Here is a 54,277-nt window from a genome sequence, read left to right as displayed (position 1 = left end):
TGGCCAGGGCCTCCAGGGCCAGGCGCCGGCCGGGGGTCTTGGCGCTGAGGAAGAACAGCCGGTCCAGGCCCTGGCCGGGCATGGCCTTGAGCTGCGGGAACAGGGTGCCGAGGGTCTTGCCGATGCCGGTGGTGGCCTGGGCCATCAGGTGGCGGCCGTCGCGGGCGGCGCGGTACACCGCCTCGGCGAGCTGGCGCTGGCCGTGGCGGAACTGCGGCCAGGGGAAGCGCAGGCTTTCCAGGGCTGTATCGCGCGCCGCGCGGTGGGCCATCTCGCGTTCGGCCCAGGTCACGAAGCGCTGGCAGTGTTCCTCGAAGAAGGCGTGCAGTTCGTCGGCGCTGAAACGCTCCTGGAATACCGTCTCCTTCTGCGTCATGACGTTGAAGTAGACCACCGCCAGGTCGATTTCCTCCAGGCCCTGCAGGGCGCAGAGCAGCCAGCCGTAGACCTTGGCCTGGGCCCAGTGCAGCTGGCGGTGGTTGTCGGGGATGCGGGCGATGTCGCCGCGGTGCGTCTTGATCTCTTCCAGGCAGTTGCGCGCCGGGTCGTAGCCGTCGGCGCGGCCGCGCACCACCAGGTTGCGGTAGGCGCCGGCCAGCGGCAGCTCGGCGAGGTAGCCGGGGCCGCGGCGGCCGACCACGGTGGCGTGGCCGGCCATGCCTTCCTGGACGGTGGGCGAGGGGGTGAAGCGCAGGTCGAGGTCGCCGACCTTGGCGGTGAACTCGCAGAGCGCGCGCACCGCGACCTGGTAGTTCATGCGGCCGGCTCCCCGGCCCAGGTCACGTAGCAGACCTCCACCGGCATGCCGTGCGCGGCGCAGAAGGCCAGCCAGCGCTTCTGGTTGTCCTGCAGGCGGTCGCCGGGGCCCTTCACCTCGATCATCCGGTAGCGGCCCTCGGCGGGCCAGAACTGGATCAGGTCGGGCATGCCGGCGCGGTTGGCCTGCAGGTCTTCCAGCAGGCGGCCGAACCAGGCCTTCAGGTGCGCCGCCGGCAGGCAGGCCAGGGCCTGTTCCAGCAGGTTCGCGTCCAGCAGCTCCCAGAACACGAAGGGCGATTGCAGGCCCTGTTTCTCGCGGTGGATGCGGCGCATCTCGTCGGCGTAGGCGCCGCTGTCGAGCAGTGCCAGGCGCGCTTCGAACAGCCCGGCGCGACGGGCGCGGAACTGGCTGTCGTAGAGGTCCGCGGGGCCTGCGTGGAAGGGGTGGAAGAAGGCGCCGGGCAGCGGGGTGAAGATCACTTCCCAGCAGAGCAGGCCGAACAGGCCGAGGACCAGGGTGTTCTCCACGTAGTGCACCGGCGCTTCGGGGCGGGCCAGGTGCAGTTGCACGCACTGCTCGACGCTCAGGCCGGGCTGCGGCTCCAGCTCCAGGTCGATACGGGGCGGCGGCGCGGCCCTGGCCTTCGCCGGCCGGGCGTGGCCGAGCTGGCGGCGCAGGCGCACCAGGGCGCGCTCGATCAGCTGCGCCTCGGCGGCGTCCTGGGGCTGGGCCGCGGCCTGCAGGGCCAGGTCGTAGGCATCGGCATGGCGTTCCAGGCGCTCCAGCACGCGCACCTGGCGTTGGCGGGCGCTGGCGTGTTCGCTGGCGGCATAGACCTGCAGGGCGCCTTCCCAGTCGGCTTCGCGCTCCAGTTGCTGGCCGATGTGGAACAGCACGCGCCCGCGACGGCGCTGCAGCTGGGCGGTGCCGCAGTCGACGCTGGCGATCAGCGGCAGCAGTTCCTGGGCCGCGGCGCCCAGGTCGAAGGCTTCGCGGCAGCGCTGCAGGAACAGGTGTGCGTCGATTTCCTCGCGGCTGGCGAAGCCGCGGGATTCGCGGGTCAGCGGCACCGCCTCGTAGCGCAGGATGCCCAGGTCGGTGAGGACGAATTCGGTCCAGTCCTGGTACAGGTTGCCGAAGAACATCAGCCGCAGGCGCTCCACCAGCGCGCCTATGGCCAGGCTGTAGACGGGCTCGTCCAGCTGCGGGCACCAGATGGCGAAGGGCCGCGGCTCGGCGTCGACCGCGGCCAGTTCGGCCAGCAGCTCCGGCTTGCGCAGCTGGCGGCTGGACAGGCGGGCGCCGAAGCAGTCGAGGATTTCGTCCTTGCGCAGCAGGCCGAAGAGTTCCTCCAGGTCCAGCGCGGCGGCGCCATCCAGCCAGCCGGCCTCCAGCAGCGGCGCGGCGGCCCGGCGCGGGCAGCCGATCTCGGCGTAGTCCAGCTTGCTGGCGCGAAAATGCGGGCCCTTGCGCATGATCAGCCGCACCAGCAACGCCCGGGCCTCCAGCGGCATGGCCTGGAAGTCGCGGAGGAAGGCGCGCTCGGCGGCGTCGAAGAGGTCGTCGTAGCGTTCTTCCAGCCAGGCGAGGGCGCGGTGGAAGTTGGTCAGGTAGTAGAAGCGCGGGTCGGTCTGGAAGGGCATGGGCGAGGGCAGGGGCTGTATCTTTATACAGATATCAGCCGGAGCGCGGATTGGCAATCGGTGGGGGATGGGTGGGGGGATTTGTTGGTTGGGGGCTTTTGGGCTTTTCGTAGGAGCGAGCTTGCTCGCGAACGGGAGTCACCTGTGGCGGCGGTGTTTCGGGGCGATTCCGCTCCCTCTCCCCAGCCCTCTCCCTTCAGGGAGAGGGCTGGGGAGAGGGTTACGGACTTCGGCCCTGCTCCGGAGCCAGGCTTGGCACCGCTGTTCGCGAGCAAGCTCGCTCCTACAGTTCCAACGCAGGCCTTAAGGTTTCCCGCGCCCCGGTCGCTTTGGGTTTCAAATCCCCCGCACGACGAGGTCGGGCATGCGCCAGCACAACCGTATCGTATTCCGCTCCATGTTCCGCATTCGCGTGCTAGACGCCGGCGGCAAGCTGCTCGGCTATGTCGCCGACCTCTCCGAAAGCGGCCTGAAGATTCGCTGCGACCTGCTGCTGGCGCCGGACAGCCTGCACGACCTGCGCCTGCGCATGCGTGACCGCGAGGACCGCCTGCGCGAGGCCGAGGTGAAGGTGCGTTGCGTGTGGTCGGGGGAGAATGCCCAGACCGGCCAGTACGAGGCCGGCCTGGCGCTGGAGCAGCCGTCGGTTTCCTTCCACGCGCTGATGGCCGAGCTGCGCGCCGGGCGCCGCAGCGCGACGCCCGGCTGATCAGCCGAGGGTGCCCAGGACGTTCACCGCCACCCGCTCGGGGATCTCGTTCTGCGACAGTACGTGCAGCCCCGGGCTGAAGACTCTTGCATAACGCGCGAGCAGCGGGCGCAGCTGCGGCATCACGGTGAGGATCGGCGGGTGGCCTTCCTTGCGCAGCTTTTCCTTCACCACCGGCATGGTGTTCTGCAGCTGGTTGAGCAGGTTGGGCTCCACCGGGATGTTGTCCAGGCTCACCGGGCCGGCCTGCTGGGCGATGGCCAGGGCGCTGAGCAGGGTGTTCTCCAGGTTGTTGTCGAGGATGAACACCGACAGCTCGCCGCGCTCCCCGGCGATGCCCGAGACGATGCTGCGGCGCAGCGCGTAGCGCACGTCCGAGGCCAGCAGCAGCGGGTCCTTGGTGGTCTCGGCGGCTTCCACCAGGGTGGTGGCGATGCTCACCATGTCGCGCAGCGGCACCTGTTCCTGCAGCAATTGGCGGTATACGCGGTGCTGCAGGCTGAAGCTCAGCTGCGCGCGCAGGTGCTCGGCGAGCTTGGGCGCCTGGGCCGCCAGGCGCTGCATCAGGTGCTCGACGTCGTCGTGCTTGAAGATGTCCGGCAGGTGCTCGCGGATCACCTTGTTCAGGTGGGTGGCGATGACGCTGGCGCAGTCGATCACCTGGTAGCCGAGGTTGAGCGCGCGCGGCTTGTCCTCCGGGCGGATCCACACCACCGGCATCTGGTAGGCCGGGTCGTGGCCGAGGATGCCGTCGACCTCGCCGTAGGTTTCCGCCGAGGGGATGGCCATCAGGCGGTCGGCGTGCAGCTCGGCACCGTCGATGCGCTCGCCGCTGATGTGGATGGCGTACTGCGAGGCCTTCAGCCGCAGGCTGTCGCGGATGTGGATTTCCGGCAGCAGGAAGCCCAGGCTCTCCGACAGCGTCTGGCGCACCCCGCGCACCCGCTGCACCAGGGGCGCGCCGCCGGCCTCGTTGACCAGCCCGACCAGCTTGTAGCCCAGGGAGATGGACAGCCGCTCCACCAGCGGGATGTCTTCCCAGCCCAGCTGCTGGGCACGCTCCTGGTCCATGGCCTTGCCGATGGCCTCGGCCTGCTCCAGGCTCTGCGCCTCGCCCGGCGGCTCGGCCAGGGACACGCGCCAGGCGACGAAGGCGATCAGCGCGGCGAAGCCGAAGAAGGCCAGGTGCGGCATGCCGGGGACGATCGCCAGTACCGTGACGATGCCCGCCACCGTGTACAGCAGCGAGGGCGAGGCGAGCATCTGCCGGCGCACCAGCGCGGTGATCTCCGCCGACTCGTTGACCCGCGTGATGATGATGGCCGCGGCGGTGGACAGCAGCAGCGCCGGGATCTGCGCCGCCAGGCCGTCGCCGATGGTCAGCAGGGCGTACTGGCGGAAGGCGTCGGCGCCGGCCATGGCGTAGACGAACACGCCGATGGCCACGCCGCCGAACAGGTTGATCAGCAGGATCAGGATGCCGGCGATGGCGTCGCCGCGGACGAACTTGCTGGCGCCGTCCATGGCCCCGTAGAAGTCGGCTTCCTTGGACACCTCGGCGCGCCGGCGCTTGGCCTCGGCCTGGTCGATCAGGCCGGCGTTGAGGTCGGCGTCGATGGACATCTGCTTGCCCGGCAGGGCGTCCAGGGTGAAGCGCGCGGTGACCTCGGAGATGCGCTCGCCGCCCTTGGTGATCACCATGAAGTTGATGATGGTGAGGATCACGAAGACGATCAGGCCGACGATGAAGTTGCCGCCGATGACCACGTGGCCGAAGGCCTCGATCACCTTGCCGGCCGCCGCAGAGCCGGTGTGGCCGTCGAGCAGCACCACCCGCGAGGAGGCGACGTTCAGCGACAGCCGCAGCAGGGTGGTGACCAGCACCACCGTGGGCAGCAGCGAGAAGTCCAGCGGGCTGCGCGAGGACACGCTGACCATCAGCACCAGCAGGGCGATGCCGATGTTGAAGGTGAAGAGCACGTCCAGCAGCAGCGGCGGCAGCGGCAGGATGATCATCGCGAGGATGGAGAGGATGACCAGCGGGATGCCGATCCGCCCGCTGCGCAGTGTCGGCAGGAGCTGCTCGAGGAAGTTCATGGTTGGCCTCTGCTTGCCAGGCTGTCGGGGATGGGGAGGTTCTTGGCCAGTTCCGGCTTGCGCAGCCGGCGCCCCTGGCGGTAGGCGCGCAGCTGCAGGATGTAGGTGAGGACGTGGGCCACGGCGGTGTAGAGCCCGGCCGGGATCTGCTGGTTGACCTGGGTGCTGAAGTAGATGGCGCGGGTCAGCGGCGGCACCTCCAGCACTTCCAGGTCGTGTTTGGCGGCCATCTGGCGGATGTACAGGGCCATCTCGTCCATGCCGCGGGCCAGCACGTAGGGGGCCTGGGCCTTCTTCGGGTCGTACTTGAGGGCCACGGCGAAGTGCGTCGGGTTGGTCAGCACCACGTCGGCCCTGGGCAGCACGCGGTTGATCTGGCGCTGCAGCATCTGCCGCTGCACCTGGCGGATGCGTGCCTTCACTTCCGGGCGGCCTTCCTGGTTCTTGTGCTCCTCGCGGCGCTCCTGCTTGGTCATGCGCATGCGCTTGCGGAACAGGAAGCGCTGCAGCGGGATGTCCAGCAGCGAGAAGAACACGAACACCGCCAGCAGGCCGACCAGGGTGTCGAACAGCAGGCCCAGGGCGCCGCCGATGGCGCTGCGGATGTCGCTGCGCTGCAGTGCGATCAGCTGCGGCAGGGCGTCCAGCAGCAGGTACCAGGCCACGCCCAGCAGCACCGCCATCTTCAGCAGCGACTTGAGCAGCTCGGTGAGGTTCTGCATCGAGAACATCCGCGCAAGGCCGGCGATGGGGTTGAGCTTGCCGGCCTTGAAGGCCAGGTTGGCCGAGGCGAAGATCCAGCCGCCGGGCACCATGCCGAAGGCCACCACCAGCAGCGGGGTGAGCAGCAGCGGCAGCAGCAGCTGGACCATCAGCCAGATGTGCTGGCCGAGGATCAGCGCCAAGTCGTCCAGGCCCACCTCGCTGCGGTTCAGGTCCAGGTAGGCGAAGCGGAAGCTTTCGGCCAGGCCGTCGAAGAAGCGCCCGACGCAGGCCTTGAGCACCAGCAGGGTGCACAGCAGCGCCACGGTGCCGGCCAGGTCCCTGGAGCGCGGCACCTGGCCCTTCTGCCGGCTCTGGCGCAGCTTGTGCTCGCTGGCCTCTTCGGTCTTTTCCTGGGAGCCGCCCTGTTCAGCCATGGCTGGCGCCTCGCAGCAGCTGGCCGAGGTTGTCCAGCAGCGCGCGGGTGAGCTGCAGGTAGGTGTCGGGCAGGTCCGGCAGGGTCAGGCGGATGCACGCCAGCCCGGTGAGGATGGCCATGGGGAAGCCCAGGGAAAACAGGTTCATCGCCGCCGAGATGCGGTTGAGCAGGCCGAAGCAGAACTGCACGAGGAACATGCAGAAGGCCAGCGGCAGGCTGATCAGGGTGGCGGCGGAGAACACCCAGGCCAGGGCGTAGGCCAGGGTGGCGAAGCCGGCGTAGGCCAGGCCGCCGCCCACCGGCCAGTAGTGAAAGCTCTGGTAGAGCACGCTGACCACCAGCAGGTGGCCGTCGCTGGCGAGGAACAGCAGGGCCAGCAACAGGAAGTACAGCTGGCCGACCACCGAGGACGAGGACACGCCGTTCACCGGGTCGTTGTAGCGCGCCATGGCCATGCCCATCTGGGTGGACACCACTTCGCCCACCAGGCTGAAGATCACGAACACCAGCTGCAGCGCAAGGCCCAGCACGGCACCCACGGCGATCTGCTCCAGCGCCGCCAGCAGGCCCTCGGCGGAAAGCGCCTGGATGGCCGGCGGGCGGGGCAGGGCGCCGGCCAGCGCGAGGGTCAGGCCCATGGCCAGGAGGATGCGCACCTGGCGCGGCAGCGAACGGTGGTTGAGCAGCGGCGCCATGGCGAGCATGGCCATGATCCGGCAGAACGGCCACCAGTAGCGCTGCAGGTCCTGCAGGTACTGGCTGGCCTGCAGCAGGGACGCGTCGGCGTGCATCGTTGCGGGCCTAGCCGACCAGGTGCCCGGCCTGGCGGAAGGTCTCGATGAACAGGTCGCTGAGCGTGCGCAGTATCCAGTGCCCGGCGAACACCAGCATGCCCAGGGTGATGAGCAGCCGCGGCAGGAAGCTGAGCATCTGTTCGTTGATCTGCGTGGCGGCCTGGAAGATGCTCACCAGCAGGCCGCCGAGCAGGCTCGGCACGACCAGCACGCAGACCACGACGGCGGTGATGTGCACGGCGTTGGCGATGATCTCGACGGCGTATTCCGGGGTGAGCATGGCGGCCTCAGAACGGCTGGATGCTGGAGGTGAGAGTGCCCATCAGCAGCGCCCAGCCATCGACCAGGACGAACACCATGAGCTTGAACGGCAGCGAGATCATCATCGGCGAGAGCATCATCATGCCCATGGCCATGAGCACGCTGGCCACCACCAGGTCGATGACCAGGAAGGGCACGAAGATCATGAAGCCGAGCTGGAAGGCGGTCTTCAGCTCGCTGAGCACGTAGGCCGGCAGCAGCAGGGAGAAGTCCAGCTCGGCCTTGTCCGCCGGCATCTTCTCGCCGGCCAGGGCCAGCAGGGTGTCCAGGGAGGTCTTGCCGGTCTGCGCGAGCATGAAGCGGCTGAGGCTGGCCTTGGCCTTGCCCAGGCCTTCCTCCAGGGTGATGGCATCGCGCTGGAAGGGCTCGTAGGCCTCGGTGTAGACCTCCTTCCACACCGGGCGCATGACCAGCAGCGTCATGCACAGGGCGATGCCCACCAGCACGTTGTTCGGCGGGCTCTGCTGCAGGCCCATGGCCTGGCGCAGGATGGCCAGCACGATGATGAAGCGGGTGAAGCAGGTCATCATCAGCAGCATGGCCGGCAGTAGCCCGAGCAGCGTCATCACCACCAGGATCTGCAGCTTCACGCTCAGTTCCTGGCCGTGGCCGGTGTCGTTCAGGCTCAGCAGGGAAATCTCGCCGCCGGCGGCCAGCACCACGCCGGGCAGCATGCCGGCCAGCGCCAGGCCCAGGGCCAGCCAGTGCCGCGCGCGCCTCATCGGGCCAGGTCGTCCAGGCCGGCGCCGCACAGCTCCAGCACGCGCAGGCCGTAGTTGCCGTTCATCACCACCACCTCGGCCTTGGCGAACAGGGCGCCGTTGACCTTCAGGTCCAGCGGCTCGCCGGCCAGCTTGTCGAGGACGATGACGCTGGAGGCGTCGACTTCCATCAGCTCCTTCAGGGAAATCTCGGTGGAGGCCACTTCCAGTGTCAGGTTCACCGGGATCTTGCCGAAGAAGCTCAGGTCCTGGCGCGGCGTCGGATTGTCCTGGGCGGCGGCCGGGGCGGCCTCGTCGAGGGCCAGGCCGGCGTCGTTGAGGAGGTTGTCCAGTTCGCTGTCGGTGACTTGGCTCATGGGCTTTTCACGCTCTCGAGGGAGGTCAGGAAGAGGCCGCCGTCTTCTTCGAAGAGGGTGCCGCGGAAGAGTTTCTGCTGGTTCACCTGCACCTCGCAGCGCTCCAGCAGGCGCACCGGCAGGATGTCGCCGGGGCGCAACTCCAGCGCCTGGGCCAGCGGTAGCTGCAGGGCGGCGATGACGCAGTCCAGGCGCACCGGCAGGTGCACCAGGTGCTGCGCCGGGCTGCCGTTCAGGCGCGCCGGCGGCGGGCCGGCCAGGCGGGTGGTGAGGGCGTCGGCCAGTTCGGCGTCCAGGTAGATGAACAGCGAGGCCTGGCTGCCGGTGATGTGGCTGAGGAAGTGGAACTCGGCCACGTACTCCCAGCTCGCCAGCTCGTAGTCGTTGTCGTGGGGGGTCAGCTCGCCGAAGGTGTCGCCCAGCAGCAGCGAGCGGGCGAACAGCTGGGTCACGTCCACCCCCAGGCGCTTGCGCATGCGCTGCTCGGAGGTGCTGATGGGCGGGGTGTCGTGGCTGGGCAGCGAGGTGCCCCCGTAGTAGCACTCCAGGGCCTCGGTCAGCAGCGGGCGGTCGATGGCGAAACCGACCTTGCCGAAGGGGCAGCGGAAGATGCATTCGGCCGGCCGCGGCGCACTTTCCTGGACCTCGACTTTCTGCAGTTCCAGGTTGATGCGGTAACTGCGCAGGAAATAATCGCTGATGATGCGCGGATGCTTGTGGGCGATCTCGCGAATATATTGCGGAACCCTGTGGTAATGCCGGCCCAACTTGTGCGGCTGCAGGCGCACGAGTCTTTCCGAGGGCACGCCGTGGTGGACTTTGGATTGGCCAGTCATGGGTTGGGTCGACTTCCGGAAGTGGGGCTGCGAAGGCGTTCGCCGGGGCGCGGCCGGGGGCGGCGCGGGGCGAACCTGGGGCGCTCGCCGCTGGCGCGGGTTTTACGCGCAGCAGAGCCTGCAGATGGGGCGGGAGTCTAGGGAGGCGGGGGCTTGCGGTTAAATCAATAGATATCAAATGATGTTTTTGATCGTCATTTCCGGGCGCCTGAGCGGATTTGACGAAAACTGACTCGGTGGTCTGCGTGTGATCTGGTTAACGTTGCGCCTGTGACGGGGTTCTGCTGGAAAAGTTCCCTCGCACAGTTGAAGGGCGACAGGAAAAAGCCATTCCTTAAAGCCCCCTTCGTAATAAAAGGGAAGGTGTTCGGTCATTCCTTCCTATAGCGGCCGGAAGTTCATACGGCCACTGCCTGCCGGCAAATGAAAGTTCATCGCCGCCATGGCTTGGATGGAATAACCGAGTGCTGTCCCGTGGGCGGCCCAGACGCAGGAAAGTTGCATTGAAACAGTTCAGTCAATTGGCCAGTTGCAATGAAGAAGCAAGCCTGGCGGAGCAGCAGGTGGTGATCGTCGGCGGCGCCGGCGAGATCGGCCTGGACCTGCTCAATGACGGCCTGGCGCGCCTGGGCCGGCGCGTGCTGCGGGTGAAGAGCGCGGCCGGGCTGGACGGCGTCGACCTAGCGGCCTGCGGCCCGGTCTTCGTCTTCGCCGAGCGCCGCCCACAGCGCAGCTTCCCGCAGATCGGCGAGCTGCTGCAGCGCGTGCCGCAGCTGAGCCTGGTGCCGGTGGTGGAATACGCCGACCAGGAAATGGCCGCCCAACTGCTGGAAATGGGCTGCATCGACTACCTGCTGGCGCCCTTCAGCGAGAGCCAGCTGGCCGCGCTGCTGCACCGCCAGGAGCAGGCGGCGGTGGCCGGCGAGGGCTTCGTCTCGCAGTCGCGCGCCGGGCGCCGCCTGCTGGCCCTGGCCCAGCGCGTGGCGCAGACCCGCGCGCCCATCCTCATCAGCGGCGAGACCGGCACCGGCAAGGAGCTGATGGCGCGCTACATCCACCGCTTCTCCGCCGAGCCGCAGGCGCCCTTCGTGGCGGTGAACTGCGCCGCCATCCCCGAGCAGATGCTCGAATCCATCCTCTTCGGCCATGAGCGCGGCGCCTTCACCGGCGCGGTCAGCGCCCAGCCGGGCAAGTTCGAGCAGGCCAACGGCGGCACCCTGCTGCTGGACGAGATCGGCGAACTGCCCCTGGGCCTGCAGGCCAAGCTGCTGCGCGTGCTGCAGGAACAGCGCGTGGAGCGCCTGGGCGGGCAGCGCGAGATCCGCCTGAACGTGCGCATCATCGCCGCCACCAACCGCGACCTGCAGGAAGAAGTCAGCGCCGGCCGCTTCCGCGCCGACCTGATGTTCCGCCTCGACGTGCTGCCGCTGCACATCAGCCCGCTGCGCGAGCGCAAGGACGACATCCTGCCCCTGGCGCAGCGCTTCATCGGCCAGTACGCGCCCCAGGAGCGCCATGCCGAGCTGCTCACCGAGGCGGCCCGGCAGGCCCTGCTGGCCCACGACTGGCCGGGCAACGTGCGCGAGCTGGAGAACGTCATCCAGCGCGCCCTGGTGCTGCGCGCCGGGCTGTTCATCCAGCCGCGCGACCTGGGCCTGGCGCCGCCGGCCGAGCAGGCAGTGAGCGTGCCGGCGACCCCGCCGCTGCCGGGCGAGGGCGGCAAGGCGGCCCTGCGCGCCAGCGGCAAGTGGGCCGAGTACCAGCACGTGATCGACACCATCCGCCGCTTCGGCGGGCACAAGACCAAGGCCGCGGAAAGCCTCGGCATGACCCCCCGCGCCCTGCGCTACCGCCTCAACGCCATGCGCGAGCAGGGCGTGAACCTGTCCTTCTGACGCGAGAGTCGCCATGAACCCCATCGAGCAGGCCCGCAGCGAGATGCTCGGGCAGATGCAGCAGTTGCGCGAGCTGTCGGCCGCGCCCATCCGCCCGGCCAGCCCGGCGCCCGGCGGCGCCGCCGAGCCCGGCTTCGGCAACGCCTTCGAGGACGCCCTGCGCGCCGTCGACGCCCAGCAGCACCAGGCCAGCCAGGCCATGGCCGCGGTGGACAGCGGGCGCAGCGACGACCTGGCCGGCGCCATGGTCCAGAGCCAGCAGGCCAGCGTGTCCTTCAGCGCGCTGCTGCAGGTGCGCAACAAGCTCGCCACCGCCTTCGACCAAGTCATGAACATGCCGCTGTGACGGCGCACAAGGGCTGAACCGTGCTGCACAAGATCAAGAACCGCCTGCCCCTGGACAAGCTGCGCCTGGACCCGCGCCTGAGCCTGCTGGGCCTGGCCGGCGCCGCCGCGCTGCTGGCCCTGGGCAGCACCTGGTACCTGTGGCGCGACCAGGGCGCCTTCCACCCGCTGTACGGCGCCGGCGAGGCCTACCCGGCGGCCGAGGTGATGCAGGTGCTGGACGCCGACAGCATCGCCTACCGCCTGCACCCGCAGAGCGGCCAGGTGCTGGTGCGCGACGACCAGTTGGCGCGGGCGCGCATGCTGCTGGCGGCCAAGGGCGTGAAGGTCGCGGTGCCGGCCGGCTACGAGCTGTTCGACAAGGACGAGCCGCTGGGCACCAGCCAGTTCGTCCAGGATGTGCGCCTGAAGCGCAGCCTGGAAGGCGAGCTGGCGCGCACCGTGATGGCCATGGAAGGAGTGCAGCAGGCCCGCGTGCACCTGGCCATCGACCAGCAGAGTTCCTTCGTGGTCAGCCAGCGCGAGCCGGCCAAGGCCTCGGTGATGCTGCAACTGGCCCCCGGCAGCCGGCTCAAGCCCGAGCAGGTGGCGGCGGTGGTCAACCTGGTGGCCAACAGCGTGCCGCAGCTGCAGCCGGAGAACGTCAGCGTGGTCGACCAGCACGGCGTGCTGCTCTCCCGCGGGCTCGCCGCCTGGGGCGGGGCGCAGCAGAACGGCCAACTGGTGGACGACTTCCAGCAGAAGGCGGTGGCCAACGTCGAGCAGGTGCTGGCGCCCATCGTCGGGCCGGGCAACTACCGCGTCAGCGTGGCCGCCGACATCGACTTCAGCCAGAAGGAAGAGACCCTGCAGCGCTACGGCGATACGCCGCGCCTGCGCCGCGAGACCCTGCGCGACGACAGCACCGTGGACGAACTGGCCCTGGGCGTGCCCGGCTCGCTGAGCAACCGCGCCCCGGCCAAGCCGCCGGAGCCGCAGCCGGGCGCGAACAACGCCCAGGCCCCGCAGGCCCAGGGCAGCCAGGACAAGGCGGCCACCTCGCAGCGCAAGGAGTCCAACCGCCAGCTCGACTACGACCAGGACATCACCCACGTCAGGCACGCGCCCTTCAACCTGCGCCAGCAGAGCGTGGCGGTGATGATCAACGCCGCCGCCGCCCCCGAGGGTGGCTGGAGCGAGGAAACCCGCAAGCAGCTGGAGCAGGCGGTGAAGAACGCCGTGGGCTTCAACGCCGCGCGCGGCGACAGCCTGTCGCTCGGCGTGCTGCCCTTCGTCGCCGCCGCGCCGCTGGACGAGCCGGCGCGCTGGTGGGACGACGCCCAGCTGCAGGGCTGGGTGCGCCTGGGCGTGTTCACCCTGGTCAGCCTGCTGTTGCTGCTGCTGGTGGTGCGCCCCGCGGTGCGCAGCCTGACCCAGCGCAAGCCGGCGCCGGCCGGGGGCGAGGAGGGCGCGGGCACCCTGCTGGCCAACGAGCACGGCGAACGCCTGCTGGCGCGGGTCGGCGATGCGCCGCGCGCCCTGGGCCTGTTCAGCGAACTCAACCCGCTCTCGGAAATCCGCCTGCCGGCGCCGGGCTCGGGCCTGGAGCACCAGATCGAGCACCTGCAGATGCTGGCCAAGAACGATCCCGAGCGGGTCTCCGAAGTGATCAAGCAATGGATAGGGCGCAATGAGCGAGACCTCAACCCCGTCGGCTGACGAAGCACGCGTGCCGGTGCGCCGGCGCGTCATGAGCTCCATGGAGCAGGCGGCGATCCTCATGCTGAGCATGGGCGACGAGACCTCGGCCGGGGTGCTGCGGCACTTCTCCCGCGAGGAGATCATCAGCATCAGCCAGGCCATGGCGCGGCTGAACAACGTCAAGCTGCCCATGGTGTCGGATGTGATCGGCCGCTTCTTCGAGGACTACAAGGAGCAGAGCAGCATCAAGGGTGCCTCCCGCGGCTACCTCGCCGGCATGCTCGGCAAGGCCCTGGGCAGCGACATCACCCGCAGCCTGCTGGACAGCATCTACGGCGAGGAAATCCGCGCCAAGATGGCCCGCCTGGAATGGCTGGACCCCAAGCAGTTCGCCGCGCTCATCGCCAACGAGCACGCGCAGATGCAGGCGGTGTTCCTCGCCTTCCTGCCGCCGTCCATGGCCAGCCAGGTGCTGGAGTGCCTGCCGGCCGAGCGCCAGGACGAGCTGCTGTACCGCATCGCCAACCTCAGCGAGGTCAGCAGCGAGGTCATCGCCGAGCTGGAACAGCTGATCGACCGCAGCCTGGCGGTGCTCTCCACCCAGGGCTCGCAGGTGCGCGGCATCAAGCAGGCGGCGGACATCATGAACCGCTTCAAGGGCGACCGGAACCAGATGTTCGAGCTGCTGCGCGGCCACGACTCCGGCCTGGTGGAGCGCATCGAGGAAGAGATGTACGACTTCTTCATCCTCTCCCGGCAGAGCCAGGACACCCTGCAGGCGCTGCTCGAGGCCATCCCCCTGGAAGAGTGGGTGGTGGCGCTCAAGGGCGCGGAACCGGCGCTGGTCAAGGCCATCCAGGGTGCCATGCCCAAGCGCCAGGCGCAGCAGATGGACGCCATCAAGCGCCGCCAGGGCCCGGTGCCGCTGAGCCGCGTCGAGCAGGTGCGCCGCGACATCATGGCGATGGTCCGCGAGCTGGCCGCCGAAGGCGAGATCCAGCTGCAGCTGTTCCGCGAACAGACGGTGGAGTGAGGAAGCCATGACGGTCAAGGTGATCCGCGGCGGCGCCCGCGACTGGCGGCCGTACCGCTTCCCGCCGCGCTGCAGCGGGGCGTTGCAGGAGCAATGGCACGGCGGCGACCCCGCCGAGCTGCAGAAGGCCGTGGCCGAGGGCTACCAGCAGGGCAGCGACAAGGGCTACCGCGAGGGCCTGGAGCAGGGCCGCGAGGCCGGCCACGACGAGGGCCTGCGCCAGGGCCGCCAGGAGGGCCTGCGCCTGGGGCGCGAGGAAGGCCGCGAGGAGGGGCGCCGCGTCTTCGAGACCGCCGCCCAGCCGCTGGACCGGCTGTGCGGGGAGTTCCGCCGCTTCGCCGAAACCTTCGAGGCGCAGCGCCGCGAGCAATTGCTGGAACTGGTGCAGAAGGTGGCCCGGCAGGTCATCCGCTGCGAGCTGACGCTGCACCCCACGCAGCTGCTGAGCCTGGCCGACGAGGCCCTGGCGGCCATGCCGGAACAGCCGGACAGCGTGCAGCTGCAGCTCAATCCCGAGGAGTGCGCGCGCATCCGCGAACTGGCCCCCGAGCGCGCCGCCGCCTGGCGCCTGGTGCCCGACGAACGCCTGGCCATGGGCGAATGCCGCCTGCTCACCGCCGAGGAAGAAACCGACATCGGCTGCCAGCAGCGCCTGGACAGCTGCATGCAGGTGCTCGGCGAACACCTGCTGGGCGACGACTGACGATGGCCCTGGGCGAAAGCTTCAGCCTGGACTTCGACCAGGCCCTGCGCTCGCTGGATTCGGTCCAGCTGGCCAAGGTCAGCGGGCGCCTGGTGCGGGTTTCCGGCATGCTGCTGGAAAGCCTCGGCTGCCGCCGCGCCACCGGCCAGCGCTGCCTGGTCGAACAGGCCGACGGCAGCCTGCTGGATGCACAGGTGGTCGGCTTCAACCGCGACACCACCTACCTGATGCCGTTCAAGAAACCGGTGGGCCTGGCCGCCGGCTCGCGGGTGTTCCCGGCCGAGGAACAGGCCGCCCTGCGCATCGACGAGTCCTGGCTGGGGCGGGTGGTCAACGGCCTCGGCGAGCCGCTGGACGAGCGCGGCCGCCTGGGCGGGCGCGATGCGCTCTCGGCGCAGCTGCCCAGCGTCAACCCGCTCAAGCGCCGCCCGGTGACCGAGGCGCTGGACGTCGGCGTGCGCGCCATCAACGCCCTGCTGACCCTCGGCAAGGGCCAGCGCGTCGGCCTGTTCGCCGGCAGCGGGGTGGGCAAGAGCGTGCTGCTGGGCATGATCACCCGGCAGACCAAGGCCGAGGTGGTGGTGGTCGGGCTGATCGGCGAGCGCGGCCGCGAGGTGCAGGAGTTCATCCAGCACTCCCTCGGCGAGGAAGGCCGGCGCAAGGCCGTGGTAGTGGTGGCGCCGGCCAACGAGTCGCCGCTGATGCGCCTGAAGGCCACCGAGCTGTGCCACGGCATCGCCGCCTACTTCCGCGACCAGGGCCGCGACGTGCTGCTGCTGGTGGACTCGCTGACGCGCTACGCCATGGCCCAGCGCGAGATCGCCCTGGCCCTGGGCGAGCCGCCGGCGACCAAGGGCTACCCGCCGTCGGTGTTCGGCATGCTCCCGGAACTGGTGGAAAGCGCCGGCAATGGCGTGGCCGGCAGCGGCAGCCTGAGTGCGCTGTACACGGTACTGGCCGAAGGCGACGACCAGCAGGACCCGATCGCCGACAGCGCGCGGGCCATCCTCGACGGCCACATCGTGCTGTCGCGCCGGCTGGCCGACGTCGGCCACTACCCGGCCATCGACATCGGCGCCTCGGTGAGCCGCTGCATGGCCCAGGTGGGCGAGCCGGCGCACCTGCGCGCGGCGCGGCAGTTCAAGGAACTGCACGGCAGCTACGAGAAGATCCGCGAACTCATCCCCCTGGGCGGCTACACCGCCGGCCTGGACGCCCGCACCGACCGCGCGGTGCAACTGGCCCCGGCGCTGGAGCGCTTCCTGCGCCAGGAGGTCAACGAAGGCGCGGACCTGGCGGCCAGCCTGGAAACCCTGCAACAGGTGCTGCGGCAATGAAGGAGCAGATCGACACCCTGCGCCGCCTGGCCAGCGTGCGGCACAACCGCGTGCGCGAGATGCTCGGCCGGGTGAACTACCAGCGTGGCCTGTGCCAGCGCTACCGCAACAACATCACCGGCCTGACGCGCCTGTGCGGCTTCGTGGTGCCCACCAGCACGTCGCTGCAGCGCGGCAACCAGCAGCAGTACAAGGCCACGCTGTTCAGGATGCTGGCGCTGCAGAAGCGCGAGCTGGAGGTGGCCGAGCAGGCGCTGGAGCGCATCCAGGGCGAGCTGCTGCAGGCCATGCGCGGCGAGAAGGTGCTGGAGCACGTCATCGAATCGCGCCTGGAACAATGGCAGGCGCAACTGGCGCGCCAGGAGCAGAAGATCCAGGACGGCCTGGCGGCGCAGACCTGGTGGCGGAGCCAGGGCGCATGAGGCAGGATTTAAGTTCTTCGCCGAGCCGGTCGCCTGAGGCTCGGTAGACACCTTTTTTCTGGACGCGAACATGGAAATCACCCGGCAACTCAAGCCCGTCATCGGCGCCCCCGTGCAGAGCGCCGCGCCCCAGCGCAGCCAGCGCGAGGAAGCGGCCCGCCCCGCCGCCCAGGCGCCGGCCGCCAGCGGCGCGCTGCCGCTGGAGCAGGTCCAGGAAGCCCTGGGCGCGCTGCCGGAAGTGGACCTGGACAAGGTCGCCGCGATCCGCGACGCCCTGGCCCGCGGCGAGGTCTCCCTCGACCCCGAGGCGCTGTCGCGCAGCATGCTCGACTTCCACGGCGGCGGTGCATGAGCGAAAGACGCGCCCGCCTGCTGCAACTGATCGAGGCCGACATCCGCCTCGACCGCGTGGACTACCTGTACCTGCGCACCGCGCTGCTGGACCTGCACGACCAACTGATGGCCCGCGACAGCGAGGCCATCGCCCGCTGCAACACCCGCATCGGCGAACTGGTGGAATCCGTCCGCCAACGCGCCGAACGCCGCGCCAGGGTGCTCCAGGCCTTCGGCCTGGACATCGGCCGCGCCGGCATGCAGCGCCTGCTCGAACACTTCCCCGGCGCCGGCCGCCAGATCCTGCAGCGCGACTGGCAGGCACTGGCCGAACAGGTCGAGGAATGCCGCCTGCTCAACGAGCGCAACGGCCGCCTGCTGGCGATGCACAACGAGATCATCGGCCAACTGCTGGCGGGGCAGGGCGAGCACGGGGTGTATTCGCCGGAGTATTGAAGTTTGCCTTTCACGGCGCCTTCGGGCGCCGTTTTTTGCCTGTGGGGTGCGAGAGCGTAGCTGTTTCGTCGGCTCCAGCATTACTCCGGTTGGCTTTGGCCTCGATATTCAGCCCGCGATTTTTAACGGCGGCCGCGATGATCAGCACGCCGGGTATTACTCCTCACTGAGGCCCTGCTCGGCGCGAAGTCGTTTCTCTAGGTCGCGCAGACAAAAAGCTTTGATCTTGCCGCTAAAAGTGTTGATGCTCAGCTGCTTTTGTTCTTCTGTTTCATGTACAGGGTCACGCTTTACACCTTCAAGGAATATTTCCAAAGCCCTGGGGACTTCGTGGTTGCTATGGAGAGGGGGAGGGAGTTCACCGTACTGTCTGAACCACATGGCGCGACCTGCCTCCATCGCGTAGAGCTCGCAGGGCAGTTTGTCGTATGGTCCGAACCGGACCTCTTCCTTGCCTGCCGCAATACCTGCCATCATCATCCCTGCCGCTATCAGCAAGTTTCGCATGACTATCAAATTCCCTTGTTTGAGTGGTGCCGAGCCTGCCAGGCGGTGCATAGGCGTCAATTGGCTATCTCATTCCGAGCCAGGACCGACTTGTCCTTCCACTCCAAATGTCCGCTTTCTATCGAGAGTGGCTCTCAGGGCCAGTGCTGTTCAAGATCAGGCATAAGTCTGAAGAACATCATCCACTTCGATACTTGATGCCTGATATGTCTTCTAGCTGCAGATGGGCGAGCAATAGTCGTATCTCTGCGGAGCGTATGGATCCCATTTGAGGGTGTTCGGCGAGTGTCTTCGCGCTGCAGGGCTAGGTAGGTTCCGGCCAGGGTAGCGTAGCCGAACTCCATCCATGGAGAGCGACGTGTCCGAATCGCGCCGATGCCAGCCTTCGTCAGTTCTTCCAGCACTCGGTATAGCGATCGCAAACGGCGTAGCGCCGGTCCAGATCCGCCAAGCGCGCCAGGTTGTTGCTCAGGCTTTCCTTCAGTACCTGGTTCTTTACGTGGTAGTAAAACTGCAGCATCGAGTTGTTGACTGCCAGGGCTCTGGACTCATCGGCTGAAGCGCTATCGGGCAGCAGTTTCCGAATCTCATCGGTTTCGGTCCGGCGCAGTCGTGCGCGATATTCATCCGTGTAAAGCTGCAGGGCGCGGTCCTTGAGATGTGTGGCGTCGTCGCTGAACAGACTGAGACTCCGGCGATACTCATCCCAATAGGCGTCAGGCAGCGTGAAGCCTATGCGCTTCTTGCGTTCTTCTATCATGCGCTCGACCGCCTTCGCCTGGTCGGCCGGTGGCGCTGCCTGGGGGGATGGTCGCATTTCCGGAATGATGCTCTCGGCGATGACCCGCTCGATCATCGCTGTGCGCTCGGGCGTGTCCGGTTGTGCCGGAAGGGGCTTCGGGAAGAGCGCATTACTTCCTGCACAGGCCGGCAACCCCTGATTGATCATGGGGAGCGGCGAACGCACGACCTTGTTGCCAACTTGGCGCAGGAGTTCGAGTGATGCCCGGCAACGATTGCCGACATAGTCGAAGGTCACCTCGTACTCCGAACTTGCTTGCGGCGTAAAGTTGAAATAGACAGTGCAGACACTACCGGTAGAAACTGTGTTGGTTTGCACGAAGACTTCGTTGCCAGGCTTGAGTCGTATTTCCAGATAACCCCTGGTGTTGGCCGGGGGCGCGATGCTCATGTCGACCCGCCTCCGGGTGTCCGTCGTGAATAGGTTATTGAGCAGTCCGGTGTTCTGACCCTCGCAGTGCTTGGCGTCGAACAATGTCATGGTCGTGTTTTCGACGTTGCTGATGAAGCGCAGTTTGGCCGCATCCGGCTCGGTGGCGTCTGGATAAGTGCCGTTGAAGTTGCACCCACTGAGCACGGAGAGGACGGCCAGCATGATGGCGGCACGCAGTGAGGGAAAGTCGAACATGACAGAATATCGTCCTTGATCCGGGGATAAGCGCTAGGCGACGATGCTAATGAACGAAGATGTGAGCGTCCAGCATGCGAGGCGCGCCTGGAAATCTATTAATTCTTTTCGATGGGCCGAGGTGTTGAGTGTTCCACATGCATCGACTTCTTGTGGGTTGTGTTATGGGGCTGATAGCCGGTTGCGCGCAAATGCCTGAAGACATGACGCTGGACTCAAAGGTCAATTCCGCGCAGAACGCTGGCTTGGTGGTAGGGGCGTTGGTTAATAACGACGGCGGCGCCTTCGGTACCTGGCTGGAGTTTCGCGATACCAGAACGGGCAAGAGCTATGGCTGGGGCGCCAAGGATTATTACTCCGCATGGCTGCCTGCCGGGGACTACGAGCTTTATAAGGTGGGTGCCCGCCGAGGTGTCATGGGGGCCTTTGGCAAACCGCTGCGTTTCACGGTTAAACAGGGCGATATCAATTATCTGGGCGAAATACTCTACGGCTGTCCGCTCGACGCTCGACCCACAGCGTTCTACGGTGTGATGAACTGCGGATTCCTGGCGCTTGGCAACTGCTCGGTACCTTCGCCCACCGCGAGCCTTTGCGTGGTGGATCGACAGGAACAGGTGATCAAAAACTTCCTGCGCAAGAATCCCGGGTATGCCGACATGCCCGTACGCTCGTCGCTGATGTCCACCCATTGATTGGTGGTGTCTGGTGAGTCAGGACGCGGCAACGTTACCTGAGGCCCGCCTTTAAATTCAATTCAGCAATTTCATTGTCGGGTACGATCCAGGCAATCTGATCTACTGGCCCTGGCCATGTTTTCGGCCACGGAGGGAGCCCATAGGTGCAGGCTCGGAGCTGACGGCCACTTCATCGTCTGCTGAAGCGACCTGTTTCATCGGGTACATAGGCCTTCGCGATTATCCGCCGTTGGCCGCGTCGTCGGGCATCTGGCGTGGCTGGTGAATCCAATGGCTCCTGCGACCGTGCTTCCCGGGATCGTAGGAGCAACTGTCTTCTGGGTTCCCTCGTTCGCGGGAGTGACTGGATCGAAATTCGCGTCCCCCATGTCGCCCCATTGTAGGAGCGGGCCCTGCCCGCGAATCGCGCGCAGGGCGCGCTCCTACAGCTGGGACAGCGGTGGAGGCGTAGGACTCCGTCCGCGATCATCCGTCGTTGAAAACGGCGGATAACGCCTGGGGCGTTATCCGCCCTGCGCGCCTTAACCCCACCCCGTACACGGTCGCCTTGGGAGGGAAGCAACACCCTCCACGCAGGCGGAAATGCCGTTTCCGGCGAGGCTTCCGTCCCGCCCGTGCGGAAGTGTCCTTTCACCTCGCTCTTGCCCGAAACGCCCGGAATACGGGCCTTCCGGGCGTTGGCACCGAACTTGCTCCCAGGCTCGCAAAGGGGTATCCGACCATGGCAACCATAGATTCCGATTACGTCCAGCAGATGGCGACCCAGCTGGCCCAGTACGACATCCAGGCGTCGCAGACGCGGCTGAACCGCAACAAGACCAGCTACAACAGCGAGCTGTCCGCGGTCACCCAGCTGAAGTCGGCGCTGAGCAGCTTCGCCTCGGCGGTGACCGGGCTGCGCAGCAGCTCCAGCAGCGCCAGCAACATGCTGGTCAACAGCGCCACCTTCAGCGCCGACGGCTATGCCACCGCCAGCGTCGGTTCCACCGCCGTTTCCGGCAGCTACCAGTTCTTCGTCAAGCAGCTGGCCTCCAAGGACCAGGTGGCCCTGCAGGGCCTGAGCGACGGCGACCTGGGCAGCGGCGAGCTGACCATCGGCCAGGGCAGCGACAGCTTCAAGGTCGACATGAGCGGCATCACCAGCCTCGGCGCCCTGGCCTCGGCCATCAACGGCGCCGCCGACAACACCGGCGTCAAGGCCACCCTGGTGCGCAGCGACGGCACGGTGAACCTGGTGCTGACCAGCGACGAGAGCGGCGCCGACCAGGCCATCAGCCTGTCCAGCAGCAATGCTGTGGTGCAGGGTTCCATCGACGCCCGCAAGCAGCTTTCCAGCGCCCAGGACGCCATCGTCTACCTGGGCGGGCAGGGCGGCATCGAGCTGCGCAACGCCAGCAACACCTTCGACAAGGCCATCGACGGCGTGAGCCTGACCTTCACCAAGGTCAGCGACCCGGCCGAGGCGCCGCTGAGCCTCGACATCGGCCGCGACAAGGACGCCACCACCAAGAAGCTGCAGGGCTTCCTGGATGCCTACAACACCCTGATGGGCAGCATCGGCACGCTGACCGCCAGCGGCAGCGGCACCACCAGCCGCGGCGCGCTGGCCGGCGACTCGGCGGTGCAGGCGATCAGGTCGGCGGTCAACGGCCTGATCCGCACCAGCTTCGGCGGCGCCAACCTGATCGGCTACGGCGTCAGCGCCGACAGCAGCGGCAAGCTGACCCTCGACAGCAGCAAGCTGGAGAAGGCCCTGGCGCAGAACGCCGACGGCTTCGAGCAGCTGTTCAGCGGCAAGGGCAACCTGATCGACAGCCTGGACAGCGCGCTCAAGGCCTACACCAGCTCCACCAGCGGCCTGCTGACCTCGCGGGTGAACAGCCTGAACGACAAGCTGGCCGACATCGACGACCAGTTCGATGCCCTGCAGACGCGCTACGACAACGCCTACTCGCGCTACCTCAAGCAGTACACCAACCTCATGCAAGTCATGAATTCCATGGACCAGACCTCCAGCATGTTCACATGACCTATTCGATGAACGAAGGCTACGACAGCTACCGCACCACGGACCTGGAGGCGCGCGCCGCCGCGGCGTCGCCCTACGAGCTGGTGCTGGTGCTGTTCGACGGCCTGCTCGACGAACTGGCCCGCGCCCGCGGGCATATCGAGGCCAGGCGCTTCCAGCAGAAGGGCCGTTCCCTGGACAAGTGCATGAACATCCTCAACGGCCTGTCCAGTGCCCTCGACTACGAGGCCGGCGGGGCGGTGGTGCAGGACCTGGCGCGGCTCTACGACTACTGCATCTACCGCCTCTCGGACGTCAGCGTGAACCTGTCGCTGGAGGGCCTGGACGAGGTCGCCGGCCTGCTCGGCACCCTGCGCGAAGGCTGGGCCGGTGTCCATGCCGCCCGTGGCTGACCCGCGCGTGCACGCGCTGCGCAGCCTCCACGCGCGCCTGGGCGAGGTGCTGGCGCGCGGCGAGTGGGCGCGCCTGGGCGAGGTCGACGGCGCCATACGCGCGTTGCTCGAACGCCTGGCCGCCGGCCCCGCGCTGGATGCCGCCGGCGTCGAGGCCAGGCGCCGCTTGCAGCAGTTGCACGACGAGGCGCGGCGCGCCTGCGCGCAGGAGGTGGAACGCCTGCGCCAGTTGCTGGCGAGCCACCTGGAGTACGCCGAAGGGCGCTCCGCCTACATGCAGATAGACCGCTTGCTGGCCGGGAGATGACAGTGTTGCAGGTGAATACCCGCCTGGCCGCGGACGCCGCGCCGGGCAAGGACACGCCGCTGCCGGCCGTACCCGCCATGGGCGCCGGGCAGCAGGCCGCGGGCACGGCCGCCAGGGGTGGCTCCGAGGCGGCGGGCGAGGTGCTGCCGGCCTTCGCCGCGCAACTGGCCAAGGGCGCGGAAGCGACCGAAGACGCGCCGGAGGCTCCCGCCACGCCCGCCGACCCGGCTGCGCCGCAGGACCTCCCGCCGCCGCCCGACCCGAGCCTGGGCGCCCTGCCGGGCGCCGAGCAGTGGCTGGCCAGCATGCTCGGCCAGCGCGAAGTGACCTTGCAGGCCCGCGACGCCGGCCAGGCCGGGGATGCCGCGAGCGCGCCGGTATCCCGCGCCCTGCCCGGCAACCTGCCGCTGCCGCAATTACCCCAGGGCATGGCCGAGGCCCCGCCGCCGCCGGCCCAGGGCCAGCCCCTGCCGAGCCTGGCCCTGCCGGCCAAGGCCGAGGAAGCGCCACCGGCGAAGGCCGCAACGGCTGCCGATGAATTGCTGCACAGCCAGCTCGACAAGCTCGCCGGCCAGGTGCCGCCGCCCAACGCCCCGGCCGTGGTGAGCGACGCCCAGACGCTGGCGGCCAGCCACATGCCCGAGCGCCAGTTGAGCCTGCAGGCGCCGGCCGAACGCTGGGGCGAGCAACTGCTCAACGCCCTGCGCGACAACGTCGAGCTGCAGCTGCGGTACAACCAGCAGAGCGCCGCCATCCGCCTGGACCCGCCGGAGCTGGGGCGCCTGGAGATCTACCTGAGCCGGGACAATGCAGGCCTGACGGTGCAGATCCACGCGGCCCAGGGCGACGTCGCCCGCCTGCTGCAGCAGGGCGCCGAGCGCCTGCGCCAGGACATCGCCGGGGCCAGCCAGCAGCCGGTGGAGGTGCAGGTCTCCGACGGCCGCGCCGGCCAGCAGCAGGCGCAGCAGCAACAGGCCCGGCAGGGGCGCCCGGCCGCCTGGCTGGACGACGCGCCGACCGGCGCGGCGGCGGAGCAGGGGGCGGCGGCGGACGCCGGCCTGCGCCCGCGCGACGTGCTGGTCACCGTGTAGCGCCGGGCAACCCATGGAAACCGAGGATCGGAAAACCGTCATGACGATGCGCCGCATCATGTTGTTGTTCACTGTTCTGAATCTGCTGATCGCCGCCGGCGGCGTGGCCGGCACCTGGTACCTGGCGCGCCCGCTGCTGGCCGCCCAGGCCAGGGCCGGCGAGGCCGCCGGCACCGAGCAGGGCGCCGCGGCGGAAGAGGAAGCGCCCGGCGAATACGAGTTCTTCCCGGTCAACAAGATCATCGTCAGCCTGCCGGGCGGCGACGGCCGCGAGCACTACTTCGTGCTCGACCTGGTGCTGCAGGCCGAGCTGGGCACCCAGCAGAAGAAGCTGCAGCAGATCGACCCCATGGTGCGCAACTCGGCGGTGGCGCACCTCTCCGCGCTGACCTACGAGCAGTTGCGGGCCAAGGCCATCCCTGCGCTGCAGGGCGAGCTGGAGCAGGTGCTGCTGGCCGACTTCGCCACGCGCAAGGTGGCCGCGCCCTTCCAGCACGTGCTGGTCAGCAAGCTGATCGTGCAATAGGGGCCCGCCCATGAACGCCCACTGCGCCCTCGACTACCGCAACCCCGCCGAGGCGGGCCACCCGGCCTTCGCCCCGGGCGCCGAGCAGCAATGGCTGATGCGCTACCTGCCGCTGGTGCGGCGGGTGGTCAGCCAGCTGTCGCTGCAGGCCAACCAGGTGCTGGACCGCGAGGACATGGAGCAGATCGGCCTGATGGGCCTGCTGGAGAGCCTGCGCCGCTACGGCACGCCCGACGAGCAGTTCGCCGGCTTCGCCGTGCTGCGCATCCGCGGCGCCATCCTCGACGAGCTGCGCCGCCAGGACTGGCGCCCGCGCCAGGTGCGGCTGCAGGCGCACAAGGTGCGCGACAGCATCCGCGAGCTGGCCCGGCGCCTGGGCCGCACGCCCGGCGACAAGGAAATCCTCGCCCACACCGGCCTCGACGAGCGCGGCTACCAGGACTACCTGCAGGCCGAATCCTGCGAGGCCATCGAGAGCCTCGACGCGCTGCTGGGCGAGGGCCTGGAGAACCTGGTGGACGGCGAGTCGGCGCTGGAGGCGCGGGTGCTGCGCGAGCGCATGCTGGCCCAGGCCCTGGCGCAGCTCAGCGAGCGCGAGCGCCTGGTGCTGACGCTGTACTACCAGCACGAGCTGAGCCTGAAGGAAATCGCCCTGGTGCTCGAGGTGAGCGACGCCCGGGTCTGTCAACTGAGCAAGCAGGCGCTGAACAAGGCCTGCCGCTACCTGAGCGAGAGAAGCTGAATCATGCAGAAGATCATAGGCGCGCTGATCATCGTCGCCTGCGTCCTGGGCGGCTACGCCATGGCCCATGGCGAGATGAGCGTGCTCTGGCAGCCGGCGGAGGTGCTCATCATCCTCGGCGCCGGCCTGGGCAGCCTGGTGGTGGCCAACCCGCGCGAGGTCCTGCTGGAGATGCTCGTGCAGATCAAGGGCGTGTTCGTCTACAAGCGCCGCGGCGAGGAGTTCCAGCGCCAGTTGCTGATGCTGCTCTACCAGCTGCTGGAGATGGTCGAGGTGGGCGGCCTGAAGGTGCTCGACGAGCACATCGAGGAGCCGGAGCAGAGCGAGCTGTTCGCCCGCTACCCGCTGATCCTCCAGGAAAGGAACCTGATGGCCTTCATCGCCGACAACTTCCGCCTGATGGCCATGGGCAAGATCAGCGCCCACGAGCTGGAAGGCTTCCTGGAGCAGGAGCTGGACGCCATGGAGCAGGCCCTGCTGCAGCCGTCGAAGTCGCTGCACAAGGTCGGCGAGGCCATGCCCGGCTTCGGCATCCTGGCGGCGATCATGGGCATCATCATCACCATGGGCAGCATCGGCGGCAGCATCGGTGAAGTAGGCGCCCACGTGGCCGCGGCGCTGGTCGGCACCTTCCTCGGCATCTTCTTCTGCTACTGCGTGCTCGACCCGCTGTCCAACGCCATGGCCCAGCGGGTGAAGACCGAGCTGTCGGCCCTGGAATGCGTGCGCACCACCCTGGTCGCCCACGTCGCCGGCAAGCCCACGCTGCTGGCGGTGGACGCCGGGCGCAAACTGATCGAGCAGGACGTCAAGCCGGCCTTCCGCCAGCTCGAGACCTGGGTCAACCAGTACGAGGATGAAAGGGAAGCGGCATGAGGCGGCGCGGCGAGCAGAACCACGAGGTCATCATCAAGCGGCGTGGCAAGAAGGGCCACGCCGAGGAGAACAGCTCCGCCTGGAAGGTGGCCTTCGCCGACTTCACCTTGGCGATGATGGCGCTGTTCATGGTGCTCTGGATCGTGCAGCCGCGCAGCGTGATGCAGAACCCGGCGGTGGGCGACCTGCAGAGCAACCCGCTGGTGGACGGCGGCGCCGGGGTGTTCGATGGCTCCAGCCGCACGCCGGTGGAGCTGGATGGTCTGCCCATGCCGGTGCAGCCGCAGAACCCGCCGCGCACCCCCGAGGGCAGCCGCGCCAGCGTCGACGGCAGGCAGCCGGGCGAGGCCAGCGAGCCGCGCCACTACGACTCCAGCGTCGACCTGCAGGAACTGGCGGCGCTGATCCGCGCGGTCTCCGCGCAGACCGACGCGCTGGCCAACATCGAGGTCAAGGTGGTGCCCCAGGGCCTGCGCGTGCTGATCAAGGACGACCCGCAGCGCTTCATGTTCCCCCGCGGCAGCGCCACCCTCGACGCGCATTTCCGCACTCTGCTGGCGGCCCTGGGCGGCGTGCTGGCGAAGGTCGACAACCGCCTGATCCTCAGCGGCCACACCGACGCGGTGCCCTACCGCGGGGCCAACGGCTACAACAACTGGAACCTCTCCGGCGACCGCGCCCTGCAGGCGCGCAACGTGCTGGTGGACGCGGGCCTGCCGGCGCGCAACGTGCTCCAGGTGACCGCCCAGGCCGACGGCATGCCGCTGCTGCCGGAGGACCCGCAGAACGGCGCCAACCGCCGCATCGAGCTGCTGCTGCTGACCGACAGCGCCGAGCAACTGTACCGCCAGCTGTTCAGCGATGACCAGGCGCGGGTGCAGGTCGGTTCCGACGGGGCGAAGTTCAGCGCGGGGCAGGGCGCTGCGGCCAAGCCTTGAGTGGTTATCGGGCTCTCAGGGCTCGCCGGCGAAGCGCTCGGCACAATACAGCTGGCGGGTTTCCTCGGCGAGCAGGCAGTCGCCGTGGGGCTGCAGGTTGAGCAGGCTGTCGTTCTCGCTGCCGTAGAGCAGGTTGAACAGCAGTTCGTTGTCCAGCTGCGCGGCCTGCTGCAGTTCGGCCAGCTCGCTCTTTTCCACCCGCAGGCGCAGGTGGCCGAGGAAGCCCGACTCGACGCTGCCGGAGGTCTTCTGCACGGTGTCGCCCTGGCGCGTCACGGCATAGAAGTGGCCGTCGCGCAGCAGCAGGCTGTGCTCCAGGCGCAGGCTGCGGCCGTCGGCGAGGACCAGTTGGCCGCTGCTGTGGTAGCGGCCATCGAACTCGCTGGCGGAACGGTAGCTGAGCCAGGTGGCGGCCATGCCGGCGAGCAGGCCCAGGCTCAGCAGGGCGCTGCCGGCGAACAGGTGGCTGCGCTTCATGGCAGGCAGCTCCGTAACTGGTCGTCGGCCAGGCGCGCGAGCTGGTCCTGGTGGATCAGCAGCAGGCGGGTGGACGCGTCCTCGGCACCGCAGGCCACTTCGTAGAAGCCGGCATGGCGCGACAGGGTGAAATGCGCAGGCCGTTCGCTCAGCGCGGCCAGGCGCGCGCTCAGGGCGCCGGTGCGCTCGCGCAGCTGGGCCAGGCCCTGGGGGCGCGCGTCGAGGTAGGTGAAATGCTTGTTGCCGATGTCCAGGTCCGCGCGCAGGTCCTGGGTTCGCTGCAGGCCATAGTGGAGCGTGGCGGCCAGGGCCACGCCGGCCAGCAGCACGGGCGCCGCCACGGCCAGCAGTTCGGGCCTGCACCAGTGTCGCTGCGGGTTGGCGGGCATGGGGGGCGTGGCCGGCACTTGCCCGGAGGTGGCCGTTTCTTCGGCCTCTACCGGTGCGCACACGGCGAAGCGCGGGTTGAGCATGTAGCCGCGGCGCGGCAGGGTCTGGATGATCTCGCGGCGCTTCTCGTCGCCGAGGATCTGGCGCAGGGTGTAGATCTGCTGGTTGAGGCTGCCCTGGCCGACCACCCGGTCGCTCCAGGCGTGGGCCAGCAACTCGTCGCGCGCCACCACCTCGCCGGGCTGGCGCAGCAGGCGCTCGAGCAGGCGGCTGCCGGAGAACCCCAGTTCGACCTTTTCCTCGAAGCCCTCGCGCTGCAGCACCAGCTGGTACAGCTCGGGCTGGAAGTGGGCGAGGCAGCCATCGGCCAGGCCGGTACGGATGATACGGACGGGAAGGGGGCGGGCGTCGGCGACGGGCGTGATCTGAATCATGTCCATGTAGGGGCCGGCAGTCCGTCCTTGTACGAATTCGTAAGGGGTTCGTTGCAGAGGGGCGACATTCTGGCGTCAATAAAATATAGAGACAAGTCCCATTCCTGTACCTTTCTTGCTTGACAGATTGCCCGCACCGTCTGAGCCACGGGATTTCCCGGCCCAACGACAAACGCCCCGAACGGGTCGGGGCGTTTGTCGGCGGTCAGCTGCGAGGGGCGGATCAGCCCAGCAGGGACATGACCATGCCCGGCATCTGGCCGGCCTGCTTGAGCATGGAAATGCCGGACTGCATCAGCATGCTGTTCTTGGTCATGGCGGCCGATTCGGAGGCGAAGTCGGCGTCCATGATGGTGCCCTTGGCCACGTCGGTGTTGTCCTTCATGTTGGCCAGGTTGTTGGCGGTGTGGTTCAGACGGTTGATGTTGGCGCCGAACTGGGCGCGCAGGGTGCCGATGCTGTCCAGGGCGGTGCTCAGCTTGTCGATCATGCCGTTGGCGTTGGCGGCGCTGAGTTCGCTGCCGCTGGCGGCGGTGGCTGCGCCGCTGGCGGCGTAGACCGAGGAAATGTCGCTGAGCTTGGTGGCGACGTCGGTCAGGTTGGTGGCGGCGTCCACCGCCAGGGTCTCGGCGCTGCTGGAGCCGATCTGGAAGCTGATGGAGGCGGAGAACTTGCCCTTGCTGCCGTCGACTTCGGTGCCGTCGCTGAACAGCTTGTCGCCGGCGTAGCTGGTGTTCTTCATGATGTTGGCCAGCTCTTTGCCCAGCTCGTCGTACTCGGCCTGCATCGAGTCCTGGTCCTTGGAGCTGTTGGTGCCGTTGGAGGACTGGGTGGCCAGGTCCTTCATGCGCTGGACGATGTCGGTCATCTCGCTGAAGGCGCCTTCGGCGGTCTGCAGCAGGGACACGGAGTCGTTGACGTTGCGGGTGGCCACGGCCATGCCGCGGGACTGGGCGTCCAGGCGGGTGGCGATCTGCAGGCCGGCGGCGTCGTCGGCGGCGCTGTTCACGCGGTAACCGGTGCCCAGGCGCTGCTGGTTGGTGGCCAGCTTGGCATTGGTCTTGTTCAGGTTGGTCTGGGTGGTCAGGGCGGAATAGTTGGTATGGATCGACAGAGCCATGGAATGAATCCTCGGATTGGGCTTGTGTAAAGCCGGCTTTGATCGCCTGCTGAAGGGGTAGGGCGACCGGGCCGGAAAATCGCTTAAGGGCCGGTTCGAGAAATTCTTTCGGGGGAGGTGGTGTTTGGCTCTTGATCGCTAACCTTGGGCTTGCGCACCTCTCTACCAATCGTCATTCCCGCGAACGCGGGAACCCAGAGACTTTTGCGTTGGGCTCGGTGTAGCGCGCCGCTCCGAGTGCGTTGATGTCTCTTGTTTCGCCCCCTCGGGCGAGTCCCTTTTGTCAATCGCCACAAAAGGAACCAAAAAGGCTTGCCCGACATACGGGCCCGATGGAGCCGGGCTACCCTCACGAACTCCCCCGCCACGGAGGCCCGCCCCGACAGCACGTCCCTGTGCTGATCGGGGCTCTCGCGACATCCATGTCGCATGACCTCCTGAGCGCCGGTTTCGCTCGGCCTTCTGAAGGGGCGTTCCGGTGCGCTCGGTTGTTTCTCTGGAAGTCCAAACGCCAGAGCAAAAGCGCTTTTGCTTTTCGTAGGATCGAGGGGGACGCCTAGTTCTTGCTCGCGAACCCTGGCTTCCCGCGTTCGCGGGAGTGAGGACGGCGGTGAGGACTATCAGGATGACTCCGGACGCTCCGGCAGCTCGGGACAGCCCCCTCTCCCTTCAGGGCGGGCCGCGTAGGCGAGGGTTGGGGAGAGGGGACGGACTTCGCCCACGCACCTCTGCCAACCCTGACGCCGCACCCCCTCCCTAACCCTCCCCCGCAAGCGGGAGAGGGGACCGTCCGGAGCGATGCGAAACCGCGAAGCTCCCGGGGGCGCATAACGCCTGCGGCGTTATCCGCCAAATCACGGACAAAGTCCGCTCCGGTTCCAGGACACACCGTCGTAGGAGCGGACTCCGTCCGTGATTGGGTTCACCGGCCACGCCGGACGCTCCGGTAGCACGGCCAACGACGGATAACCGCGAACGATCATCCGCCCTGCGCGCGCTTTCATTCGAATGTGCTGCTGACCACCCCCGCCTCGATCACCCGCGCCTGGATCACCTTCTCGCTGCTCAGGTTGCGCACCTTGATCACTTCCCCCTGCCGCCCGTTGGCCAGGGCCTCGCCCGGGGTGCTGGCCTGGATGCCGTCGCGGCTGGCGCTGATGCGCACCTGCTGGCCGCGCCTGACCAACTGGGCGCTGGCGAGCACCTGGGGGGTGAGCAACTGGCCGGCGCGCAGACGGCGGCGGGCGCCCTGGCCGATGACCTGTTCGGGGCGGGTGAAGAAGCCGTGGTGGGCGCGGGCTATGTTCTGCGCTTGCAGCTTCAGGTCAGCGGCGGCCAGGACCTGGCCGCGCTCGACCATGCCGGCGGTCACCAGCACCGGCAGGAAGGCGTCGGCCTGGCTGCTGACCGTCACCGACCAGCTGGCGCCGTCGGTGCAGCGGGCTTCGTAGCGCTGGCGGGCCAGGGCCGAGGGCTCGTCGCTGCGCCGCTGCAGTTGCAGCGGCTGGCTGCAGGGCGCGGGCGGCAGGCTGCCGAGCAGTTCGTGGCTGAACTGGCTGCGCAGGCCCTGCCAGCCGTTGCGCCGGGCCTCGTCGCGGAGCTGGGCGTCCAGTTGCGCGCTCACCGCCCGCTCGATCTGCGCGCGGACCTCGCCGGCCGCCTCGGTGGCGGGGCTGGCCAGGCTGCCGGCGAGGACCAGGAAGAGGGCGGAAAGGCTTTTTCCGCCCCGGCCCGCCAGGCGACGCGAAAGCGGAAGCCGAGGGGCGGCCGGGGGTTGCCGATGCTGGCTGCAAGTCAATGAAATCAAGGCTTTGCTCGCTGTTCTCAAGTTAGGCACGGTTCCTGCTGAAGGGGACGCCAGCAAGAGTCAGGCCGGAGACAGCCACCGATGAGCATACGGGTAGAAGAATCCCTCGCCGTGCACGTGCGCGCACTGCAGGTCCGCACCCAGCGCAGCGAAATCCTCGCCGCCAACCTGGCGAACCAGGACACCCCGGGCTTCCTCGCCCGCGACATCGACTTCGCCGGCGAGATGCGCCGCCTCGACCCGCAGGCCGAGGACGCCGGGCTGGCTTTCGCCGACGACAGCGCGCAACTGAAGTACCGCATTCCCAACCAGCCGTCGGAAGACGGCAACACCGTCGAGCAGGGCGTGGAGCAGTCGGAGTTCGCCCGCAACGCCATGGGCTTCCAGACCAGCCTGACCTTCCTCGGCATGAAGTTCCGCGGCCTCAGGCAGGCCATCGAAGGACGTTGAGCATGGCACTGGACTCCATCTACCGCATCGCCGGTTCCGCGATGACCGCGCAGACCGTGCGCCTGAACACCGTGGCCAGCAACCTGGCCAACGCCGATTCCGCCGCCTCCAGCGCCGACGCCGCGTACAAGGCGCGCAAGCCGATGTTCGCCGCCGTGTACGGCAACGACGAGCTGAGCCGCGACGCCGGCATGGGCGGCGCCCGCGTGCAGGTGCTCGACGTGGTGACTTCCGGCACCGCGCCGCAGCGCCGCTACGAGCCGGACAACCCGCTGGCCAACCGCGACGGCTACGTCTACTACCCGGACGTCAACGAGATCGAGGAAATGACCGACATGATGTCGGCCACCCGCAGCTTCGAGACCAGCGTCGACGTCCTCAACCGCGTACGCAGCATGCAGCAGGGCCTGCTGAAGCTGGGAGAGCAGACATGACCAGCAGCGTCAACGGCACCAACTCCGCCAGCGGCAGCAGCGCTGGCGGCGACAGCGTCGGCGTCAACCTGACCGACGTGTCGCAGCTGCAGAACAACTTCATCACCCTGATGGTCGCGCAGATCCAGTACCAGGACCCGACCGACCCGGTGGACAGCACCCAGTTCGTCAACCAGTACTCGCAGCTGTCCCAGGTGCAGAGCCTGGAGAACCTCAACACCATCCAGAAGAACAGTCTGGTGCTCGCCGACAACCTGCAGAACCTCACCGCCGCCGGGCTGGTGGGGCAGAAGGTGATGGTCTCGGTGGACAGCCTGCAGCTGGACGGCGCCGCGGTCGATGGCCAGGTGCAACTGGAGCACGCCTCCACCAGCACCACCCTGAAACTGACCAGCGCCGCCACCGGCGAGGTCACCAGGCTCGCCCTCGGCCCGCAGGAGGCCGGCAGCGTCGGCTTCAGCGTCGACCCGCAGAAGCTCGGCCTGGCGCCGGGCAAGTACGCCGTCGAGGTCGAGACCAGCAGCGGCGAGAAGCCCAAGGTCGAGGTCGGCGGCAAGGTCAGCCACGTGCGCGTCAGCGACAGCGGCCCGGTACTGGAAGTGGAGGGCGCCGGTTCCGTGCCCTTCTACAACATCGTCGAATTCGGCAGCGCGGCTGCCTGATCCCGCCCAGGAGCGAACCCGATGAGCTTCAACATTTCCCTGACCGGGCTGAACGCCGTCAGCGAGCAGCTGGATACCGTCAGCAACAACATCGCCAACGTCGGCACCGTCGGCTTCAAGTCCTCGCGCACCGAGTTCGGCAGCGTCTACGCCGACAGCCAGGCGATGGGCGTGGAGGTGCTGGGCAACACCCAGAGCATCAGCCTCGGCGGCAGCCTCACCAACACCAGCCGCAATCTCGACCTGGCCATCTCCGGCGCCGGCTTCTTCATGGTCAAGAGCGCCACCGGCGAGACCCAGTACACCCGCGCCGGGGTGTTCAACACCGACAACGCCAACTACATGGTCAACGCCTCCGGCCAGCGCCTGCAGGGCTACTCGGTGGACGCCGCCGGCAACCTGCAGGCCGGCGTGCTCGGCGACCTGCAGGTGAAGACCGCCAGCCTGCCGGCCAAGCCCACCGACAGCCTGGCCTTCGTCGCCAACCTCGACGCCGACGAGGCCGTGCCGGCGCTGGCCTTCGACCCGGCCAACGCCTCCACCTACAACTCCACCTACACCACCAAGGTCTACGACTCCCAGGGCAAGGAACACACCCTGACGCAGTACTTCGTGAAGACCGCCGACAACGCCTGGACCAGTCACTACTACGCCGACGGCAACGCCGTGGGCACCCAGGCGCTGAGCTTCGACAGCGCCGGCATGCTGACCTCGCCGAATGCGCCCTTCACCCTCAACGTCGGCGGCCTGGCCGGCGGCGTGAACGCCCTGGCGGTCAGCGTCGACTACACCGGCACCACCCAGTACGGCTCCGACTTCGCCGTCACCACCAACAAGGCCTCCGGTTATGCCTCCGGCGACAAGACCGGCCTGACCGTCGACGACGACGGCATGGTCTACGTCAACTACAGCAACGGCCAGCGCCTGCTGCAGGGCCAGGTGGTGCTGGCCAGCTTCGTCAACCCCGAGGGCCTGCGCGCGGTCAGCGGCACCGCCTGGACCGAGACCTCGGCCTCCGGCGGCCCGCTGGTGGGCGCCCCCGGCGGCGGCCAGTTCGGCGACCTGGTGGCCGGCGCGCTGGAAGGCTCCAACGTCGACCTCACCGCGCAACTGGTGAACCTGATGGAAGGCCAGCGCAACTACCAGGCCAACACCAAGGTGCTGACCACCGACAAGGAACTCACCCAAGCGCTGTTCAGCGCCATCTGAGGCTGACCCATGGACCGCCTGGCCTACACCGCGATGAGCGCCGCCAGCCGCACCCTGCAGTCGCTGCAGGTGCGCGCCAACAACCTGGCCAATGCCAACACCCCGGGCTTCCGCGCCGACATGGAGCGCGTCAGCGCCGTGGATGTCAGCGGCTACGGCTACGACAGCCGGCACCTGGCGCGCCTGGAGAACAACGGCGTCGACATGGCCCCCGGCACCCTCACGGTGACCGGCCGCGACCTCGACTTCGCCATCCGCGGCCAGGGCCTGATCGCCCTGCAGGACGGCGAGGGCGAGGCCTACACCCGCCACGGCAGCATGCTGGTGGACAGCGAAGGGCGGCTGACCATCAACGGCCGCCAGGTGCTGGGGGAGGGCGGCCCGATCGTCCTGCCCGAGTACGACAGCGTGAACATCGGCGAGGACGGCACCGTCTCGGTGATGCCCCGCGGCGACTACCTGATGACCGAGGTGGACCGCATCAAGCTGGTCGACGCCCCGGCCGCCGAGCTGCAGAAGAACGCCGCCGGCCTGCTGGTGCGCAAGGACGGCCAGCCGGCGGAGGCCGCCGAGAACGTGCGCCTGGTCAGCGGCTACCTGGAGGCGAGCAACGTGTCGTCCATCGACCAGCTCACCGCCACCATGAGCCTGAACCGCATGTTCGAGACCCAGGTGAAGATGATGAAGGCGGCCGAGGACATGGCGTCCGCCGGCGACCGCCTGCTGCGCGACTGACGCGCCCCGTACAACCCGGCCGCGCCGCGCGCGGCCCGCTAAGGAGATACCGCATGAGTTCGGCACTGTGGGTGAGCAAGACCGGCCTGGCCGCGCAGGACACCGCGCTGTCGGCGGTGGCCAACAACCTGGCCAACGTCAACACCACCGGCTTCAAGAGCGACCGGGTGGTCTTCGAGGACCTGTTCTATTCCATCGACCGCCAGCCCGGCGCCCAGGCCGACCAGGTCAACACCGTGCCCTCGGGCATCCAGCTGGGCAGCGGCGTGCGCGTGGCCGGCACGCAGAAGGTGTTCACCGAAGGCAGCATGCAGACCACCGGCCAGCCGATGGACCTGGCCGTGGTCGGCCGCGGCTTCTTCCAGGTGGAAGCGCCCAACGGCGACACCCTGTACACCGAGAACGGCCAGCTGCAGCTCAATTCCGACGGCGTGGTGGTCAACGCCCAGGGCCTGCCGCTGGTCCCCAACATCGAGGTGCCGGCCGGCAGCAGCAGCTTCACCGTGGGCAGCGACGGCACCGTCACCGCGATCATGGCCGGCGAGACGCAGCCGACCCAGCTGGGCCAGATCACCCTGGTCAACTTCACCAATCCGGCCGGCCTGGAAGCCCTGGGCGGCAACCTCTACCGCGAGACCGTGGCCAGCGGCCAGCCGGTGGAGGGCGTGCCCGGCGAGGATGGCCTGGGCACCCTCAAGCAGGGCGTGCTGGAAGGCTCCAACGTGCAGGTGGTGGAGGCGATGGTGAACATGATCGCCATCCAGCGCGCCTACGAGGCCAACGCCAAGGTGCTGGACGCCGCCTCCGGCATGCAGCAGTTCCTCAACCAGACCGTATGACCGCCATGAGCCGCCTGCCGACGCTGCTCGCCCTGCTGCTGCTGCTGGGCGGCTGCGCGAGCTTCAACGAGATGCTCCCGGACGAGGACTCCAGCGCCTACCAGCCGCCGACCCTCGACTACAGCCTGCCGCCCACCAGCGGCGGCGGGCTGTACCGCCCCGGCTACTACGGCGGCCTGGTGCAGGACCAGCGCGCCCTGCGCGTGGGCGACGTGCTCACCGTGGTGCTGGAAGAGCAGACGCAGTCGAGCAAGAGCGCCGGCACCAGCTTCGACAAGAGTTCCAGCCTGGGCATCGGCATCCCCACCATCCTCGGCCACGGCTACGACCGCCTGGAAAGCTCGGCGGACAGCTCGCGGGACTTCAAGGGCGACGCCAAGAGCGAGCAGCAGAACTCCCTGCGCGGCGCCATCGCGGTGACCGTGCACCAGGTGCTGCCCAACGGCACCCTGGTGGTCCGAGGCGAGAAGAACCTGCGCCTGAACCAGGGCTCGGAGTTCATCCGCCTCACCGGCCTGGTGCGGGTGGAGGACATCAACCGCAACAACCAGGTGTCCTCGCAGAACGTCGCCAACGCCAACATCTCCTACGCCGGGCGCGGCGTGCTCAACGACAGCAACTCGGCCGGCTGGCTGACGCGCTTCTTCACCCACCCCCTGTTCCCGTTGTGAGGCGCTGCCGGCCATGCGAGCCATCCTGAAGTACCTGCTGCCGCTGGCGCTGTCCTGCTGGCCCCTGGCGAGCCGCGCCGTGCCGCTGCTGGAACTGGTGGACGTGGAGGGCATCCGCGGCAACCAGCTGATCGGCTACGGCCTGGTGGTCGGCCTCGACGGCACCGGCGACAAGACCCAGGTGAAGTTCACCAGCCAGTCGGTGGTGAACATGATCAAGCAGTTCGGCGTGAACTTGCCGGCCAACATCGACCCCAAGCTGAAGAACGTCGCCGCGGTGAGCATCACCGCCGAAGTGCCGCCCTCGTACAGCCCCGGGCAGACGGTGGACGTCACCGTCTCCTCGCTGGGCGACGCCAAGAGCCTGCGCGGCGGCCAGCTGCTGCTCACGCCGCTGCGCGGCATCGACGGCGAGACCTACGCCCTGGCCCAGGGCGCGGTGGCCGTGGGCGGCCTAAACGCCAGCGGCCAGAGCGGCTCCAGCGTCACCATCAACACCGCCAACGGCGGGCGCATCCCCAATGGCGCGACCATCGAGCGGATGATCCCCAGCGACTTCGCCAGCCGCCCGGACATCATGCTCAACCTGCGCCAGCCCAGCTTCCAGACCGCCGCGCACATCGTCACCGCCCTGGACAACCTGCTCGGCGCCGGCAGCGCCCAGGCCCTGGACGGCACCAAGGTCAGCGTGCGCGCGCCGGTCTCGGCCAACCAGCGCACCAGCTTCATGGCCCTGCTCGAAGGGGTGGAGGTGCAGGAAGGCCGCGAACGGCCGAAGGTGGTGTTCAACAGCCGCACCGGCACCGTGGTCATCGGCCAGGGCGTGCGGGTGAAGGCCGCCGCGGTGTCCCACGGCAGCCTCACCGTGACCATCAGCGAGAACCCCCAGGTCAGCCAGCCGGCGCCGTTCTCCGGCGGCCGCACCACGGTCACGCCGCAGTCCGACGTCAACGTCGCCCAGGACAAGAAGCCGATGTTCCGCTGGCCCGAGGGCGCCAGCCTGCAGGGCATCATCGACACCGTGAACAGCCTCGGCGCCACCCCGGACGACGTCATGAGCATTCTCCAGGCGCTGGAGAAGGCCGGCGCGCTGAACGCCGAACTCATCATCATCTAGGGCGCGCGCATGAGCATCGTTTCACTCCCCACCGCGCTGAACGCCGCGCGCGGCCAGGACGGCAACCCCCAGGCGCGCCTGGAGGCGGCCGCCGAGCAGTTCGAGGCGCTGTTCCTGCAGCAGATCCTCAAGCAGATGCGCAAGGCCGGCGACGTGCTCTCGGCCGGCGGCATCACCCGCAGCCGCGACCTGGACACCATGCGCGACTTCTACGATGGCGTGCTCGCCGACAACCTGGCCGAGCGCAAGCAGACCGGCATCGCCGCGCTGCTGGTGCGCCAGCTTTCCGGGCACGACGCCGACGGCCGCGGCGAGATGCTCGCCGGCGGCGACCGCATGGGCCTGCCGCGCAGCCTGCAGCAGGCCGTGGCGGCCGACTGGCAACGCGGCGTGCAGAGCGCCGGGCGGCTCTGGCAGCGTGGCAGCGCGGCCTTCGGCGAGCTGGTGGACAGCCTGATCGACCACGAGTCCGCCGGCGACATCGCCGCCGTCTCGGCCAAGGGCGCCCGCGGCCTGATGCAGCTGATGCCCGACACCGCGCGGGAAATAGCCGCCAAGCTGGGCCTGGACTTCGACGAACAGCGCCTGACCCGCGACGGCGCCTACAACCGCCAGCTCGGCAGCGCCTACCTCGACCAGATGCTGCAGCGCTACGACGGCCACCGCGCCCTGGCCCTGGCCGCCTACAACGCCGGCCCCGGCCGCGTCGACGAATGGCTGAAGAGCAACGGCGACCCGCGCCGCGGCGAGATCAGCGGCGAGGCCTGGATCGAGCGCATCCCCTTCGAGGAAACCCGCCGCTACACCCGCGGCATCCTCGACGACCTGGCCCGCCGCGGCCAGGCCACGGCACCGGCGCCGCTTAAGCCGGCGGCCGAACCGGTCGCCTATCAGCAGCAGGGCACGCAACACCAGGCCATGTCTGCCGCCTTCGCCCAACCGATCCGCCTTCAGCCCAAAGGGAAGCAGTCGTGAGCAATTTGACGCAGATCGCCTACAGCGGCGTGCGCGCCTCGGAGATCGGCCTGTCGATCACCGGGCAGAACACCTCCAACGTCAACACCCCCGGGTTCAGCCGCCTGTCGGTGCTCACCAGCTCCCTTGGCGGGCAAGGCTCGCTGAGCCCTGGCGGCGGGGTGAAGGTGACCGGCATCCGGCGCATGTCCGACGACTTCCTCAACCAGCAGCTGTGGCGCGCCACCACCGCGCAGAACTACTACAGCAACGCCCAGCAGTACCTGGGCGCGCTGGAGGACCTGATGTCCAGCGATGGCGCCAGCATCAGCGTCGGCCTGGACAACTTCTTCGCCGCCCTCAGCGAGGCCAGCGCCACCCCGGATTCCACCGCCCTGCGCCAGCAGATCATCGCCGAGGCCGGCAACCTGGCGCAGCGCTTCAACACGCTCTCCGGCAACATCGACACCCAGCTCAAGTCCCTGCAGGAACAGCGCGGCACCATGGTCGGCGAGATCAACGGCCTGACCTCGAACATCGCCCTGCTGAACAAGAAGATCGTCGCCGCGCAGTCCGCCGCCGCCGACCCCTCGGCCCTGCAGGACCAGCGCGACGCCCTGATCACCCAGCTCAGCCAGTACAGCAGCATCCGCACCTCGGCCGCCGCCGACGGCTCCATCTCGGTGTCCCTGGCCAACGGCCAGCCGCTGGTGGCTGGCGCCTCCGCCGCGCAGCTGAAGGTCAGCCTGACCAGCAGTGGCGAGCAGGACGTCAGCCTGGCCTTCGCCGGCACCCGGTTCGCCATCGACCAGCAGGACCTGGGCGGCGCCATGGGCGCGCTGTACGACACCGAGTACCAGACCCTGCGGCCGAACCTCGACAGCCTGGCGCAGATGGCCACCCAGGTGGCCGACCTGGTCAACTCCACCCTGGCCGGCGGCTACGACCTGAATGGCAACCCCGGCCAGGCATTGCTGCAGGCCAACGCCGGCAGCACCGGCAAGCTGCTCAGCCTCACCGGCCTGCAGCCTTCCGAACTGGCGCTGTCCGACAGCGCCGGGGAGAAGGGCAACAACGGCAACCTGCTGAAACTGATCGACCTGAAGAGCCAGGTCATCACCGTCGACGGCAACGCCGTGACGCTCAACGACGCCTACGCCGGGCTGATCGGCCGGGTGGCCAGCGACAGCCGGCAGAACCAGGCCGACCTGGACACCGCCAAGGCCGTGACGCAGCAGGCGCAGAACCAGCGCGACAGCGTCAGCGCGGTGAGCCTGGACGAGGAGGCGGTCAACCTGATGACCTACCAGCAGGCCTACCAGGCCAACATGAAGGTCATCAGCACCGCCAAGGACCTGTTCGACAGCATGCTCGCGGCCTTCTGAACGCCGTAGCCCGCCACCCGACGAGACGCCCCATGCGCATCACCAATTCGCAGAGCACCGCCATCCTCCTGGACTCGATGAGCCGCAACACCGAGAAGATGTCGCAGCTGATGCAGCAGATGTCCAGCAGCAACCGCATCCAGCATCCCTCGGACGACCCCATCGCCGCGGTGCGCATCCTGCGCATCCAGCGTTCGGAGGCCAGCCTGGCCCAGTACGGCAGCAACATCGCCGGGGTGTCGAGCAACCTGTCGATCCAGGAAACCAACCTGCAGTCCACCTCCGACACCCTGCTGGACATCCGCGACCTGCTGCTCTGGGCGGCCAACGGCTCCAACGCCAGGGAGCAGCTCGGCGCCATGGCCGGCGAGCTGTCGAACCTGGAGAAGACCCTGGTCAGCTACCTCAACGTCAAGGACGAGGAGGGCCGCTACCTGTTCTCCGGCACCCTCACCGACCAGCCGGCGGTGACCTACGACGCGGCCAGCGGCACCTACAGCGCCAGCGGCAACGACAAGACGCGCCAGGCGGTGGTGGCCAACGGCGTGATGGTCGACGAGAACGTCGCCATCCGCCCGCTGTTCGGCAACGGCATGGACCTGCTCAACGGCCTCCACGCCCTGGTGGCCAAGCTGCAGGATCCGGCCCTGGACAGCAGCGACCCGGCCATCCAGCAGAGTATCGCCGCCACCATCGACCAGCTGGACGACAGCCACGGCAAGCTGCTGGCGGCCATCACCGACCTGGGCGGGCGGCAGAACACCCTGACCCTGCTGGACAACAGCAACCAGGACATCTCCCTGGTCAACCAGAAGGTCGAGGGCGACCTCTCGGCGCTGGACTACGGCAAGGCCAGCATCGACCTGGGCAACTACAAGCTGGCCCTGCAGGCGACGCAGAAGACCTACCTGACGGTCAACGGCCTGTCGCTGTTCAGCCTGCTCTGAGGAGCGCGACGCGATGAAGGTCGAGAACCCCTTCCCGGCGGTCGCCGCCATCGATGGCCAGCCGCGCCAGGCGCCGCCGGCGGTGGGCGAGCGCAACCTGCGCCAGCGCAAGCGCAGCGCCACGGCCCCGGCCGGCGAGCGCGGGGTGGGCAAGGCCGCCGGCTTCAGCATCCAGCTCAACCAGCAGCTCAGCGCCATGCAGAGCGCCGAGGGCTACCTGGGCGAGCTGGCCGAGCGCCTCAACCAGCTCAAGCTCAGCCTGGGCCGCGAGCTGGGCAGCGGCCAGGGCGGCAACCGCAAGCAGCTGGAACAACCGCTCAGGCAGGCCACCGAGCTGCTGGCGCAACGCCGCGAGCGCAGCGCCGGCGGGCTGGACGCCAACCTCGACCTGCACCTGCACGAACCGGCGCGCACCCGCTTCGCCATCGACGGCCTGGCCACCCTGGACGAAGCCCGCAGCGGCGGCCGCGAGACGTTGCTGTTCAGCGCCGGCCGCGCCCAGGGCGAACCCGGCGTGGTGGTGCTGGACGACGCCATGAGCGACCAGCAGCTGTTGCGCAGCTTCAACATCGGCCTGGCGTCCAGCGGCATCCGCGCGGAACTCGACGCCGACGGCAAGCTGACCTTCTCCATGGCCGAGGCCGACTGGCGCAAGCAGGGCGGCCAGCTCAGCGTGCAGGGGGAGGGCAAGCGCTTCGCCAGGGACCGCGCCAGCCGCGCCCAGACCCGCGAGCAGCGCCTGCTGGACCTGCCGCAGAGCCTGGCCGGCAGCGACCAGCGCGAGCTGCGCCACCTGCTCGACCAAGTGATAGACGCGCTGGACCGCATCGGCACCCTGCGCGACCAGTTGCGCCAGCGCCAGGGCGAGATCCGCGAGTTCCTCGCCCGCCAGGCCGACCGCGACGAACAGCAATGGGCGCAGGACTACGCGGCGTCGGTGTTCAACCTGGTGCGCGACAGCGGCTCCAGCTACGCGGCGGTGACCCGCACCGTGGTGGCCCAGGCCAACCTGAGCCGTTTCGCGGTGGTCAGCCTGCTTTCTTGAGCCGACCTTGTTAAGCTGCGCCGAACCCCGGGGCCGATCGACGGTCCCAGGTAGCTGACGACGGACGGGAGCGGTCCGTCCGCACCCTTGACAATGACGGTTAGGTTGATCCGCATGGTTTACGTACAACGCGATGGGCAGGGAAGGCTGTTGAGAGTGGAGACCCAGCCCTTCGAGGGCATGAACGACACGCTGGCCTACCAGAGCGAGGAGCTCGGCCAGTGGCTGGACGCGCGCACCGAGGTGCGCAGCCGGCTGGACCTGCTGCGCCATTCCGACCTGGAAGTGATCCGCGTGCTGGAAGACGTGGTCAACGTACTGGTCGAGCGCGGCGTGATCCGCTACACCGACCTGCCCGAGGCGGCCCGCCGCAAGCTCGACGAACGCGCAGTGGCACGGGCCGAGCTGGAAGGCCTGGCGGACCATCCCGGCGACGATTGAACCGAGCGTCGCACCGAGGCGCTTTTCGTTGGGTGGCGTTGAGCCAAGCGCCGTTCCCTGTAGGAGCGAGCTTGCTCGCGAACCCCGGGTTTGAAAGTCGGCATCGGGGCGCACGCCGGCGTGCCGCTTGCCTAGACTGGCGGCATCGCCCCTCGGAGCCCGCCCATGCCCTCACTCGCCGAGCGCATCGCCGCCCTGGACTGGCCGGCCCTGGCCGCGCAGCTGGATAGCGACGGCCACGCCCGGGTCCCCGGCCTGCTCGACCGGCGCCAATGCCAATGGCTGCGCGCCCTCTATGCCCGCGACCAGCCCTTCCGCAGCCGGGTGGTCATGGCCCGCCACGGCTTCGGCCTGGGTGAGTACCGCTACTTCGCCTATCCCTTGCCGGCGCCGCTGCAGACCCTGCGCGAAGCCTTCTATCCGCCCCTGGCGGGCATCGCCAACGCCTGGCAACAGCGCCTGGGCCTGGCCCCGGCCTACCCGGCGCGGCACGCCGAATTCCTCGAACGCTGCCACGCCGCCGGCCAGCTGCGGCCCACGCCCCTGCTGCTGCGTTACGGCGCGGGCGACTACAACTGCCTGCACCAGGACCTGTACGGCGAACTGGCCTTCCCGCTGCAGGTCGCCATCCTGCTGTCGCAACCGGACGAGGAATTCACCGGTGGCGAATTCGTCCTCACCGAGCAGCGCCCGCGCATGCAGTCGCGGGTGGAGGTGGTGCCGCTGCGCCAGGGCGATGCGCTGGTGTTCGCCGTCTCGCAGCGGCCGGTGCGGGGTGCGCGCGGGGATTACCGGGTGAACATGCGGCATGGGGTCAGCCGGTTGCATTGGGGGGAGCGGTTTACATTGGGTGTCATCTTTCACGATGCGCTTTGAGGGCTGCCCTGCGTACCATCGCCTGCCGTACAGCAGACGAAGGAGCGCGCAATGCACTACGAGGTCATGGTGGCCCACCGTAGCGAGTATCCGGAGCCAATTGCTTTTACCAGGGGCGCCTCGCTGAAGGTAGGCGAGCGCTACGAGGGGCCCGAGGGCTGGGACGACTGGTATTTCTGCGCGGTTGCCGGGCGGGAAGGCTGGGTGCCGGCGCAGGTGTTCGAGCGGGTGGACGAGGGCGTCGGGCGGGCGCTGGAGGACTATACGGCGCGGGAGATGGATGTGGACGTGGGGGAGAGACTGGTGGGTGGCAGGGTTCTCGGCGGATGGGCCTGGTGTTGCCGGGATGGGGATTCGGGATGGGTGCCTCTGGAGTGCCTGCGGGAGCTGGGTTGAGCCTGCTCAAGAGCCCCTCTCCCTAACCCTCTCCCTGAAGGGAGAGGGGACCGTTGGGCAGATGCTGATGTTCTGGAGTTAGCCGGCTAGCACAGAGATTGCCGGCTGAAACCATTCCTTCTCTCGGCACGGACAAGCCTCCTCTCCCTTCAGGGCGGGGCGCGCAGCCGAGGGCTGGGGAGAGGGCTGCCGGACCTGAAGCCACACAGAAACTCACTCCGGATACCATAAAAAAGCCCCAGCCTGGCGTCGGGGCCGGGCCGTCGCCTGCGGCCCAAGGTCGGAGGTCAGGCCGCCCGTGGCGTTACTATGATCTTCACGTTGTGCTCCTTGTTGTTCACCAGTTCCTCGAAGCCCTTCTCGACGATCTGCTCCAGCTCGATGCGCCCGGTCACCAGGGGCGCGATGTCCAGGCGGCCGTCGGCGATGAAGGCGATCACGTCGGCGAACTCGCCGTTGTAGGCCAGGGAGCCGAACACCTGCTTCTCGGTGGCCACCAGCTCGAAGAAGTTGAACGCGCTGGGCTCCTCGAAGATGCCCACCAGCACGCAGGTGCCGGCCTTGCGGATGGCGTCGATGGCCAGCTTGGCGGTGTGCTTGTTGCCGATGCACTCGAAGCTGACGTCGGCGCCCAGGCCATGGGTGAGCTTGCGCAGCTCTGCCAGCACGTCGCACTCGTTGGGGTCGAGCACGTGGCTGGCGCCGACCTCACGGGCCTTGGCCTTGCGCGCCGAGGACATCTCCAGGGCGATCACCTGGGCCGCGCCGGCGGCTTTCGCGCACATGATGGTGCACAGGCCGATGGTGCCGGCGCCGACCACCACCACGTTGCGCCCCAGCAGGCTGCCGGCCTTCTTCACCGCGTGCATGCCCACCGCCAGCGGCTCGATCAGCGCGCCGGCCTCGGCCGGGAAGCCGTCGGGCAGCTTGTACAGCAGGTTGGCCGGCACGTTCACCCATTCGGCGAAGGCGCCGTTGTTCATCAGCCCGGTGAAGGCCAGGTTCTCGCAGATGTTGTACAGGCCGTGGCGGCAGTAGTAGCAGGTGCCGCAGTGCTGGCAGGCGTCGGCGGCCACCACCTCGCCGGCGGCGAAGCCCTCGACGCCCTCGCCGAGCTTGACGATCTCGCCGCAGAACTCGTGGCCGAGGATGCACTGGCCCTTGATGCCGGTGAGCGGGTGCGGCGCCTCCACCGGGATGAACACCGGGCCTGCGACGTACTCGTGCAGGTCCGAGCCGCAGATGCCGCACCAGTGCACGCGGATCTGCACCCAGCCGGGCGGCGGCTCGCCGGGCAGCGGCACGCTTTCCACGCGGATGTCGTTGCGCCCGTGCCAGACCGCCGCGCGCATGCTGTTGGGGGTGATTGTCATGGTCGTCTCCCGGGGCCCGGCCGCGCGGCCGGGCCCTCGTCGGTCAATGGCGTTCGAGGAAGTCCAGCAGCAGGGCGTTGACCGCCTCGGCTGCCTCCATCTGCAGCATGTGCGCCTGCGCCGGCAGCACGTGGACCTCGGCGCTCAGGCCCTGGGCGTGGCTGGCCGGGATGATGGCGTCGGCCTCGCCCCAGATCACCAGCGCCGGGTACCCGCCGGCCTCCAGCACGCCGCGCAGGTCCACCTGCTGGCGGCCGTCGGCGAACAGCTTGCCGGTGAGCTGGCGCAGCGCGGCGTCCACGCCTTCCAGGCGCTTGAACCTGAGCATGTCTTCCAGCATCTGCCGGGTGACCAGCGACGCGTCGGAGAACAACTGCACCAACTGCGGCTTGAGGGCGTTGCGGTTGCCGGCCTCGACGAAGCCCTGCAGGTAGCCGCCGTTGATCTCGGCACCCAGGCCGGCGCTGGCCAACAGGCTCAGCGAGCGCACCCGCCGGGGCGCCAGGCGCGCGGTGTTCAGCGCCACGGCGCCGCCCATGGAATGCCCGGCCAGGTGCGCCTGCTCGATGTCCAGGTGGTCGAGCAGGGCCAGCACCGCGCCGCTCAGCTCGTCCAGGTCGCCGCGCTCGAGCGCCTTGCCCGACTCGCCGTGGCCCGGCAGGTCGAGGGCGATGACGCGGCGCCCGGCGGCCAGCGCCTCGTGGTTGAACAGCCAGTTGTTGAGGTCGCCGCCGAAGCCATGGATCAGCAGCAGCGGGACGCTGCCTTCGCCGCGCTCGAAGTAGCGCAGCACGCGGCCGTCCAGCTCGACCTTCCGCGGCGCCGGGCCGCTGTCGGCCTCGCCGTCGCCGCCGGGGACGAATTCGGCCTGGAAGCGCTCCACCACCGCGTCTATCTCTTCCTCGCTGGCCCCGCCCTCGACCACCACGCCCAGCAGCGCGCCCACCGGCAGCGTCTCGTCCTCGCGCGCCACCTGGCGCCGCAGCACGCCGGAGAAGGGCGCCTCGACGCTGCTGCTGATCTTGTCGGTCTCCACGTCGAGCACCGCGTCGCCTTTCTCGATGGTGTCGCCGTCCTGCTTGAGCCAGGCGTCGATGCGGCCTTCGGTCATCGACAGGCCCCACTTGGGCATGGTCAGGGTATGGATACGGCTCATGCCACCTTCCTCCCTTGCACCAGCTCCAGCACCGTGGCCTCGATCTTCGCCGCGCTGGGGATGTACAGGTCTTCCAGGGCGTCGGAGAAGGGCACCGGGGTGTGCGGCGCGGTGACCTGGCGGATCGGCCCCTTGAGGGCGTCGAAGGCCTGTTCGGCGACCAATGCGGAAATATCGGTGGCCAGCGAACAGCGGGGGTTGGCTTCGTCGATCACCACCAGGCGCCCGGTCTTCTCCACGCTTTCGAGGATGCTGTCGGCATCCAGCGGGCTGGTGGTGCGCAGGTCCAGCACCTCGCAGGACACGCCCTGGCGCGCCAGGCTGGCGGCGGCGTCCATGGCCAGGTGGACCATGCGCCCGTAGGTCACCAGGGTCACGTCGTCGCCGTCACGGAGGAAGTTGGCTTCGCCGAAGGGCACGCTGTACAGCTCCTCCGGCACTTCGCCCTGCATCGAGTAGAGCAGCTTGTGCTCGCAGAAGATCACCGGGTCGTTGTCGCGGATGGCCTGGATCAGCAGGCCCTTGGCGTCGTACGGCGAGGACGGGCAGACCACCTTCAGCCCGGGGATGTGCGTCCATAGCGCGGTGAGCATCTGCGAGTGCTGGGCGGCGGCGCGCAGGCCGGCGCCGACCATGGTGCGGATCACCAGCGGGGTGACCGCCTTGCCGCCGAACATGTAGCGGAACTTGGCGGCCTGGTTGAGGATCTGGTCCAGGCAGCAGCCGGCGAAGTCGACGAACATCAGCTCGCACACCGGGCGCAGGCCGCGGGTGGCGGCGCCCACGGCGGCGCCGACGTAGCCGATCTCCGACAGCGGGGTGTCCAGCACGCGGCCGGGGAACTGGTGGTAGAGGCCCTTGGTGACGCCGAGCACGCCGCCCCAGGCGTCGTCCTCGCCGGGCGCGCCGGCGCCGCCGGCATTGTCCTCGCCCATGATGAACACCGTCTGGTCGCGGCGCATTTCCTGGGCCAGGGCTTCATTGATGGCCTGCTGGTAGCTGATCTTTCTGGCCATGATGGCTCTCCTCTCATTGTTCTTCTGGGCCGAGTCGCTGGGCCCCCGCGTTCGCGGGGGTGACGGGGAAGCGCTCGGTGCGGGAATGTCAGGGATAGGCGACGTACACGTCGCTGAGCAGGTCGGCGGGCGAGGGCTTGGGATCGGCCTTGGCGCGCGCCACGGCTTCCTCGATGCTCGCTTCCACTTCCGCGTCGATGGCGTCCAGGGCCGCGGCCTGGAGCAGGCCGGCGCGGGTGGTGCGCTCGCGGAACTGCATCAGGCAGTCGCGCGTCTCGCGGTAGTGCTTGACCTCGTCGGGCGCGCGGTAGGTCTGGGCGTCGCCTTCGAAGTGGCCGTAGTAGCGGGTCAGCTTCACCTCGATCAGGGACGGGCCTTCGCCGGCGCGGGCGCGCTCGATGGCGGCGCCGGCGGCCTCGTGCACGGCGAAGAAGTCGAAGCCGTCCACCGTCACCCCGGGCATGCCGAAGCCGGCGGCGCGGTCGGCGATGTGGTCGCAGGCCACCGACCAGTTCGAGGCCGTGGCCTCGGCATAGCCGTTGTTCTCGGCGACGAAGATGCACGGCAGGTTCCACACCGAGGCCAGGTTCATCGCCTCGAACACCGCGCCCTCGTTGGAGCCGCCATCGCCGAAGAAGGCCACCGCCACCGCGCGGTTGCCCTTCAGCTTGGCGGCCAGCGCCGCGCCCGCCGCCAGGGGCGCGCCGGCGCCGACGATGCCGTTGGCGCCGAGCATGCCCTTGGACAGGTCGGCGATGTGCATGGAGCCGCCCTTGCCCTGGCAGACGCCGGTCTTCTTGCCATAGATCTCGGCCATCATCCCGTACACGTCCACGCTCTTGGCGATGCAGTGGCCGTGGCCGCGGTGGGTGGAGGCGATGCAGTCCTCGTCGTCCAGATGCGCCATGACCCCGGCGGCGGAGGCTTCCTCGCCGGCGTACAGGTGCACGAAGCCGGGGATCTCGCCGGTGGCGAATTCCACGTGCAGGCGTTCCTCGAAGGCGCGGATGGTGCGCATCACACGGTAGGCGTGGAGCAATTGCTCAGTCGATAGCGTGGACATCTTGTTGTTCTCCAGGGTGGTTCACGGGCTTGCCAGGAACGGCCAGCAGGCGATGGCAGGCGGCGAAGGCCAGGGCGGCCTCGACGTCGATGCTCAGCGGGCCGTCGAGTTCGAGGGTGATGCCGGGGCGGTCGCTGGCGGCGAACTCGATCTCGCGTTCGCCGTCCAGGGCCAGGGTGCCGGCGCTCAGCAGCGGCAGGCGCGGCACGCCGGGCTCCAGGCTGCCGCTGGCGACGATGCCGCAGGCCTGCAGCAAGCCGGGGGCCAAGGGCGCCAGCAGCGCCTCGCCGGCCTGCGGGTGCAGGCGCAGCCAGCTGCCGCGGGGGCAGCGCCGCGACGCCGGGCTCCACAGCCCGCACAGCGACGACAGGCCGATGGCGTGGGGCTCGGCGAAGGCGGCGTAGATTTCCGCCAGGTCCTCGGCGCGGCTGATGGCGCGGGCGCCGGTGAAGGTCAGCGGGGAGACCGCGACCTCCACCAGGGCGATCTCGTCGATGCCCCGCGCCGGCAGCCGCACCCGCAGGCGCTTGTTGCGCCGCAGGGCGATTTCCGCCGGGATGCGCCCGCCGGCGTAGAGCCCGCCGGCCAGGCCGGCGCCGGTGGCCTCGCGCAGTTCCGGGAAGGCGTTGTTGGTGCCGGTGGACAGGCACAGCAGGGGAATGTCGCCGACCTCGGCGGCCACCGCCTTGTGCGTGCCGTCGCCGCCGAGCACGGCGACCAGGCCGACGCCGCGCTCGGCCAGCATCCGCGCGGCCAGGCGGGTGTCCTCCACGCCCTGGCGCAGCGGCATGTCGAGGAACTCCAGGCGCGGCCAGCGGCTGTCGCGGGCGTGGCGGCCGGCGCTGGCCTTGAGCACGGCGGCGGCGATGCCGGTCATGTCCGGCGGCATCAGCACCTCGTCCACCCCGGTGGCGCCGAAGGCACCGAGCAGGCGCTGCACCACCGCGGCCTTGTCGGTGCTGGAGTAGAGCCCGGCGTTGGCGGTCAGCCGGCGCAGGTCGCGGCCCGAGGCCGGGTTGGCGATGATGCCGACGCGCAGGGGCATGGCCGCGCTCACAGCGAGAAGCCGCCGTCGACGGCGATGGCCTGGCCGATGCCGCGGCCACCGCCGGTGACCAGCGCGACCTTTCCGGCCAGGGAGAATTGCGAAGGGGCAGTAACGGACATGACGCACCTCTGGTTGTTGTTGTGGGGTGCGGGACGGCGTCCCGGTGTCGCCAGGGCTGGAGCAAGGGCGGTGCCAGGGAGCGGCCCGCGGGGCGGAATGGCGCGTGCCAGAGCGGCCCGCCCGAGCTTGCGGGGTGGTTTCGCGGGGCGCGGGGTGAGACGCGCCATGTCAACCTGCACGGCGCCCCGGCGAGACGCCGAGACGCTGCGTCTCACCCGGGGGCCGGCCGTCCGCGGCGCTTGTGGTGCCGGCGGCGCGGGGCTTAAATGACCGGCACAAGAACAAGGAACGAGCCGTGGAGGCCCCATGCTGCCTGCCTACTCGAAAGCCCACGTGGACTGCGTCAGCCGCGTGTTGCGCCACGCCGGGCGCCAGCCCGAAGCCCCGGTGCCGAACCTGATCCTCGACTCCTGGCGGCGGTCGATGGAGCAGCACCACCTCGACCCGGGTTCGCTGCAGGGCCCGCGCATCCTCAGCCAGAGCGTGCTCAGGGAATGCCGCGAGCGCGCCGAGAGCTTCCTGCGCATCGCCGGCGAGGAGGTCTCGCGCCTGCACGGCCAGGTGCGCGACGCCGACTACTGCGTGCTGCTCACCGACGCCCAGGGCCGCACCATCGACTACCGCGTGGAATCCGCCATCCGCGGCGACTGCCGGCGCGCCGGGCTGTACCTGGGCACCTGCTGGTCGGAAGGCGAGGAGGGCACCTGCGGGGTGGCCGCGGTGCTGACCAACGGCGTGCCGGTGACAGTGCACAAGCGCGACCACTTCCGCGCCGCCTTCATCGGCCTGACCTGCTCGGCGGCGCCGGTGTTCGACCCCTGGGGCGAACTGCTCGGGGTGCTCGACGTGTCCGCCGTGGAATCCCCGGACGACCGCCGCAGCCAGCACCTGATCCGCCAGATGACGGTGCAGAGCGCGCGGCAGATCGAGAACGCCTTCTTCATGCACAGCACCCGCGGCCAGTGGGTGCTGCGCGCGCACGCGGCGCCCGGCTACGTCGACAGCCAGCCGGACTACCTGTTCGCCTGGGACGCCGACGGCCGCCTGCAGGCGCTGAACCCGGAGGCGCGGCGCTACCTGCAGGCGCGCTACGGGCAACTGCCGCAGCACATCGGCGAAGTCTTCGACCTCGACCTGCTGCGCGCCGCCGCCGACGAAAGCCCGCGCCACGTCGCCGAGCACGGCCTGCACGTGCGCCTGAGCGCGCCGAAGCGCGCGGTCAGCGTGGCCATGCCGGCCACGGACGCCACCCGGCTCGACCCGCGCGTGGCCGAGAGCCTGCGCCTGGCGGTGCGGGTGAAGGATCGCAACCTGCCGGTGCTGGTCCACGGCGAGACCGGCGCCGGCAAGGAAGTCTTCGCCCGCCAGCTGCACGAGGCCAGCGCGCGGCGCGACAAGCCCTTCGTCGCACTGAACTGCGCGGCCATTCCCGAGAGCCTGATCGAGAGCGAGCTGTTCGGCTACGTCGCCGGCGCCTTCACCGGCGCCGAGCGTAAGGGCATGCGCGGGCTGCTGCAGCAGGCCGACGGCGGCACCCTGTTCCTCGACGAGATCGGCGACATGCCCCTGGCCCTGCAGACGCGCCTGCTGCGGGTGCTGGCCGAAGGCGAGGTGGCGCCGCTGGGCGCGGCCCGGCGGCAGGCGGTGGACATCCAGGTGATCTGCGCCAGCCACCGCGACCTGGCGGCCCTGGTGGCCGCCGGCGAATTCCGCGAGGACCTGTACTTCCGCCTCAGCGGCGCGCGCTTCGAACTGCCGCCGCTGCGCGAGCGCAGCGACAAGCTGGCGCTGATCAACCGCATCCTCGACGAGGAAGCCTCACGCTGCAGGCTGCGCCTGGGCCTGGGCGAGGCCGCGCTGGAACGCCTGCTGGGCTACCGCTGGCCGGGCAACGTGCGCCAGCTGCGCCACGTGCTGCGCTACGCCTGCGCCATCTGCCCCGGCGAAAGCATCCGCCTGGAAGACCTGCCCGAGGAACTGCGCGGCGCCACCGCCCAGCCGGCCCACGAAGCTCCCGCCAGCCCGGAACGCCAGGCCCTGCTCGACGCCCTGGTGCGCCACCGCTGGCAGCCGGGGCCCGCGGCCCAGGCCCTGGGCATCTCGCGGGCGACGCTGTACCGGCGGGTGAAGCAGCACGGCATCGAGATGCCGCGGGCGAAGCGCGAGCCCGGCTGCTCTTCGTAATGGGGTGGGCCTTTGCGAAACCCAGGCGGCCATGGCGATGGGTATCGCTTCGCTCAACGCCATCCTACGGCGCCACAACCTTTCTCAGCCCATGCGGGAGAGGGGGCGACATCGATCCAAGGCACAGCCGCTGCCGGGAGATACGTTCGTAGCGGACCTTGTCCGCGATAGCCGGATCCACCGGCGCCATTCCCATGCAGGAGCGCGCCCTGCGCGCAAATCGCGGGCAGGGCCCGCTCCTACAGGTCGACGCCGGATTTCCCGCCCATGCCGGACAGCCCCCTCTCCCGCTTGCGGGAGAGGGTTGGGGAGAGGGAACGGCGTCGATCCAAGGCACAGCCGCCGCCGGGAGATACGTTCGTAGGAGCAACTGTCTCGCGCCCGCGCCGAGATGCTCTTCGTAGGAGCGAGCTTGCTCGCGAACCTTGGACTCGCACTCCGCCCTCAACCTCGTCATGCCCGCGAACGCGGGAACCCAATTGGCTTGGGGGCTTGGTGTAGCGCGCCGCTCCGAGTGCTCGGATGTCTCTTGTTTCGCCCCCTCGGGCGAGTCCCTTTTGTCAAACGGTGGAAGGCCACCCCCGCAAAAAGGAACCAAAAAGGCTTGCCCCGCATATGGGCCCGATGAAGCCGGGCTACCCTCACGAATTCCCCCGCCACGGAGGCCCGCCCCGAGGGTACGTCCCTGTAGCCCATCGGGGCTCTCGCGACATCCATGTCGCATGGCCTCCTGAGCGCCGGTTTCGCTCGGCCTTCTGAAGGGGCGTTCCGGTGCGCTCGGAGGTTTTTCTGGAAACCCGTAGGGCGCATAACGCCTACGGCGTTATCCGCCGAATCGCGGACAAGGTCCGCTCCTACGGTTCCAGGTAGCACGGTCGTAGGAGCGGACTCCGTCCGCGATTGGCCCACCGACCGCACCGGACCCTCCGCTGGCACTCGGTTCGTGGGTATCGGTGCATCGGTTCACCCCCGGGAAGAACACCTCAACACCCGCGCCGCGGGGTAGAGGCTGGCGGCCACCCGTTGCAGCTCGGCGGGGCAGGTCAGTTCGCTGATCCAGGCCAGGCGCCGCACCGGGCCGGGTTCGTCCATGGATTGCAGTTCGGCGGATTCGAGCATGGCCTTCATGCGCCAGGCCAGGGCGAAGAGTTCCTCGATGAAGGGCGGCGCCACGCTGCCACGGTGCTCCAGCGACAGGTCGCTGGGGTGGTGGCGGATGGACAGCTGGTAGTGGCTGGCGCCGCCGGCGGCGAGGGTGGCGGTGAAGTGCGTGCCGAGGATGCGTTGCAGCTGCTGCTGCACGTCGTGCAGCAGTTGCAGCGGTACTTCCTCGCGCAGCGCGCCGTGGTCGGTCTGGCCCATGGTCGTCCCCGGGGTCGAGTGGCAGGGCGGCGGCCGCGGGGCCGCCGGAACAGGTGCCGCCAGCATAGGGAGGGCGACTGTGAACTTGGGTTAAGCCAGGGTAAAGGCGGGTAATTCCGGGCTCAGAAGGTCTGCCCGAGGGAGAACTGGAACACCTCGGTCTCGGCGCCGTCGGGTTTCTTCAGCGGCGTGGCCAGGCTGAAGCTCAGCGGGCCCAGCGGGCTCTGCCAGGTCAGGCCGACGCCCATGGACATGGCCATCTGGTCGAGGCTGACGCTGCCGCAGCCCTGGGTGGTGGACAGGTAGCACTTGTCGGCGAAGACGCTGCCGGTGTCCCAGAACAGCGTGCTGCGCAGCTGGCTCTGGTCCTTGATGAAGGGCAGCGGGAACAGGTACTCGACGCCACCGGTGATGAGGATGTTGCCGCCGAACACTTCCGCGTCGCGGTCGGAATAGTAGGCCTGGCCTGCGCTGGCGTAGTCGCCGGTGGCCGGGGTGCTGCGCGGGCCCAGGGTGCCGTCCTTGAAGCCGCGCACCGAGCTCAGGCCGCCGGCGGTGTAGTTCTCGTAGAACGGCAGGCCGTCGGTGGAGCCGTAGCCGTTGCCGTAGCCCAGCTGGGTGTGCAGGCGGATGGCGGTGCGGTCGCTCACCGGCAGGAAGGCCTGGGCGCTGTAGTCGACCTTGTAGAAGCTCAGGTCGCTGCCCGGCACCGTGGCCATCAGCGTGAGGCTCTGGGAATGCCCGCGGGTGGCCATCACGCCCTTGTTCAGGGTGGATTCGGACCAGCCGATGGAGGCCTTGAGGTTGTTGAAGGTGCTGCCCTCGCGGGAGATGAAGTCGTAGATCTCGTCGGCGCTGTAGGTGCCGGGGGTGATGTCGTCGTGCTGCAGGGTCAGGCCGTAGGTCAGGCGCGAGGTCTCGCTGATCGGGTAGCCGATGCTGACGCCGGCGCCGAAGCTGTCGATGGAGTAGTACGACACTTCGTCATCGTCGTCGTAGTACTTGCTGTAGTCGGTGCTGCGGTAGAACAGGTTGTAGCCCAGGCTGACGCCGTCGCTGGTGAAGTAGGGGTTGGTGAAGCCGAAGTTGTACCTGGTCTGGTAGTCCGAGCGGGTCAGGCCGATGCTGGTGTAGTTGCCGGTGCCGAGGAAGTTGCTCTGGCTGATGGAGCCGCCGAGGATCAGCCCGGAACTCTGGGAGAAGCCGACGCTGGCGCTGATGGAGCCGGAGGGCTGTTCTTCCACGCTGTAGTTGACGTCCACCTGGTCGTCGGTGCCGGGCACCGCCGGGGTCTCGACGTTGACCGTCTTGAAGTAGCCCAGGCGCTCCAGGCGCTGCTTGGACTGGTCGATCAGGTAGGTGCTGGCCCAGCCGCCTTCCATCTGGCGCATCTCGCGGCGCAGCACCTGGTCTTCGGTCTTGGTGTTGCCGCGGAAGTTGATGCGGTT

The 54,277-nt window shown here is 68.7% G+C and carries 58 protein-coding genes (1 of these 58 cut by a window edge); 35 read left to right on the top strand and 23 right to left on the bottom strand.

The window, feature by feature from the left end; translation table 11 throughout:
• On the bottom strand, positions 1 to 757 hold the start of the coding sequence (locus tag CHC02_RS21855; RefSeq protein ID WP_089393508.1) for an ATP-dependent DNA helicase. 1,652 nt of this gene lie to the left of the window's left edge; 757 of the gene's 2,409 nt are visible here — the first part of the coding sequence; its start codon is at positions 755 to 757; the stop codon falls past the left edge of the window.
• Complete coding sequence (locus CHC02_RS21850; RefSeq protein WP_089393507.1) at positions 754 to 2,403, bottom strand: VRR-NUC domain-containing protein; 1,650 nt, start codon at positions 2,401 to 2,403, stop codon at positions 754 to 756. Before CHC02_RS21850 ends, CHC02_RS21855 begins: the two co-directional genes overlap by 4 nt.
• A 364-nt stretch (positions 2,404 to 2,767) precedes the next feature.
• On the opposite strand from CHC02_RS21850, the gene CHC02_RS21845 reads away from it, so the two are divergent.
• Positions 2,768 to 3,112, top strand: a complete 345-nt coding sequence (locus CHC02_RS21845; protein ID WP_089393506.1) for a PilZ domain-containing protein — start codon at positions 2,768 to 2,770, stop codon at positions 3,110 to 3,112.
• Here CHC02_RS21845 and CHC02_RS21840 read toward each other — a convergent pair whose 3' ends face one another.
• Genes CHC02_RS21840 through CHC02_RS21810 form a run of 7 tightly spaced genes read right to left on the bottom strand, consistent with a single transcriptional unit; the run spans position 3,113 to position 9,379 of the window.
• Positions 3,113 to 5,209, bottom strand: coding sequence for a flagellar biosynthesis protein FlhA (locus tag CHC02_RS21840; protein WP_089393505.1), 2,097 nt, complete (start codon positions 5,207 to 5,209; stop codon positions 3,113 to 3,115).
• Positions 5,206 to 6,348 (bottom strand): EscU/YscU/HrcU family type III secretion system export apparatus switch protein, encoded by a 1,143-nt coding sequence (locus CHC02_RS21835; protein WP_089393504.1) that lies wholly within the window; start codon positions 6,346 to 6,348, stop codon positions 5,206 to 5,208. Before CHC02_RS21835 ends, CHC02_RS21840 begins: the two co-directional genes overlap by 4 nt.
• The gene (gene fliR / locus CHC02_RS21830) at positions 6,341 to 7,141 is read right to left on the bottom strand and encodes a flagellar biosynthetic protein FliR (RefSeq protein ID WP_089393503.1); all 801 of its coding nucleotides are present in this window, start codon (positions 7,139 to 7,141) and stop codon (positions 6,341 to 6,343) included. Before fliR ends, CHC02_RS21835 begins: the two co-directional genes overlap by 8 nt.
• Before the next feature lie 10 nt (positions 7,142 to 7,151).
• Positions 7,152 to 7,424, bottom strand: a complete 273-nt coding sequence (locus CHC02_RS21825; protein ID WP_089393502.1) for a flagellar biosynthetic protein FliQ — start codon at positions 7,422 to 7,424, stop codon at positions 7,152 to 7,154.
• Between the two features lie 7 nt (positions 7,425 to 7,431).
• Positions 7,432 to 8,187 (bottom strand): flagellar type III secretion system pore protein FliP, encoded by a 756-nt coding sequence (gene fliP / locus CHC02_RS21820; RefSeq protein WP_089393501.1) that lies wholly within the window; start codon positions 8,185 to 8,187, stop codon positions 7,432 to 7,434.
• A complete protein-coding gene (locus tag CHC02_RS21815; protein WP_089393500.1) occupies positions 8,184 to 8,543 on the bottom strand; it encodes a flagellar motor switch protein FliN in 360 nt (119 codons plus the stop codon). Before CHC02_RS21815 ends, fliP begins: the two co-directional genes overlap by 4 nt.
• Positions 8,540 to 9,379 (bottom strand): FliM/FliN family flagellar motor C-terminal domain-containing protein, encoded by an 840-nt coding sequence (locus CHC02_RS21810; RefSeq protein WP_089393499.1) that lies wholly within the window; start codon positions 9,377 to 9,379, stop codon positions 8,540 to 8,542. The genes CHC02_RS21815 and CHC02_RS21810 overlap by 4 nt, the downstream gene beginning before the upstream one ends.
• A 503-nt stretch (positions 9,380 to 9,882) precedes the next feature.
• Between CHC02_RS21810 and CHC02_RS21805 the strand changes: the two genes are divergently transcribed.
• The 9 genes from CHC02_RS21805 to flgN all read left to right on the top strand — a co-directional run bounded on the left by CHC02_RS21805 (position 9,883) and on the right by flgN (position 17,583).
• The gene (locus tag CHC02_RS21805) at positions 9,883 to 11,274 is read left to right on the top strand and encodes a sigma-54 dependent transcriptional regulator (protein WP_089393498.1); all 1,392 of its coding nucleotides are present in this window, start codon (positions 9,883 to 9,885) and stop codon (positions 11,272 to 11,274) included.
• A 13-nt stretch (positions 11,275 to 11,287) separates the two neighbouring features.
• Positions 11,288 to 11,620 (top strand): flagellar hook-basal body complex protein FliE, encoded by a 333-nt coding sequence (gene fliE, locus CHC02_RS21800; RefSeq protein WP_089393497.1) that lies wholly within the window; start codon positions 11,288 to 11,290, stop codon positions 11,618 to 11,620.
• Between the two features lie 20 nt (positions 11,621 to 11,640).
• Positions 11,641 to 13,317, top strand: a complete 1,677-nt coding sequence (gene fliF, locus CHC02_RS21795) for a flagellar basal-body MS-ring/collar protein FliF (protein ID WP_089393496.1) — start codon at positions 11,641 to 11,643, stop codon at positions 13,315 to 13,317.
• Positions 13,289 to 14,332, top strand: a complete 1,044-nt coding sequence (locus tag CHC02_RS21790) for a FliG C-terminal domain-containing protein (protein ID WP_089393495.1) — start codon at positions 13,289 to 13,291, stop codon at positions 14,330 to 14,332. Before fliF ends, CHC02_RS21790 begins: the two co-directional genes overlap by 29 nt.
• 7 nt (positions 14,333 to 14,339) lie before the next feature.
• Positions 14,340 to 15,035, top strand: coding sequence for a flagellar assembly protein FliH (gene fliH, locus CHC02_RS21785; RefSeq protein WP_089393494.1), 696 nt, complete (start codon positions 14,340 to 14,342; stop codon positions 15,033 to 15,035).
• Positions 15,036 to 15,037: 2 nt separating this feature from the next.
• Positions 15,038 to 16,372, top strand: a complete 1,335-nt coding sequence (gene fliI, locus CHC02_RS21780) for a flagellar protein export ATPase FliI (protein ID WP_089393493.1) — start codon at positions 15,038 to 15,040, stop codon at positions 16,370 to 16,372.
• Positions 16,369 to 16,794 carry a flagellar FliJ family protein gene (locus tag CHC02_RS21775; protein ID WP_089393492.1) on the top strand — a complete coding sequence of 142 codons (426 nt, stop codon included), beginning with the start codon at positions 16,369 to 16,371 and terminating at the stop codon, positions 16,792 to 16,794. The genes fliI and CHC02_RS21775 overlap by 4 nt, the downstream gene beginning before the upstream one ends.
• 70 nt (positions 16,795 to 16,864) lie before the next feature.
• Positions 16,865 to 17,146 carry a flagellar biosynthesis anti-sigma factor FlgM gene (flgM, locus tag CHC02_RS21770; RefSeq protein ID WP_089393491.1) on the top strand — a complete coding sequence of 94 codons (282 nt, stop codon included), beginning with the start codon at positions 16,865 to 16,867 and terminating at the stop codon, positions 17,144 to 17,146.
• Entirely contained in the window at positions 17,143 to 17,583 is a 441-nt protein-coding gene (flgN, locus tag CHC02_RS21765) for a flagellar export chaperone FlgN (protein WP_089393490.1), read from the top strand. Before flgM ends, flgN begins: the two co-directional genes overlap by 4 nt.
• Positions 17,584 to 17,593: 10 nt before the next feature.
• Here the strand turns inward: flgN and CHC02_RS30265 are convergent, their stop codons facing one another.
• The 3 genes from CHC02_RS30265 to CHC02_RS21755 form a co-directional block, all read right to left on the bottom strand.
• Positions 17,594 to 17,731: a hypothetical protein gene (locus CHC02_RS30265; protein ID WP_167364791.1), complete on the bottom strand. Its 138-nt coding sequence runs from the start codon at positions 17,729 to 17,731 to the stop codon at positions 17,594 to 17,596.
• Between the two features lie 8 nt (positions 17,732 to 17,739).
• Positions 17,740 to 18,090 carry a hypothetical protein gene (locus CHC02_RS21760; RefSeq protein ID WP_089393489.1) on the bottom strand — a complete coding sequence of 117 codons (351 nt, stop codon included), beginning with the start codon at positions 18,088 to 18,090 and terminating at the stop codon, positions 17,740 to 17,742.
• Positions 18,091 to 18,478: 388 nt separating this feature from the next.
• Positions 18,479 to 19,519 carry a hypothetical protein gene (locus tag CHC02_RS21755; protein WP_089393488.1) on the bottom strand — a complete coding sequence of 347 codons (1,041 nt, stop codon included), beginning with the start codon at positions 19,517 to 19,519 and terminating at the stop codon, positions 18,479 to 18,481.
• Between the two features lie 191 nt (positions 19,520 to 19,710).
• Here CHC02_RS21755 and CHC02_RS21750 point away from each other — a divergent pair, with 191 nt between their 5' ends.
• The 9 genes from CHC02_RS21750 (at position 19,711) to CHC02_RS21710 (ending at position 27,118) form a co-directional block, all read left to right on the top strand.
• Positions 19,711 to 20,214 (top strand): hypothetical protein, encoded by a 504-nt coding sequence (locus CHC02_RS21750; RefSeq protein WP_244160915.1) that lies wholly within the window; start codon positions 19,711 to 19,713, stop codon positions 20,212 to 20,214.
• Between the two features lie 724 nt (positions 20,215 to 20,938).
• Positions 20,939 to 22,246, top strand: coding sequence for a flagellar filament capping protein FliD (gene fliD, locus CHC02_RS21745; RefSeq protein ID WP_089393486.1), 1,308 nt, complete (start codon positions 20,939 to 20,941; stop codon positions 22,244 to 22,246).
• A complete protein-coding gene (fliS, locus tag CHC02_RS21740) occupies positions 22,243 to 22,638 on the top strand; it encodes a flagellar export chaperone FliS (protein WP_089393485.1) in 396 nt (131 codons plus the stop codon). The genes fliD and fliS overlap by 4 nt, the downstream gene beginning before the upstream one ends.
• Positions 22,622 to 22,945, top strand: a complete 324-nt coding sequence (locus CHC02_RS21735; protein WP_089393484.1) for a hypothetical protein — start codon at positions 22,622 to 22,624, stop codon at positions 22,943 to 22,945. Before fliS ends, CHC02_RS21735 begins: the two co-directional genes overlap by 17 nt.
• A gap of 2 nt (positions 22,946 to 22,947) precedes the next feature.
• The gene (locus CHC02_RS21730) at positions 22,948 to 24,036 is read left to right on the top strand and encodes a flagellar hook-length control protein FliK (protein ID WP_089393483.1); all 1,089 of its coding nucleotides are present in this window, start codon (positions 22,948 to 22,950) and stop codon (positions 24,034 to 24,036) included.
• Positions 24,037 to 24,076: 40 nt separating this feature from the next.
• A complete protein-coding gene (locus CHC02_RS21725) occupies positions 24,077 to 24,562 on the top strand; it encodes a flagellar basal body-associated FliL family protein (RefSeq protein WP_089393482.1) in 486 nt (161 codons plus the stop codon).
• A 10-nt stretch (positions 24,563 to 24,572) separates the two neighbouring features.
• Entirely contained in the window at positions 24,573 to 25,304 is a 732-nt protein-coding gene (locus tag CHC02_RS21720) for a FliA/WhiG family RNA polymerase sigma factor (RefSeq protein WP_089393481.1), read from the top strand.
• A 3-nt stretch (positions 25,305 to 25,307) separates the two neighbouring features.
• Positions 25,308 to 26,180 carry a flagellar motor stator protein MotA gene (gene motA, locus CHC02_RS21715; protein ID WP_089393480.1) on the top strand — a complete coding sequence of 291 codons (873 nt, stop codon included), beginning with the start codon at positions 25,308 to 25,310 and terminating at the stop codon, positions 26,178 to 26,180.
• Positions 26,177 to 27,118, top strand: coding sequence for an OmpA family protein (locus CHC02_RS21710; protein ID WP_089393479.1), 942 nt, complete (start codon positions 26,177 to 26,179; stop codon positions 27,116 to 27,118). Before motA ends, CHC02_RS21710 begins: the two co-directional genes overlap by 4 nt.
• A gap of 15 nt (positions 27,119 to 27,133) precedes the next feature.
• Here CHC02_RS21710 and CHC02_RS21705 read toward each other — a convergent pair whose 3' ends face one another.
• The 4 genes from CHC02_RS21705 to flgA form a co-directional block, all read right to left on the bottom strand.
• A complete protein-coding gene (locus tag CHC02_RS21705; RefSeq protein WP_089393478.1) occupies positions 27,134 to 27,595 on the bottom strand; it encodes a hypothetical protein in 462 nt (153 codons plus the stop codon).
• Positions 27,592 to 28,425, bottom strand: coding sequence for a winged helix-turn-helix domain-containing protein (locus CHC02_RS21700; RefSeq protein ID WP_089393477.1), 834 nt, complete (start codon positions 28,423 to 28,425; stop codon positions 27,592 to 27,594). Before CHC02_RS21700 ends, CHC02_RS21705 begins: the two co-directional genes overlap by 4 nt.
• Before the next feature lie 217 nt (positions 28,426 to 28,642).
• Positions 28,643 to 29,539, bottom strand: coding sequence for a lateral flagellin LafA (lafA, locus tag CHC02_RS21695; protein ID WP_089393476.1), 897 nt, complete (start codon positions 29,537 to 29,539; stop codon positions 28,643 to 28,645).
• A gap of 1,000 nt (positions 29,540 to 30,539) precedes the next feature.
• Positions 30,540 to 31,163 (bottom strand): flagellar basal body P-ring formation chaperone FlgA, encoded by a 624-nt coding sequence (gene flgA / locus CHC02_RS21690; protein ID WP_279615530.1) that lies wholly within the window; start codon positions 31,161 to 31,163, stop codon positions 30,540 to 30,542.
• 264 nt (positions 31,164 to 31,427) lie between these two features.
• Between flgA and flgB the strand changes: the two genes are divergently transcribed.
• From flgB to CHC02_RS21615, 15 genes are all read left to right on the top strand, one after another.
• The gene (gene flgB / locus CHC02_RS21685; protein WP_089393475.1) at positions 31,428 to 31,796 is read left to right on the top strand and encodes a flagellar basal body rod protein FlgB; all 369 of its coding nucleotides are present in this window, start codon (positions 31,428 to 31,430) and stop codon (positions 31,794 to 31,796) included.
• A 2-nt stretch (positions 31,797 to 31,798) separates the two neighbouring features.
• The gene (gene flgC, locus CHC02_RS21680; protein ID WP_089393474.1) at positions 31,799 to 32,230 is read left to right on the top strand and encodes a flagellar basal body rod protein FlgC; all 432 of its coding nucleotides are present in this window, start codon (positions 31,799 to 31,801) and stop codon (positions 32,228 to 32,230) included.
• Complete coding sequence (locus CHC02_RS21675) at positions 32,227 to 32,892, top strand: flagellar hook capping FlgD N-terminal domain-containing protein (RefSeq protein ID WP_089393473.1); 666 nt, start codon at positions 32,227 to 32,229, stop codon at positions 32,890 to 32,892. The genes flgC and CHC02_RS21675 overlap by 4 nt, the downstream gene beginning before the upstream one ends.
• 21 nt (positions 32,893 to 32,913) lie before the next feature.
• Entirely contained in the window at positions 32,914 to 34,101 is a 1,188-nt protein-coding gene (gene flgE, locus CHC02_RS21670) for a flagellar hook protein FlgE (RefSeq protein WP_089393472.1), read from the top strand.
• A 9-nt stretch (positions 34,102 to 34,110) separates the two neighbouring features.
• Positions 34,111 to 34,836: a flagellar basal body rod protein FlgF gene (locus tag CHC02_RS21665; RefSeq protein ID WP_089393471.1), complete on the top strand. Its 726-nt coding sequence runs from the start codon at positions 34,111 to 34,113 to the stop codon at positions 34,834 to 34,836.
• 53 nt (positions 34,837 to 34,889) lie between these two features.
• Positions 34,890 to 35,675, top strand: a complete 786-nt coding sequence (gene flgG, locus CHC02_RS21660) for a flagellar basal-body rod protein FlgG (protein ID WP_089393470.1) — start codon at positions 34,890 to 34,892, stop codon at positions 35,673 to 35,675.
• Positions 35,672 to 36,346 carry a flagellar basal body L-ring protein FlgH gene (flgH, locus tag CHC02_RS21655; protein ID WP_425262395.1) on the top strand — a complete coding sequence of 225 codons (675 nt, stop codon included), beginning with the start codon at positions 35,672 to 35,674 and terminating at the stop codon, positions 36,344 to 36,346. The genes flgG and flgH overlap by 4 nt, the downstream gene beginning before the upstream one ends.
• A 13-nt stretch (positions 36,347 to 36,359) precedes the next feature.
• Positions 36,360 to 37,463, top strand: a complete 1,104-nt coding sequence (locus CHC02_RS21650) for a flagellar basal body P-ring protein FlgI (protein ID WP_089393469.1) — start codon at positions 36,360 to 36,362, stop codon at positions 37,461 to 37,463.
• Between the two features lie 9 nt (positions 37,464 to 37,472).
• Positions 37,473 to 38,438, top strand: a complete 966-nt coding sequence (locus CHC02_RS21645) for a lytic transglycosylase domain-containing protein (RefSeq protein ID WP_089393468.1) — start codon at positions 37,473 to 37,475, stop codon at positions 38,436 to 38,438.
• Complete coding sequence (gene flgK / locus CHC02_RS21640; protein WP_089393467.1) at positions 38,435 to 39,802, top strand: flagellar hook-associated protein FlgK; 1,368 nt, start codon at positions 38,435 to 38,437, stop codon at positions 39,800 to 39,802. The genes CHC02_RS21645 and flgK overlap by 4 nt, the downstream gene beginning before the upstream one ends.
• 32 nt (positions 39,803 to 39,834) lie before the next feature.
• Positions 39,835 to 40,749, top strand: a complete 915-nt coding sequence (gene flgL, locus CHC02_RS21635) for a flagellar hook-associated protein FlgL (RefSeq protein WP_089393466.1) — start codon at positions 39,835 to 39,837, stop codon at positions 40,747 to 40,749.
• 13 nt (positions 40,750 to 40,762) lie between these two features.
• The gene (locus CHC02_RS21630) at positions 40,763 to 41,794 is read left to right on the top strand and encodes a hypothetical protein (RefSeq protein ID WP_089393465.1); all 1,032 of its coding nucleotides are present in this window, start codon (positions 40,763 to 40,765) and stop codon (positions 41,792 to 41,794) included.
• Positions 41,795 to 41,908: 114 nt separating this feature from the next.
• Positions 41,909 to 42,235, top strand: coding sequence for a tryptophan synthase subunit beta (locus CHC02_RS21625; RefSeq protein ID WP_089393561.1), 327 nt, complete (start codon positions 41,909 to 41,911; stop codon positions 42,233 to 42,235).
• Positions 42,236 to 42,400: 165 nt separating this feature from the next.
• Positions 42,401 to 43,111 carry a 2OG-Fe(II) oxygenase gene (locus tag CHC02_RS21620; RefSeq protein ID WP_089393464.1) on the top strand — a complete coding sequence of 237 codons (711 nt, stop codon included), beginning with the start codon at positions 42,401 to 42,403 and terminating at the stop codon, positions 43,109 to 43,111.
• A 51-nt stretch (positions 43,112 to 43,162) separates the two neighbouring features.
• Positions 43,163 to 43,507 (top strand): SH3 domain-containing protein, encoded by a 345-nt coding sequence (locus tag CHC02_RS21615; protein ID WP_089393463.1) that lies wholly within the window; start codon positions 43,163 to 43,165, stop codon positions 43,505 to 43,507.
• 287 nt (positions 43,508 to 43,794) lie between these two features.
• Here CHC02_RS21615 and CHC02_RS21610 read toward each other — a convergent pair whose 3' ends face one another.
• The 5 genes from CHC02_RS21610 to CHC02_RS21590 form a co-directional block, all read right to left on the bottom strand.
• Positions 43,795 to 44,859 carry a 2,3-butanediol dehydrogenase gene (locus tag CHC02_RS21610; RefSeq protein WP_244160918.1) on the bottom strand — a complete coding sequence of 355 codons (1,065 nt, stop codon included), beginning with the start codon at positions 44,857 to 44,859 and terminating at the stop codon, positions 43,795 to 43,797.
• A 64-nt stretch (positions 44,860 to 44,923) separates the two neighbouring features.
• Positions 44,924 to 46,036, bottom strand: a complete 1,113-nt coding sequence (locus CHC02_RS21605; protein WP_089393461.1) for an acetoin dehydrogenase dihydrolipoyllysine-residue acetyltransferase subunit — start codon at positions 46,034 to 46,036, stop codon at positions 44,924 to 44,926.
• Positions 46,033 to 47,052: an alpha-ketoacid dehydrogenase subunit beta gene (locus CHC02_RS21600; RefSeq protein ID WP_089393460.1), complete on the bottom strand. Its 1,020-nt coding sequence runs from the start codon at positions 47,050 to 47,052 to the stop codon at positions 46,033 to 46,035. Before CHC02_RS21600 ends, CHC02_RS21605 begins: the two co-directional genes overlap by 4 nt.
• A gap of 88 nt (positions 47,053 to 47,140) precedes the next feature.
• The gene (locus CHC02_RS21595; protein ID WP_089393459.1) at positions 47,141 to 48,115 is read right to left on the bottom strand and encodes a thiamine pyrophosphate-dependent dehydrogenase E1 component subunit alpha; all 975 of its coding nucleotides are present in this window, start codon (positions 48,113 to 48,115) and stop codon (positions 47,141 to 47,143) included.
• Positions 48,096 to 49,160 (bottom strand): NAD(+)/NADH kinase, encoded by a 1,065-nt coding sequence (locus tag CHC02_RS21590; protein WP_425262394.1) that lies wholly within the window; start codon positions 49,158 to 49,160, stop codon positions 48,096 to 48,098. Before CHC02_RS21590 ends, CHC02_RS21595 begins: the two co-directional genes overlap by 20 nt.
• A 429-nt stretch (positions 49,161 to 49,589) precedes the next feature.
• Here CHC02_RS21590 and CHC02_RS21580 point away from each other — a divergent pair, with 429 nt between their 5' ends.
• Positions 49,590 to 51,467 (top strand): sigma-54-dependent Fis family transcriptional regulator, encoded by a 1,878-nt coding sequence (locus CHC02_RS21580; protein ID WP_089393456.1) that lies wholly within the window; start codon positions 49,590 to 49,592, stop codon positions 51,465 to 51,467.
• A 963-nt stretch (positions 51,468 to 52,430) separates the two neighbouring features.
• On the opposite strand, the gene CHC02_RS21575 is transcribed toward CHC02_RS21580, so the two are convergent.
• Together CHC02_RS21575 and bamA are read right to left on the bottom strand one after the other, a co-directional pair.
• On the bottom strand, positions 52,431 to 52,829 hold the full coding sequence (locus tag CHC02_RS21575; RefSeq protein WP_089393455.1) for a hypothetical protein: 399 nt from the start codon (positions 52,827 to 52,829) through the stop codon (positions 52,431 to 52,433).
• A gap of 122 nt (positions 52,830 to 52,951) precedes the next feature.
• Positions 52,952 to 54,277: outer membrane protein assembly factor BamA (bamA, locus tag CHC02_RS21570; protein ID WP_089393454.1), on the bottom strand; the 1,326-nt coding region annotated here is incomplete at its 5' end.

The sequence above is a fragment of the Pseudomonas delhiensis genome (genome assembly GCF_900187975.1).
Taxonomy (GTDB): Bacteria; Pseudomonadota; Gammaproteobacteria; order Pseudomonadales; family Pseudomonadaceae; genus Pseudomonas; species Pseudomonas delhiensis.
Note: the sequence above shows the minus strand (reverse complement) of the source record. Positions and strands in the feature narration are given on the sequence as shown.

Bases quoted from the DNA above. Each gene is read 5' to 3' on its own strand.
- CHC02_RS21850 (WP_089393507.1), bottom strand. From the start codon at position 2,403: ATGCCCTTCCAGACCGACCCGCGCTTCTACTACCTGACCAACTTCCAC.
- CHC02_RS21845 (WP_089393506.1), top strand. From the start codon at position 2,768: ATGCGCCAGCACAACCGTATCGTATTCCGCTCCATGTTCCGCATTCGC.
- CHC02_RS21840 (WP_089393505.1), bottom strand. From the start codon at position 5,209: ATGAACTTCCTCGAGCAGCTCCTGCCGACACTGCGCAGCGGGCGGATC.
- CHC02_RS21835 (WP_089393504.1), bottom strand. From the start codon at position 6,348: ATGGCTGAACAGGGCGGCTCCCAGGAAAAGACCGAAGAGGCCAGCGAG.
- fliR (WP_089393503.1), bottom strand. From the start codon at position 7,141: ATGCACGCCGACGCGTCCCTGCTGCAGGCCAGCCAGTACCTGCAGGAC.
- CHC02_RS21825 (WP_089393502.1), bottom strand. From the start codon at position 7,424: ATGCTCACCCCGGAATACGCCGTCGAGATCATCGCCAACGCCGTGCAC.
- fliP (WP_089393501.1), bottom strand. From the start codon at position 8,187: ATGAGGCGCGCGCGGCACTGGCTGGCCCTGGGCCTGGCGCTGGCCGGC.
- CHC02_RS21815 (WP_089393500.1), bottom strand. From the start codon at position 8,543: ATGAGCCAAGTCACCGACAGCGAACTGGACAACCTCCTCAACGACGCC.
- CHC02_RS21810 (WP_089393499.1), bottom strand. From the start codon at position 9,379: ATGACTGGCCAATCCAAAGTCCACCACGGCGTGCCCTCGGAAAGACTC.
- fliE (WP_089393497.1), top strand. From the start codon at position 11,288: ATGAACCCCATCGAGCAGGCCCGCAGCGAGATGCTCGGGCAGATGCAG.
- CHC02_RS21790 (WP_089393495.1), top strand. From the start codon at position 13,289: ATGAGCGAGACCTCAACCCCGTCGGCTGACGAAGCACGCGTGCCGGTG.
- fliH (WP_089393494.1), top strand. From the start codon at position 14,340: ATGACGGTCAAGGTGATCCGCGGCGGCGCCCGCGACTGGCGGCCGTAC.
- fliI (WP_089393493.1), top strand. From the start codon at position 15,038: ATGGCCCTGGGCGAAAGCTTCAGCCTGGACTTCGACCAGGCCCTGCGC.
- CHC02_RS21775 (WP_089393492.1), top strand. From the start codon at position 16,369: ATGAAGGAGCAGATCGACACCCTGCGCCGCCTGGCCAGCGTGCGGCAC.
- flgM (WP_089393491.1), top strand. From the start codon at position 16,865: ATGGAAATCACCCGGCAACTCAAGCCCGTCATCGGCGCCCCCGTGCAG.
- flgN (WP_089393490.1), top strand. From the start codon at position 17,143: ATGAGCGAAAGACGCGCCCGCCTGCTGCAACTGATCGAGGCCGACATC.
- CHC02_RS21760 (WP_089393489.1), bottom strand. From the start codon at position 18,090: ATGCGAAACTTGCTGATAGCGGCAGGGATGATGATGGCAGGTATTGCG.
- CHC02_RS21755 (WP_089393488.1), bottom strand. From the start codon at position 19,519: ATGTTCGACTTTCCCTCACTGCGTGCCGCCATCATGCTGGCCGTCCTC.
- CHC02_RS21750 (WP_244160915.1), top strand. From the start codon at position 19,711: ATGCCTGAAGACATGACGCTGGACTCAAAGGTCAATTCCGCGCAGAAC.
- fliD (WP_089393486.1), top strand. From the start codon at position 20,939: ATGGCAACCATAGATTCCGATTACGTCCAGCAGATGGCGACCCAGCTG.
- fliS (WP_089393485.1), top strand. From the start codon at position 22,243: ATGACCTATTCGATGAACGAAGGCTACGACAGCTACCGCACCACGGAC.
- CHC02_RS21735 (WP_089393484.1), top strand. From the start codon at position 22,622: ATGCCGCCCGTGGCTGACCCGCGCGTGCACGCGCTGCGCAGCCTCCAC.
- CHC02_RS21725 (WP_089393482.1), top strand. From the start codon at position 24,077: ATGACGATGCGCCGCATCATGTTGTTGTTCACTGTTCTGAATCTGCTG.
- CHC02_RS21720 (WP_089393481.1), top strand. From the start codon at position 24,573: ATGAACGCCCACTGCGCCCTCGACTACCGCAACCCCGCCGAGGCGGGC.
- motA (WP_089393480.1), top strand. From the start codon at position 25,308: ATGCAGAAGATCATAGGCGCGCTGATCATCGTCGCCTGCGTCCTGGGC.
- CHC02_RS21710 (WP_089393479.1), top strand. From the start codon at position 26,177: ATGAGGCGGCGCGGCGAGCAGAACCACGAGGTCATCATCAAGCGGCGT.
- CHC02_RS21705 (WP_089393478.1), bottom strand. From the start codon at position 27,595: ATGAAGCGCAGCCACCTGTTCGCCGGCAGCGCCCTGCTGAGCCTGGGC.
- CHC02_RS21700 (WP_089393477.1), bottom strand. From the start codon at position 28,425: ATGGACATGATTCAGATCACGCCCGTCGCCGACGCCCGCCCCCTTCCC.
- lafA (WP_089393476.1), bottom strand. From the start codon at position 29,539: ATGGCTCTGTCGATCCATACCAACTATTCCGCCCTGACCACCCAGACC.
- flgB (WP_089393475.1), top strand. From the start codon at position 31,428: ATGAGCATACGGGTAGAAGAATCCCTCGCCGTGCACGTGCGCGCACTG.
- flgC (WP_089393474.1), top strand. From the start codon at position 31,799: ATGGCACTGGACTCCATCTACCGCATCGCCGGTTCCGCGATGACCGCG.
- CHC02_RS21675 (WP_089393473.1), top strand. From the start codon at position 32,227: ATGACCAGCAGCGTCAACGGCACCAACTCCGCCAGCGGCAGCAGCGCT.
- flgE (WP_089393472.1), top strand. From the start codon at position 32,914: ATGAGCTTCAACATTTCCCTGACCGGGCTGAACGCCGTCAGCGAGCAG.
- CHC02_RS21665 (WP_089393471.1), top strand. From the start codon at position 34,111: ATGGACCGCCTGGCCTACACCGCGATGAGCGCCGCCAGCCGCACCCTG.
- flgG (WP_089393470.1), top strand. From the start codon at position 34,890: ATGAGTTCGGCACTGTGGGTGAGCAAGACCGGCCTGGCCGCGCAGGAC.
- flgH (WP_425262395.1), top strand. From the start codon at position 35,672: ATGACCGCCATGAGCCGCCTGCCGACGCTGCTCGCCCTGCTGCTGCTG.
- CHC02_RS21650 (WP_089393469.1), top strand. From the start codon at position 36,360: ATGCGAGCCATCCTGAAGTACCTGCTGCCGCTGGCGCTGTCCTGCTGG.
- CHC02_RS21645 (WP_089393468.1), top strand. From the start codon at position 37,473: ATGAGCATCGTTTCACTCCCCACCGCGCTGAACGCCGCGCGCGGCCAG.
- flgL (WP_089393466.1), top strand. From the start codon at position 39,835: ATGCGCATCACCAATTCGCAGAGCACCGCCATCCTCCTGGACTCGATG.
- CHC02_RS21630 (WP_089393465.1), top strand. From the start codon at position 40,763: ATGAAGGTCGAGAACCCCTTCCCGGCGGTCGCCGCCATCGATGGCCAG.
- CHC02_RS21625 (WP_089393561.1), top strand. From the start codon at position 41,909: ATGGTTTACGTACAACGCGATGGGCAGGGAAGGCTGTTGAGAGTGGAG.
- CHC02_RS21620 (WP_089393464.1), top strand. From the start codon at position 42,401: ATGCCCTCACTCGCCGAGCGCATCGCCGCCCTGGACTGGCCGGCCCTG.
- CHC02_RS21615 (WP_089393463.1), top strand. From the start codon at position 43,163: ATGCACTACGAGGTCATGGTGGCCCACCGTAGCGAGTATCCGGAGCCA.
- CHC02_RS21610 (WP_244160918.1), bottom strand. From the start codon at position 44,859: ATGCGCGCGGCGGTCTGGCACGGGCGCAACGACATCCGCGTGGAAAGC.
- CHC02_RS21605 (WP_089393461.1), bottom strand. From the start codon at position 46,036: ATGAGCCGTATCCATACCCTGACCATGCCCAAGTGGGGCCTGTCGATG.
- CHC02_RS21600 (WP_089393460.1), bottom strand. From the start codon at position 47,052: ATGGCCAGAAAGATCAGCTACCAGCAGGCCATCAATGAAGCCCTGGCC.
- CHC02_RS21595 (WP_089393459.1), bottom strand. From the start codon at position 48,115: ATGTCCACGCTATCGACTGAGCAATTGCTCCACGCCTACCGTGTGATG.
- CHC02_RS21590 (WP_425262394.1), bottom strand. From the start codon at position 49,160: ATGCCCCTGCGCGTCGGCATCATCGCCAACCCGGCCTCGGGCCGCGAC.
- CHC02_RS21580 (WP_089393456.1), top strand. From the start codon at position 49,590: ATGCTGCCTGCCTACTCGAAAGCCCACGTGGACTGCGTCAGCCGCGTG.
- CHC02_RS21575 (WP_089393455.1), bottom strand. From the start codon at position 52,829: ATGGGCCAGACCGACCACGGCGCGCTGCGCGAGGAAGTACCGCTGCAA.